Raw genomic sequence first — 45,763 nt, forward strand, 5'->3', positions numbered from 1 at the left:
TGAATACTTTGACGGGCGCGGCTGACGGTTTAATTTCCAAAATGTTGCCATTGCGGCGTACCCGCGTTGGATATTTTTTGCGTAGTTCTTGTTCCAGATATTTCGCGCAGTCATAGGCGCTCTCAACTTTGACTGGACAATTGGTTTGTGCGGATACAGGTGATGTGAAACTAGCAAAAATTAGTGCAATAGCGATCAACATATTTCTGCGCTTCATAGGGGCTTGATGAAATTGCTTGATATCGTACATGCTTATTTCACTCGCAATTTTTCAATCGCATAGTCTTGCCATGCTTCGCCTATCACGGTACATGAATCATGGCAGTCAACTATAGATTGCAGCCAAGCGCCTTCAAGACGGTTAGAGCCCTTCAATTTCATTGCTATGCGACGCCACCCATACAATTCTTTCAAACAATTTTCTTTTTTCCCGCGACGTGGCTTTAATAGAACTTCACCTTCGAAAACACCATTTTTTATGATGCCACGAATGATCGTTTCGCCTTCAGAAAATCCCCATTCTTTTTGTTCCGCGCTTACTTGAGCATACTTGCCAACAAATTGTTTTCCATTCTTGCTGAATCGAATAATGCTGGAGGCTGGGAAATTGCTGGTCTCCATCCATAAGCCAACTATCGTAGACGTCTCCTTAGTCGCAGCATTAGCTAAGACCAAGCTTGGCCAGAGTAAGACGCTTAGCAAGACTGCTTTTTCAAAAAATTTTAGAACAGGCAATTCATTACTCCTTAGTTTGCACTTGATTTGTAAAAAAATCGCTGATGCTCAAAATAGCCTTAATTCAGGCTTCGGGCAAGGCAAGTTTTGCTATTGGCCTTTGATGGAAATCACTAGCCTTCATTGATCATTTTTATCTAGCCTGAAGAGATAAAAAGCAGGCATGGCGATGGCAAGTATCGCGAGCAGGTCAATTGCTAAATGAACATAAAATCCTTTGCTCATAGAAATACCAATATCTAATATTCCCCAAATTGCTGTCGCGCCTAGAATACCAGACCACGGTTTATAGCTTGAAATTCTCTTGCTATAGAAAGTGATCGTGAATAACAGAACGCCCCAACTAGCCACAGTGGGGCCGAACAAGGCGATGATCCAGCGCTCAAAGTCCAGAGCTTCGGTTGGCTGCGTTTGAGTATGCCAAAACGCATCGCGTATCAAGTTTGAATACGCATAAAACAAATCTGAGTAAGCATAGAGCGGCAATGCCACGCCCACCAGAATATGAATGAGGGCGATGAATTGCAAGAAATTGATAGCGCGAGTCCGGTTCATGATTTTATATGGTCTGAAAATTATTGTGACTATCCCTCCATTTTAGATGAGTATCGCGGTGATTGACGAGGCACAACTCGTGCAGGTGCAGCTTTAATGGATTGTTGGCGCTTAGGCAAAAACTGTTTATCTAAAACGCGCCAAATCTCACTTAAAGTTGCAACTCGCGTGGCCTGTATTTGCTGGCGCTTACGCCATGCCTGGCGTAATCCCAAAAACGCATCACGCTTGGCACGCAAAATTAATTTGCATTGGCCACGTCGCGTAAAGACCGCAATCGTGACGAGATTCAAAAGCAGATGTAGTGGGAGCAGTAGCCAGAACAAAGCACCCGGCATATTTTTTATATAGGCGTAGATTAAATTGCGATGACCGTGATAGACAGAAAAATCACTACCACTGCCGCCCGTGGTCGCCGAGCCAATGTGACGCACACTGGCTTCTGGCACGTAGTAAGATTTGTGTCCCGCTAAACGGAGGCGAAAGCCGAGATCGATATCTTCCACGTAGCAAAAAAAATCTTCATCAAATCCACCTAGTTCTTGCAGTACTTTGGTGCGATATAAGGCCGCTGCGGCACAAGGTGAAAATATTTCGCAAGGATTCAAACTATGATCTTGGTTCTTTGCACCATATCCTGCACGCCAAACCAAGCCACTCATATGATAGCTGTCGCCAATGCCATCTAAGACTTGTGTATTTTCGTGGCGTATCTGGCGCGAGCCAAACGAAGCTGATTCGGGGTAAGCTTCTGCCGCTGAGAGCAATTTTTCTAACCAATTGGGGGCTGGAAAGGCGTCTGGATTTAATAGTGCAATAAACTCTGTGGTACATTGCTGGAGTACATAATTATTTGCCGCGGCAAACCCCAGATTGCTTTGCATCAGCAAGATTTCAATGTGCTCACTGTGCTCAATGTGAGAAATTGAGTCATCGCTACTAAAATTATCGATGACTACAATTTTCTTCGGTTGGACGGTTTGCAATGCCAGATGCTGTAAGCAATCTGCTAGTAATGAGCCACTATTCCAATTGACAATGACGACGGTTACATCCTTCATACGGGTACTCCTGCGATGGCGGGATTGCGTGGTTTAAATGCGAGGGCAGCTTTTTCTACCAAATGCCAAGAGAAGATAGCGAACGCTAAGGTTACTGCCGTACAGAGTGTTACATAGATCCCAAAATTCAAATTTGGGAGAAGAAAAGCGATAGTCTGCTGCACAGGGAAGGCATAAATATACACACCATACGAGTAATCACCTGTTGCCGTCATGCGCGATAAAAATTCACTCGTCGATAAGCCAAATGCCAATACGATCAAAGGTAATAGCGCCCACCCAGCAAGGAACAGAAAATGTGGGAAATTGGTTTGAATGCACAACATGCCAATACCCGCTAACACCACACTAGTGATAGAAAAATAGCGTTTCAAATCAAGCTTGTAAAATACGGCGCCAGCCCAAAAATAGGTGCCATTAATAAAAAGCTGGCGCAGGTCGGTGCCGTACACTACCAGCATTTCGGTAGCGGATTGCGCCCAACATAAATAAAGCGCGACCGATGCAAAAAATGCTGCAATTGTGATCCATTTTTTTGTTGAAATAACGCCCAAGAATGCTACAGCGATGTACAAGAAAAACTCTAGGGGCAGACTCCATAAAGATCCGTTGACGGCATTCGGTACGCGACTATGTTCAAATACGCCAGGTAAGTAATAGGTAATATAGAGCGTGAGATTACGCAGATAATGCCAAGTTGCCTCATGTGCGAAATATTGTTTTAGCGGTAGGCTGGTGAGCCAAGGTCCCAGTACAAAAATGCATAGCAACACGCATACAATCAAGCCCGGAAATATACGTAAACATCGACGTATAAAAAAACGCCTCAAGTTTGGATCCTGCTGCCAACTTTGGGTGACCAGGTAGCCGCTGATGATGAAAAATATAGCTACTCCTAATGGACCAAGTGGCATCCACGATAAAAAAAGTGGTTCGGGGCGCCCCAGGAAAATCGCACTATGTCCGTATAACACCAAACCGGCTGCTAACAATCGTAGAAAATTTAGATTATTTGTTTTCACGCGTGCATCTCTTGAGATAGTTCATTTTGTTTCATCGTCGGCTCAGATTTAGCTTTATCTGACTCGGATAGTTCAGCCAATAAAGTATCGATCGCCTGAGTCCTCAGGCTATTTCTGGTGAGCGCGAGCGGGTAAGCTGCGGCGAAAATTTCACTACGCTGGCGAGTCTGCTCTGCATTTTCGGGTACGCGAAATAGCGAGGTTAATTTGGGAACGTAGGTGAATTGATTCTTGTGGGCGTAGCGTACCCACAGTGTCCAATCTTCTAGGGCATCCATATCCTCATCGAAACCACCTCGTTCCAGATACAAACTGCGTTCAAATAATACGGATTGTATGGGCATGAAGTTATGGTGACGGAGTACTTCATAATCAAATACTTGCCGTAGCGGCGGTGGTACCTGATAAGTCATTTCGCTGTAGCGACCTTGAGCCAACTGCGAACTATCGGTTGGTACTTCCCACGCCAAAGTGTAGGCAGCACGTGACTGTGTTTCAGTCAGCATCGTATTCACCAGGACTTCGACGTGGTCAGCGAAGAGCAAATCGTCATCGTCTAAAAATAGACACCAACGTCCATTGGCTTGACGCAGACCATGGTTGCCGGTCGCGGAACGACCACATTTGCTCAATCCAAAATAGCTTATAGCCCGAGGTAATGCTGGCTGCATTTCATCGATCAATATTTGCATGCTTTCACCGCCGTCTTCGACGATGATATGTTCAATATTGGGATAAGTTTGACGCGCAACTGACAATATGGCCTGCCGTAGGTATAGCTCTCGGCCGCGATAAGTACGGGTGATGATAGAGACCAATGGCGTCACGTTGGGCGTGGCTTCTAACTCGATGAAGGCACCATCCCTGATCATTTCATAATCCCATTCACGGAATGGAAATTGAATGGAACTAGTTTTGCGTGCCCATAAAGTCTTGGGGACTAAGGTCAGTAGACGCAGTAGATTGCGCAGTACGGCTAGCCGGGAGCCAGGATAAGCTTGACTCGCCATTAATAATCGCAGGCCTAATAAAGGCACTGCCAAAGCATCCCAGCGATTACCATATTTCAAACGTAAATACAGATTGGCGAAGGTGCTGCCCGTGTATTGCAAGGGTTTTACTTGCGCTACCGTCTCATACGTGAAATGCCACACCACCGCTTGTGGACAGTAACGTAAGACATGACCGGCGCGACGCAGGCGATATGATAGTTCCACATCCTCGCCATACATGAACAGCGTTTCATCAAAACCGCCGACCGCCTGTATCGCGGAGCGGCGCAACAATACGCAAGCATGAGAATTCCAATTCGTGCTGCCAGTGACAGGATCGTGGTATTTAGGATGTTCGTAAGGTTTTTGGCGCAGTTCCCAAGCTGCAGCATGGGCGACATCGGCTACCGCATTCGATACTACTTGGCGCAAAGCATCGGCTTCGAAAGTCAGATCGAGATTGGTCACCAGACAGTAGGGCGCACTCCCTTTTTTGAAAGCGACATTATGTCCTGCACCAAAACCATGATTGGGAGCGACCTGAATGCTTACCTCGATACCCTGGGCACGTAAAATTTGAGCACCGCTTTGCAATTTTTCCAGCGTGTCATCGGTCGAACTATTGTCGACAAAAAATACGCTGAGCAAAGTCTTAGGGTAATTTAATGCGAGTAAGGATGCAACGAAGCTGTCTATCCATCGACTACTATTGTAGGTCACGATACTTAAATCAATGCGAGGACATTGCTCGGCGGTGAGTAAGGGCGGCACAAATACGGAGACAGGCAATTGCATCGCCGCACAACGCTCTTCCACCATGGCGGCGATTGCGCCTTGATTCATACTTGAATGTGGCATGATGGCGCTGATGTTTAAGAATTTGCCACGCAGTGTTCTGAACAATTGAACGATAGGTCTGGGCACCATGCTTTTTGTTCGATTCAATACGACTCGGCTGGCAGTCTTGATTAGCGAGGTCTCGCCGCGACCAAGTCGACGTAAAGCGCGCAATGGTGCGCTCCAACGCCATGATCTGCTGGCACGTATTTCAGCAATGCTGGCAAATGCGTGATCTCGTTCCAGCGTCAATCCTGCGAGCTTGTTATCAAGTGCGATCTGTTGGTTTTGTAAGTTATTGATTTCCGCGACAAACTCTGTTTCGCGGTGCTTACTTTGTTCTAGCCTCAGTAGAAGATCGTTGACGGTTTGCGGGTAAGTTTTTAGTTGTACTTGCTGCAGCGATTTTATTTCCTTTAATTCAGCTTCGAGTTTTTCTTGTGATTGCTGATGCTGTTGTAGTTGCGCTGCTGCTTTGTGAGTGGTTTCTATTTGCTCTTGAAGACTGCGTTGTAATTCCATTGCATGTTGTTGGTGTACCGCGATATCACTCTCTAAATGGGCCACCCATTTTTTGTGCAGGACGACATCATTTTCTCTATGTTCCACTGCAGTACGCAAGGCCGAAACCATATCCGAGTCTTCGATAGGTTTCTCAAAAAAGCTAGCTTCTAATGGCGGCAATGTCTGATTGGACGCGAGCGCAATCCAATACAGTGGTTTGGCCATCCCAGGCGTCATTTGAATCCCGTCTTCTTGCTGCCAGCAGGTATTTAAAGCTGTGGTTTCGGATTGCGCGAAAATGCCCGATCCAAAAAGCAGTCGTTGGCCAAAATAGGCAATGTTTTCGAAGTAGCCTTCTAGCAGTTGTTTGAATTCATGCTGATACAGTTCTTTGACATGAAATTCATTATGTGAGCCTGGTACATCCGAATAGGTCAGCTTATCTGGGCTAGAAATAAGTAAGACCCCATCTTTGCGTAAAACGCGGCGAATTTCTTGCATCATTTCTTGATGCTGGTCGTGATGTTCTATGGTTTCAAAACTGACCAATAAGTCGACGCTGGCATCGGGCATAGGTATGGCGGCACAGCTGCCAATCCGGTATTCGAGATTGTCGCGTTGGTAGCGCTGTTGCGCATGGGCGACCGCTTGTGCGGAGATATCGACCCCTATGACTTGTAATGCATGTTCGGCCAACATGGCAGACCCATACCCTTCGCCGCTCGCGATATCGAGCACCACCTTAGCTTTGGCGATGCGACTTGCCTGCAGATAGCGATGGCGATGTTCTAGTTCGATATTGCCGTGCACTTCGGGCACGAAACGTTCACCTGTAAATTTCATAAATAGTCTTCGATTCTTTGTTACTAAGCAGCAGCTCTAGATTGCGTTTGATCTAATTTGATATGCAACATGGGAATGCCTATCAAACCTGTAGCAACGCTGCTCGCTTCTGATTTGAAACTGATGGCGTCGTGCACCCAATGATGTTGAATGTGGGTTTGTTGACTGCCATTGGCGATCGCAACACCAACGCTATATTCACCAGCGGGAAGTATCGGCATCAAGAAGCAGAATTCCGCTTCGATATGGCTGCCAGCCTCACAAAATGGCGGGTAGTCGCTGTAGCTTAAATAGGTGTTATCGCCAAACAAGGCTTGTCCGCGGCTATCTTTCACAGTGAAGCCGATAATCGGCGCGTCCAGGTCCACATGCGCCACCGCTTGTACACGTAGGCTCACTTGCTCGCCACCGACCACCCAAGTTAATGCAGCACCGTCTTGGTCGTAAAATTCAACCGCGGTGATTTGAGCACCGCCTTGACCAAACGATTTCGACTCCGGATCGAAAGCGAATATCTGTAAGTCATTGCGTAAATTGCTGTGATTCACAAACGCCAGACGTTGGTCGCGGCTTGCTTGCGGTTGCCGTTGAGCGATAGCCGTTCGCTTCATTCTCGTGCTACTGCTTTTGCCTTGTTGCGCTTCATAAAATGCTTGAAGGTAAAGTTCACAGACCTCTTTGGGAGAGCCTTGTTCTTGTACTTCGCCTTTCTCCAACCAGATGACCCGGCTACATAAACTCTTTACAGCCGCTGTGTCATGACTGACAAATAAGACCGTGCCTGTTTTCATGAAGTTGCGCAAAAAGCGCATACATTTCTGCGTAAAGAAAGCATCACCAACGGCCAAAGCTTCATCGATGACTAAAATATCGGCATCGACATGCACAATCACCGCAAATGCGAGCCTGACCAACATACCGCTAGAATAGGTGCGAACGGCGTGCTCTAAAAATTCACCAATATCAGCAAAGGCAACGATGTCATCAAAGCGCTCGTCTATCTGTTCTTTGGTGAGTCCGAGTATGGTCGCGTTCATATATACGTTCTCGCGTCCTGTGAACTCGGGATTGAAGCCTGAGCCCAATTCCAGCAAGGCGGCAATCCGGCCATGCGTACGCACCTCACCACTGCTAGGTGATAAAGTGCCGCAAATAATTTGCAATAAGGTCGATTTGCCTGAACCATTACGACCAATGATGCCGACCGTTTCCCCTTTTTTTACCTCGAAATCAATACCCTGTAAGGACGAGAATTCGCGAAAATAGTCTTTTCTTTTCTGACCTAGCATGCTGCGCATTTTGGGCAACAGAAATTGTTTCAAACGATCGCCAGGTGATTCATAAATTTGGTAATGCTTACTCAGCTGTTTGACGCTGATCGCAATTGCATTAGAGGACATCAGCGAATCCTTTACGTGTCTTTTGAAACCAGGCAAATCCTAAACTAGCGATCACAGCCGAGCAGAATAGGTAGGAAAGCCAGATTGCTATATCTAAATTTCTGCCCCAAATCATGGCGTCCCGACTTTGCTCTATGACCTGCGTCAACGGGCTGATCTGCACCAGCCATTGATAATTCTCAGGTAAAGCACTGACTGGATAAAAAATAGGCGACAGGAAGGTCAGTACCGACGTTACTACAACGACGATTTGACTCACATCGCGTAAATACACGCCAAGCGACGCTAGTAAGTAAGTGAGCCCCAAACTAAAAAAAATCAGAGGCAATAAGATCAATGGTAAGAAAAAGATAGTCAGAGGCGGTACGCCAAAGAAAATGGTATAGAACAGCAGCCAGACAATCAGGCTGATGCACATATGGAAAAAGGCTGCGCCTAGCGTCACTAGTGGCAAGATTTCCAAAGGGAAAATAACCTTTTTAACGTAGTTCACGTTGTTGACTATCAAACTGGGAGCACGATTGATGCAATCGGAAAAGAGTCCAAACAGCAGTAATCCAGCAAATAGCACCAGGGCAAATTCCGTTTTTGATTCGGAACCACCAAGCCAGCGTGCTTTAAAGACCACGCTAAATACAAAGGTATATACCGCCAACATCAAAATAGGATTAAAAAATGACCACAGCAATCCCATCATCGATCCTTGATATCGGATCATGATTTCGCGTCGAATTAAATCTTGAATTAACTTACGATGTGTCTTTATTGCCAACAGTAGACTTAAGGGAGATAGTTGGGGGGCTGCGTGGGGATTCATTAAATGCTTAAGGTGTTTTTGGGTAAAAGTGTGAAGGGTATACAAAACGAAGCGTATGAATTTTATAATTAAATTTGTTGAAAATTTCGCTAGATTCTGTCGTAAAAATGTCTTGAAAATGTATAAACTCGAGTCAAAAACTACTCGAAAATCGACCAATTAATGTAATTTTTATATGTATTTAATAATAGACGCGACATTATATTATTTATTTAAGTGTTGAGTGATAGTAATTTCAAAAAATACAAAATAGTGCCCATGTAGAAATTGATTTCAAATTGCCAACTTTGTCGGTTTTAGCTGTTTTAGTGAGCCAGCTCAAATCCGGTTTCGGTCGACTTGGCTCGACTCGTTTATACTCTTGGCTTTAACGCCCCAAACAGAGATATCTGTCTTACTTGTTGCAAGACCAAATTTTTGATGCAGGCTGCGCTCTGGCACCGTGCTTCTCAACTCAAACTTCAAGCGCTCGCTAGCGTGATGCTGAGGTCTTAGACAATGTAAGTACGCCTATCTGGGTGCAATTTGTGGTCTTGGCGATAGCCATAGACAATCAGTGAGAAAATTATGTCGAGTATGGATCTGTCTGCGAACTCTGAAGAGCAGGCATTGGAATTTGTGGCCTCGTGTGCTTTGCCTACTACCTGGGCAAATTTCATCATGCATGCCTTTATTGAACCCACTAGCGGTAAAGAGCACATTGCCTTGACTTTGGGTGATGTGGCGGACGGTCAGCCAGTATTGGCACGTATACATTCAGAATGTTTGACGGGTGATGCATTGTTCAGCAAGCGCTGTGATTGCGGTCCGCAGTTGGAATTGGCAATGCAAAAAATCGCGCAAGAGGGACGTGGAGCGATTTTGTACTTGCGGCAAGAAGGCCGTGGTATAGGCTTACTTGCGAAGGTGCAGGCCTATCATTTGCAAGACGCGGGTGCAGATACGGTGGAAGCGAATCAAAAATTGGGCTTTGCTGCTGATTTGCGCAGCTATAGTTTGTGCGATCCTATGCTGAAACATTTAGGTATCACTAGCGTGAAGTTGATGACGAATAACCCGCGTAAGATTTCGGCTTTGCAGAATATGCAGGTCAAAGTCGAAGAGCATATTCCCTTAATCGTACAGCGTAATCCCTACAATGAACGTTACCTCGATACTAAGGCGAGTAAGTTGGGCCACATGCTGGTGCCTGATCTGTAATCGACCATGCAATCGCACCTGATAGCGAGGGATGGCGCTGGATTAGCAGACGATTAGCGGTGGATCAACGTGGGATCCCAAACCGGATCGGGCTCACGTGATACGACGAAGCGTGCATTTTCAGCCTGTAAAGCAATGACTTCATTCGCCACATGTTTGGGTAAGCCGCGCCGCCTGACCGGACGATTTTGAATAAATAGAGATTCAAGATAATTTTTCAAATAGCCAGGGTCGCCTGCGAATAAGCAGATTTTTTGCCAGATATGGGGATATTCTTTTTGGATAAAACTGTCTGGCGTGATGCGTTTGAGCGCCGCCAACGACAAGGCATTGGGATTGCCATGTTCAATATAGGTAAAGGCTTTTTCTTGCAGTTTGCCGATTTCTTTCGGGTCATCTTCTAAAAACAATTTGCCTATGGTCTGCATGCTAGTTTCGATTTTAGGTGCATCCAAATCAGAAAATGGTGCCAGGGTGCGTAAAATCTGTTCTGCTGTTGGCAAGCTGGCGCGGCTCCAGCGTATGCATTTAATACCAGCGCTTTTGAGAAGTTTTCGGGTCGGATACGGTTCTTCTTGGTCAGCTTCGTCGCGCTCTAATTCTAAGACACAAAGTAATTCTAAGTTTGTATTGAAGATGCCGAAATCGACCTGTCTTTCTTTGAGTTTTTGGTACATTAGGGCACGTTTCTTGTCATTACTAACATGTGCGTCGAGAATGTCCGTGAGTTGTACGCGAGGGAAGATCAGACAGTTAGGCAGCGCTTTTTGTACGCGTTTGAAAAAGGTCTCTTCCTCGGCATCGAAAAATTTGCGTGGTTCACAATCAGGAATTGCCTTGCTATCTTTGTCTAGAAATTGAGAAAACATACTTAATCCTCCGATATTACAAATTCATTATATTGAAAATATACTTTCAAAATGGAGGAACGCAAGTTAATTGAGGATAAAGCATGGCGAATGGTGCCGAATTTCTGATAGGCGGCGCCGAGGTATTTTCTGGCTACGACTTTTTCCCCAAAAAAAGCCCAACAATTTTCTGTCGGGCACTATTCAAATAAAACGATGTTAGTTCCATTTGCATATGAAATGGCTGGTATGGGGCATAGCTGTCAGAGATATTCTGAATCAGCGCTAACCCTATGATTTAGTAAACACCCATGTAATCACGTTTGCCTAATTCCACCCCGTGATGACGCAAAATCGCATAAGTCGTGGTCACATGGAAAAAGAATTGTGGTAAGCCATATCCCAATAGGTAGGCATGACCTGTCAGTTTTTTCTCTTTTGGCGTGCCCGGGCGCAGAACGATTTCACGGCTTTCACTGCCTTCAAATTGTGCTGCTGTAAGGCTATTGATAAATTCCAAGGTTTTGCTCAGGCGCGCTTGTAAGTCTTCAAATGTTGCCTCCGTGTCTTGATACTCTGGCATATCGACGCCTGCTAAACGTGCTGAGATACCTTTGGCGAAATCTGCAGCGATCTGTACCTGACGGATTAAGTTAAACATATCCGGTGCCAAACGGGCTTGCAGATAGACTTGATCATCAACTTTCTTTTCCGCCGCGTGAGCCTGTGCCTTTTGCAAAATAACTTGCAAACTACCGAGCATTTGTTGAAAAACAGGAACAGAAGTGGTGTACATAGGTGAGGTCATAACTTGCCTTTTATGGGGAATACAAAATGGGTAGTAAGAAGAAAAAACGCACCATCATAATTCAATTATGCGGGGTGCGTTTTAGATGATTGATTCTGCATCTCTAGATGCCTAGGACACAGCAGTCGATCAGATTATACAAATTATGCGAAAGCAGGCAATTCATAGCCTTCAATTTTTGCTGCGCTGACCAATCGTGCCAAGTAGGCGTGAGTTGCTTTGCGACCTTCCATATCAGTCAAGTAGGCTTGCAGGCGTTCTTTGACTTCATCAAAACTCACCAAATCGCCGCCATTGCGTTCAGTGACTTGGATGATGTGGTAGCCGAATTGGGTTTCGATCAATTCTGGTGCGATATTGCCTGGTTCCATACTGAACACCGCTTGTTCAAATTCTGGCACCATTTGACCACGGCCAAACTGGCCCAAAGCGCCGCCTTCTTTGCCGGAAGGACAAGCGGAATGTTCACGCGCCATCGCAGCGAAAGCGGCTGGATTTTTTTGCAGATCCGCCAAAATGCCTTCTGCTTTAGCTTTGACCAAACTAGCCGCTAAACCTTCTCCTGGAGTAAATAAGATGTGGCTGGCTGCTGCCATTTCACCTTGTTTAAAGCTGCCACTGTTTTCCTCATAGAAAGTACGGCAAGTGGCTTCATCCACTTCATCAAATGCAACTTCTTGCTCTAATAAGGAGCCTATGATTTCTTCGTCGTTGCCAGCGTTGATGCCTAACTTGGCGGCTTCTGCCATCATCAAGTTACGTAAAATTAGTTCCTGGATCGCGCTATCGCGTAATTGTTCGCCTTCTGGGTGGCCAGCAGAGCGGGCACGATCCATTTCAGCATTGATGGTGGCTTCGTTGATTTCTGTGCCGTTGACGCTAATAGTCATGATGTTCCTAACAATTGATTAGAGTGGAAATAAGTGAAACTGAAATTTGAAAACTAAAGCTAATTATGGGCAAAATGAGCGATTTCAAGCCCATTTTTGCGCTATTTTCCTGATTTTTTCCTAGCCTGGCTGGGCTTCAGACAATTTGCTCGAAACTGTTTAGTCAGCCTTTGCCGCGGCGAGTTGAGCTGTTAATTCTGCAATTTGTGTTTTCAATGCTTGGTTTTCCGCACGCAGACGTTCCAATTCTGATAATGCTGAGATCGGAGTCGGGCTAGGTGCGTTCGCACTGACATCACTTTGATTAGGTTCGGCCTGATTGCCTTGATTGTCGGCATGGGTTCTTGGCGTGCGTACCTGGCGCAATTGACGTGCCGCCTGGTGCAATTCCTTCTTGCCCCCTGCGACTGCAGCAACTTGTTGTTCGCTAGGCAGCGACGCCAGGGTCGCCGCGGTGTTGATAGAAATCGTACCGGCGCGGACGGCTTCGACCAATTCTGGGGTCGCGGCTTTGCGGATTTTTTCTATCTGGGCCACAGCGGGTTTGCTTAGACCGGCTACCTTGGCAATTTCATCGCGGGTTTCAACTGAGACCGGATCAGGCTCGCGTGCAGCTTGTTCTGCTTCTTCGGCTTTTTCTTTGCTGGTCTTATCTTTACGACGGGTTGTGATGATTTCTTTTTTGCGCAATGCAAGTACGCCACGCTGAAAGCTGGAGACGCTGCGACGTGCCAGATGATTGTCTATCATCCACAGCATGACGTCTTCTATGCTTTGAAATTGATCGTTTTGCTTGGTTTGAAAGGGAATGCTATGTTTTTGGCAAATACTGTAGCGATTATGTCCATCAATCAAGGTCTCGCCCCAAAGCACTAAAGCATCACGGCAGCCTTCTTTGAGTAAGCTGCGTTCTAATGCCAGATATTCGTGGGTGGTGAGTGGATCGATGTAATCGCGGAGTTGTTGATTGATGATGATAGTCATAATGCTTTTGTAGGATGAAGCTGAGCTTGACTCTGGTTGGAGTCTAAATGGAATCTAAAACCGAAAGAGCAGCACTTTACAGCATTCCCTTGATGCGGTCATAGCCAGAACGACTAATCGGAAGATTAACACCGAGATGCATCACCGCTTGATAGCTGTCTTTGTTTGCACGTTCCAAACATTTAAGTGCTTGAAGACGGATGATGGTGGAGCGGTGGATGCGTACAAATTGTGTGGGATTGAGTTGTTTCTCTAAATCCGAGAGACTTTGGGTTTTGAGTAGGGATTTGCCGTCAAAATAGATTTGCACATAGTCATCTTGCGCTTCTATGTAGTCGATTTTTTCGACAGGAATGATGTGAGTTTGACCGCGATCTCTGACAATCAGGCGCTCTGGCTTCGCATTAGTTTGCGCAATTAGTTCTTGTACCGCAGTGTTGTTTTGGCCTAATAATTTGCGCGCCTTATTAAGTGCTTCGTCGAAACGTTGTTGTGAATAAGGCTTCAATAAATAATCGATTGCATGCTGGTCGAATGCTTTTAATGCATATTGATCGTAGGCCGTCGTAAAAATTACACCTTCTTTACGACCAGTGGCTTCTAATACTTCAAAGCCATTTAGTTTCGGCATTTGTATATCAAGAAAAATGAGATCAGCTTGCAGTGTGCTGATGGCATCGACCGCTTCTAAACCATTTTCGCATTCGCCTATGATGTCGATGTCGGCGTGCTTGCGTAGATATTCTTTGGTGAGGCGACGGGCCAGATCTTCGTCGTCGATGATAAGAGCGCGTAGGGTAGGGTTGGTCATAATTTTTCTTAAAATTTAATGGCGATGGCCTTAGCCTGCTGGTTCCAGCGGCAAAGTCATTTCAATCCGGAATGTCGCATCTTCGATTTTCCATTCAACGCGACATTTTTCTGAGTAGAGGCTAAGCATGCGCGCCTGCAGATTTTTTAAGCCTGTGCCTGTACCTTGCGCCAGGTTATTGCTTTGTGTATCGATAGGATTTTCTATTGCGATGTAAAGCCATGGTTCGCGCACTTTACTGGTGACGGTGATAGTGCCACCGTCAACCAGATCACGAATGCCATGTTTGATAGCGTTTTCCAGCAATGGTTGTAGCAACATGGGCGGAAGTAAGCATGATGTCGAATCTGGATCTATTTCCATGCTGACTTGTAGTTTTTTTCCAAAGCGAATTTTCTCTATCGATAGGAAGTGAGTACAGAGCGCGACTTCTTCAGCAAGTGTAATTTTTTGTTTTTCTGAAAGTGCTAAGGTTTGTCTGAAAAACTGCGCCAATTCTATGGTCATACTACGGGCACCGGCTGCATCGATAGTCGTTAATGCGCTGATGGAATTGAGGCTGTTAAATAAAAAATGTGGGTTAATCTGTGTACGCAAAACTTGAAGTTCTGCATCGCGGGCCAGCACTTCTGAGGCGGCTTCGCGGCGTTCTGCTAAACGGATATTGTCTAAGGCGATCAGGACGTCATAGATTAAAATCGACAATAAAAAAAGCAAGCTGCCAATGATGAATAGCAGACTGGGAATAGGCTGATTGAAGTGTATTCCAGCCCAACTTTCATCGAGTAGCCAAGTCGCTTTATTCCACAAATAGCAGAGCCAAAGCCATAGAGCACCATACAGAAACGCAGCACCACCGAAGATGCCAAAAACTTGCAGAAAGCGACGCTTCTTCATAGGCAAGGAGCGGCTTATATAGTAAGCCGAGGTGCTTAATACGCCGAATGCCAACATAGTGGGAATCGCAAAAAACAGGGCATTGGCCCATACGCTGGAATTCGTCAATACCAATAAAGCTGCCAACAAACAACCTGTCATTAACCAGATGGCATAAGTCAGCGAAATAGTCCGGAAATTTGACAGAAAGGGGTTCATAAGGCTGGTCTTGGTTTTTTTGTCGCGCAGTGTGCGCGTTATGTTGGAATTACCACCATAACGCGCACATGAGAATAGCGCTCTTGATAGAAATTTGAAATAGACGATTAGTTTTTAATTTCTACGCCACCCATAACGGCCATCCCGGTAATCACTAAGCGTTTTCCTGCATTCATGGAGGGGACGCTGGAATCTTCTATGCCTCCTAAGAACGCCATACCATTATTGACGACCGTCCAGTCACTGGGGATTTTCAATACAATACCGCCCCAAAACGCCGTGACGTTCAATACGGCCTCTGTTTGTATGGTCGCATTGCGTAAGTCAAGCTCTACACCACCCATGATCGCGGTGATGGAGCCACCTTGAAAGTCGTTGGATGCCACATTGCCTTGATTACCGCTCATCAGCGCAACGATATCGACTTTGGAATCCGAGGTAATCGGTGTGGTATTGGGTTTAACCATATCGACCAATTTTGCGGACTTATCTTTAAATATCACCATTAAGCCAGCACCGATTAATAGCAAAGGCCACCAGTCGCGCAAATTAAAATTGATGATGCCGAGACGGTTTAGCGTGATGATAGTACCTGTGGCGACTAGGCCGCCACCGATTACGTAGCCCGAGCGTGAATTCGCTTGAGATAGTTTCAGTAAACCAAATACGACAAACACAGTAGGCCAAAATTGCAGGATATCGCGGGTGTTAAAGAGACGTAGATTATCGACCAAGGCGAGGGCACCGATGATGATGATAATGGCGCCGAGTATCAGTCTTTGTTGTGGATTAGCGTTTTTCATGATTTTGTTCTTTTCTTAGAAGGCGTATAAATAGGTTGGAATTGGGATAGACGCTACTTAATTGTTTGGCTTGTCGATGAAATATCTGAACACCATATTCAAGCCTGCGGCGATGACAATCACAGGCCAACTATTTGCCAATGTCAGACCATACATATGTTGGGTCACTGCGTATAACCAGGCACCTAGGCCAATTTGAAAGAAACCATCAAGCACTTCTGACATGCGTTCGGCACGTACTACGCAGATCACACCAGAGAATGCGATGAGAGCGGGCCAGTATTTAAAATAGTCGCGTGCATTAATGTAGTCCATGCGATCTAACAAAAAGAAAAAACCTATGGTCACCAGCATAATCCCCATATGAACACTGTCTTTTTGTTTGCGTTTTGAGGCTACGGATGGGCCCGCTGTATAACTTGTTGAGCCTATGTTTTGACTAGAATTTTGTGCTGAGCTTGGTTCTGACATGATGTTTCCTTTCGCTGCTATCTTTGTTAGCTGTTAAGTACCGTCGTTCTGTTGTTTGATCTATCAGCGCGGTTTCGCATGCGCCACATCGATAAGATAAAACAGTCGATTAGGGAAGTCATGCCCTATTCGGTGAACAGCGGTAAGTGGTCGGTAAATGACGAAAACAATGCAAATATCGTGGAGATGCAGACGGTAAGTGGGGGAAGTATGCAGCCTTACTTGCCGCTAGATTGTTGCCTGAAAATACGCCGGAAAGTCAAATTGATACGTGGCCCTAGAGTGGCTTTTTCTTTGGCGATGGCATGTAGCCAATGCGACTGGGTAGTACCTTGCATGACCAGTACGCTACCATGGCTCAGTTTGATTTTGTATCGCAATTCTTTGCGAGTTTTATGTTTAAAAGCAAATTCTCGACTGCTACCAAAGCTTAATGAGGCGATGATGGGGGTGGGGCCTAGCTCGGTTTCATCGTCGCTATGCCAACCCATACTGTCTTGTTGATCGCGGTAGTAGTTTAAGAGCACACTGTTAAAACATGTTCCACAGCGTGCTTCTAGTTTTGATTTGATATCAAGTAGCGTTGCAGTCCATGTCAATGGCACTAGATGCAATCCAGAGTAGGTATATTCGGCGTCGCTGTCGCCATACCAGGCACTGAGTCTTGGCTGCAATCTCTGTATGCCCGCGATGCGTATGCTGTCTTGCCGCCAGGGTGTCTCTGATCGTAGTAATGCAAATAATCGATCCGCTTCCAAGGGACTATAGAAGTCAGGAAAGTAAAGCAGATCGGCATCGGGCAAGATGATGGATTCACTGTGCTGTACTGCGCTAAACAAAGAAGTCTGTTGCATGCGTTTATTTGCGTAACAACTTGTGTCGTTCGTATTCAATGTTCAATATGGTTTTTTGTATCGTGATATCCATGGCATGTGGCAGATTCACAAAATTAAATCCAACTTGATATTTTCCTAGGCGCGTGCGTTCAATAAAAGTAATGTGTCTGACGATTACTGGGCAAAATAAAGGTGATTTCGCGGCGAGATCTATCGTCACTTGTGGAATGTGATCCCCTACTTTAAATGGCGGTTCGCCTTCGGTGAAAATTCCAAAGCCCGCGACGCTTAAGTCGTGCATGGCCCAGTTACCTATGACTTTTGCATCGTCATCATACAATTTAGCATGCGGTGTTTTGACGATAGGCAGCAAAATACGATAGCTGTCACGGCGTTGCAGACGTACGATGCGCTCTGGAATAGGCACCCAAAACGCCTCTTGGTCGCCCCACATAAAGCGTTCTGGATTAAGACCAGTGAACTGTATTTTGACGCCGTCGGGAAACCCCATAAATACGCATTGCTGCGATTTGGCAAGTATGCGATTGGCTTTTTCGTCGCCGCCCAAGTCAAACACCAAGCCGTCGGGTCTGGCCGACAAAAGTACGGTCAATATGAAATGTTGTCCAGCATTGAAATAGACGGAGACGGGTTCACGTCTGTGGGCAAGTTCGTTCAGGACGCTTAAAATTTCGACCTGACTTAGTAGGAAGTATTTATCCTCGATTTCTTCGTTACTCAACGAGGCGGTCATGTATTTCTTTCAACTGATAAATGGAAATCGGCTTATTCCAGCAATTGGATAAAATGTTCTGCGCTGCGAATCACTGCATTCGATGGTGATCCAAAAAGATTTCTGGTCTCTTGCACAACATAGTCGTTGGTACCCTTAGTGCAATAAAGCACACCTTCAAAATTGGTACCTAGGTAATTGAATGGAGTTAGTTTGGTCTTAACTGGAATATCGCTGGCGAGTAAGACTCTTAGTTTTCTTTCTATGTCATAAATATTCGTGGTTTCAATTTGTACCTGTCCGCCTTTGGGATTGGGAAAATTGGTCGCAAATACCGGGCGCTGTCCCATGGGATTTTTTAAGGATATCTTTACACCCAGCTTTAGAAATTTGCTGATTGCGAAAAAATCATCTTCGGTAAACATACGTCACCTCTCATTCACTATTATGCTTGTTATTAGATTACCAGAAAGTTTCTTTTACCCCAATTATTAATTGGTATTTCATTTAATTTGACAGCCAGCTATGTGGCAAATTAATTGATAGCCAAGAATTTCTTCGCTTAGACAGAGATTTTCTCAGTGTGTTGATATTTGATATCACATTTGTTTCAGCATCGCGAGTGAACATATAAACTGCAAAATGACCCAAAATCATTCGTGATCGTTGACAATTTGGCCTCGATATTTAGTAGCATGTCTTAGCAAAATAGGTTCTAATCAGGAAAGTCGCAAGTGCTTTGCAAGTAAAACCATAATGCATATTCTTATTAATTGAGTTAATTTTAATCATTCCAAATGAATCAAAGAGAATCAGAGTTCGAGTTTATTAAAGGTTTGACCGCGGAATTATCTTCCCGCAATTTAGTTTTCCCCACCTCCTTGAAAGCGACGATGAAAATCCGTCAGGTATTGGACGATCCTGATATGCCTGTTGATCAAGTCGCCAGAATCATTAGCACCGAACCGGTGTTGTCAGCACAAATATTGATGTTGTCAAACACGCCCATGTTTAATCGGAGCTCTAAGAAAATTGAAGAATTGAAACTGGCAGTGAGTTTATTGGGATTTGGTGTGGTGCGTAATATCGCTATTTCTGTGGGAATGAAACAGCTCAAAGACCAACAAGAGCACGCTGTAAAGTCAGAACAGATGGAAGGCTTATGGACGCGTAGCATGCGGGTTGCAGCGCTATCTTTTGTGATTGCTAAAAATCGTACTAAGTTGAGCGCCGATAAGGCCATGGTCGCTGGTCTTTTACATGACATCGGAAAATTTTATATCTTAAGTCGTGCCCATCAGTATCAAGGGTTGTTTAGTTCTGATGCTGCTTTATGGGATTTAGTCGATCAATGGCATTCCGATATTGGTGCTGCGATTTTAGAAAGTTGGGAGGTGTCGGATGATATTCGCTCGGCCGTGATGGATAGAAAACGTACTGATTTGCCTGAGCATAGTCGCCCAACTTTGACGGATGTGGTTGCCGCCGCCGATTTTCTTGACGCCAGCTTCGTTAAACAATCGCTCGATGAGCTAGAAGAATTTCCGGTTCCTTTAAGAAATTTGGGATTGGATAAGAAAGAAACTGAGATTTTATTGAGCGAGACCCGACATGAGGTTGCGCAAATTCTGAAAGTAATAGCCTGAGCGTAAAAATTTGAGACTAATCGTTTGAGGCCCTAGCATACTTGCATAAGAAAACTATTCCTGAATAAATTTAAGGGTATTCTGGAACTCAATGAACTTAGTTGAATTTAAATGTTCTTAGTCACGGTAGTCGTATGGCTCGGCATTTAAGAGAATTTCCGAGCTTGTACCTGAAGTATCTGGGGTATCTGCATTTAATGTGCACCTAGATCATTTTTTTGTCGTATTGCTTTTCCAAGAATGGAGCACTTATGAAAAAACTTTTGTTGGCGTTGATGATCGCTGCTGGTATTACTCAAACCGCTATTGCTGATGACGCACTAAAAGCCGCCATCGCGAGTACTCAGCGCACACCTGCGAATGTAGTACGTGATGATGCGCGTCACCCTTATGCGACTTTGAAAATCTTTGGTATCAAACCAACGATGACGGTGGTCGAATTGGCGCCAGGTGGTGGTTGGTACACCGAAATTTTGGCACCGTACCTGCGCAATCAAGGTAAATTGATTTTGGCAGGTGCCGGTAAAAGCTTGAAAGACAAGATTGCAGCGACGCCAGCAATGTACGATAAAGTGACGATCGGTGAATTTGATCCCGCAAAAAAAATTGACTACGCGGCGAAAAATTCGGTCGATATGGTACTGACATTTCGCAATGTTCATAATTGGATAGGCGTTAATCCGGCTGCGGCTAAACAAGTGTTTCAAAGTGCTTTTGATGCCTTGAAACCAGGTGGTGTGTTTGGTGTAGTAGAACACCGTTTGCCCGCAGCGATGAAACAAGATGAAAAAGCCAGTAGTGGATATGTGCACGAAGCATTTGTAGTGCAATTGGCTGAGAGCGTAGGTTTTAAGTTAGTAGGCAGTTCTGAAGTGAACGCCAATCCCAAAGATAAAGCCGATCATGAAAAAGGGGTGTGGGCATTGCCACCTGTATTGGCCAACAAAGACAAAGATAAAGAAAAATATCTGGCGATCGGTGAGAGTGATCGTATGACATTGAAATTTGTCAAACCTTGAGATATGGTGAAGTTTTAATGCTAGTTCTAAAGCCCAATGAGTTCAATGATTCATTGGGCTTTATTTATTTTTGTAAAGATCAGACACAATGAAGTTAATTTCTATTTTGGTCAGTAGCGCAATGTGCTTCTCTTTGGCGCAGGCATTTTTACCAGAGGTGGCTGATGCACAAACCATGTATCGCTGTGGTAGTAATTATCAAGACAAACCTTGTGCCAATGGGCAGACAGGTAAAGTGATAGGAACGCAAAGAAGCACGACGCCCGACGCTGAGACTAAAACTGTAGTTGATCCTGTGTGCGCCAAGCGCAGTGAAGATGCAAAAAAAATTATCTGGATGCGGCAGGGTGGTGCGGCCAAAGAAGATGTCATGGCAAAGGCAGATAGCTTCGCGCAGCAGCGCTTGGTTGACGAAGTCTATGCAACACGGGGCGATACGCCGCAGATTCGGGCTTCGATTGAAAAACGCTGTATGGAGTCGCGAATGCTTACGCGTGGCCCCGAATCTATGTCAGACGCCGAATTGCTAAGTGCTGCCAAGGCATTGGAGAAGCGCATTCAAAACGCCGAAAAAGCGGAAGCGAGCCGCGTCGCTCCAGCGGAACAGGAAGCTCCGGCGCCTAAGCGTAAATTGCCCTGTCAAAATATCAAAATGCAATTAGAGATCGTGAACAACACGATACGTGCAGGTGCTGATGTACAGACTTTACAGCAGTTAAATCAACAAAAGCGTGATCTGGAAAAAGACTGGACGGCGGGTGCTTGTCGATAGCCAACAGCAAGACTATCAAGTCCCTGAGTTCAGCCGCACTCAAGTCAACATTTTCGTAAAAATAAAGTAAGAGCAGACCACAATGCAGTTCAAGAAAAAGGTGTGAAAAATGAGTAAATATATGTTGAATGTGAATGGACAGACCAAGTCCGTTGATCTGGTACCCGATACCCCACTTTTATGGGCGTTGCGTGATTCCCTGGATTTGGTCGGCACTAAATATGGTTGTGGGGTCGGTCAATGCGGTGCGTGTATGGTGCAGATTAACGGTGTGCCGACACGCTCTTGTATGACGCCGGTATCAAGTGTAGGTCGGCAAAAAGTAACGACCATAGAAGGGATTGATCCTAAAGCGGCACATCCTTTACAACAGGCTTGGCAAGAACTCGACGTCCCGCAATGTGGTTATTGTCAGGCTGGGCAAGTGATGAGTGCTGCCGCGCTGCTAAAGGATAATCCTAACCCCAGTGATGCTGATATCGATGCGGCGATGGGCGGCAACTTATGCCGCTGCGCGACTTATATGCGTATTCGTGCCGGCATTCATCGTGCTGCTGAAATCGCCCGTGCTCAGAAAGGTAAAAAATGAAAACCACCAATTTGTCCTTAGAAAAACCATCGCGTCGAGAATTCCTGCAACATAGTGCCGCGGGTGCTAGCGCATTAGTTTTGGGGAGTTTCTGGAGTGATGTGGCGAATGCAGAGCAACAGGTAAGCAAGCCCACCGAAGGCGCTGCTTTTACCCCTAGCGCATTGATCAAAATTAGCAGCGATGGCACAGTCACTTTGATTTCTAAGCAGCCAGAAATCGGACAAGGGATTAAGACTTCTTTACCTATGGTGATCGCGGAAGAATTGGAAGTCAACTGGAAGGACGTCAAGATCATACAAGGCGATTTGAACCCCGCTTACGGTGGGCAATTTGCAGGTGGTTCTTTGTCGACCCCACTCAATTACGAGGAGTTTTTAAGACTAGGTGCTGTGGCGCGTACGATGTTGATTGAGGCCGCCGCGCAGACCTGGAATGTAGCTGCAGCTGAATGTCAGGCTGAAAAGAGTAAAGTCATTCACAAAGCCAGCAAACGCCAATTAACTTACGCTAGCCTGGTGGCAAAAGCCGCCAGCTTGCCAGTGCCGGATGTGAAGACGGTGAAGTTGAAAGATCCTGCTCAATATAAATTAATTGGTAGTCGCATAGGCGGTGTGGATAACGCGGCTTTGATGACAGGTAAGCCTTTGTTCGGTATCGACGTCAAAGTGCCGGGCATGCTGTATGCCGTGTACGAAAAATCACCAGCCTTTGGCGGTAAAGTAATTAGCGCCAATCTGGACGCGATTAAGGCACTGCCAGGCGTACGCGATGCTTTTATCATTGAAGGCACAGATAACCTCAATGGCTTAATGCCCGGCGTCGCGATTATCGCGGAGTCAACCTGGGCTAGTTTTAGCGCACGTAAGCAGTTAAAAGTAGTGTGGGATGAAGGCCAGGTCGTGAATGAAAGTTGGGATGATTTCTCAGCGAAAGCGCAAGCTTTATCCAAGCAAACGGGAGCCATCGGTTTGCGTAAAGATGGTGACGTTAATGCTGCTTTGGCGAAAGCAGCCAAGACTGTTGAGGCGAGTTACAGCTACCCATTTATTTCTCACGCCAGCATAGAACCTCAGAACTGTACGGCTTGGTATAAACCGGAGGATGGGAGTTTAGAGCTTTGGGTGCCAACGCAAAATCCAGCGGCGGGGCAGGCCATCGTCACCAATATTCTGAAAATACCTAAAGAGAAAATTACGCTGCATATGACGCGCAGTGGTGGTGGTTTTGGTCGCCGCTTAAGTGCAGATTATGTGATTGAGGCTGCCGCAATTGCGATGAAAGTCAAAGCACCAGTGAAACTGACTTGGTCGCGTGAGGACGATATGCGTCACGACCATTATCGTGCTGGGGGCTTTCATTTCTTGCGTGGTGGCGTGGATGCTAAAGGAAAGTTGACTGCCTGGCACAATCATTTCGTGACTTTTGCGAATCGCGTGATGCGAGACGGTAAGAGTGTATTGCAACCCGGAAGCGGTGCTAGTTTATCGGGTGAAGAGTTTCCAGGGCGTTGGGTAGAAAATTGTTTGCTGGAACAAACGCCGATGGAATGCGGTATTCCTATGGGGCCGTGGCGTGCGCCAGGCAGCAATGTGTTTGCCTGGGTTTTTCATAGCTTTATCGATGAGTTAGCACATGCCGCAAATCGCGATCCTTTAGAGTTCCGGTTAGAAATTCTGGGCGATAAAGACATGATGCAAGGCACAGGCGAGCGTGGACAGCCGTATAACGTTGGTCGTATGCGCAAGGTATTAAAAGAAGTCGCAGAGAAGTCCGGTTGGGGTAAACGTAAATTCCCACGCGGTCAGGGGCAAGGCATCGCTTTTCATTTTAGTCATCGCGGTTACATAGCCGAAGTTGCCGAAGTGACAGTATCGAAAGACGGGCAACTGAAGGTGGATCGTGTGGTGGTTGTGACCGATATCGGCTCGCAGATTGTTAATTTGAGCGGTGCTGAAAATCAGGTGCAAGGCTCCGTGATTGATGGCATCAGTACCTTAATGTTCCCTGAGTTAGATATCCAACGCGGTCGAGTAGTACAGAGCAATTTCAATGAATATGGTTTGTTACGTATGCCCGATTCTCCTACCAAGATTGATGTGCATTTCTTGAAGAGCGACTATCCGGTCACCGGTTTGGGGGAACCTGCATTTCCACCTTTAGCACCGGCAGTCTGTAATGCTATTTTTGCGGCGACTGGAAAACGCGTACGGCAATTGCCTTTGTCGCGCAATGATTTGCGTTGGTCATGAGTGACTCTAGATTAGAGTTTTGATCGAAGCTAAGCAAGTTCAAACTAAAAGACCCGCCAATTTCTGAGTGAATTTGGCGGGTCTTTTTCCTGCTGTTCTAAAAAAAAGCTGACAGGGTTTTATTGACGTACGCGCTTCTTCGCGCCCGTCGCTTTACTACTTTTTGCTTTGTAACCAGGTTGACCTGCAACGCCAGGGAAGCCAGGTTTGGCTGCTGGTTTAGTTGGTAAGCCGACTACCGCAGATTTTTTTGCTGTGGTGGTATCGCTGATTGTTGTGTCGCTTATTGTTGCGTCGCTTACTACGGCGTCGTTTATTGTCTCGGCGGGTTCTGTTTTTTTCACTTGTCTGACCTTGCTCGGTGGTTTTGTCGGAATCGTTGTGGCCGTTACGGCTGCTACTTCTGCTTCTACCGTTTTGATTGCTGGTGTTGATGTTTTACTACGCTTAACTTTTACCGTGTCTGTTGGCGTTAGCGATGCATCTGGAGTCATCATTGGCTTTGTTTGCAATGACTTAGTCTCTGTTTTTGCTTTACTCTTAGTTTTAACTTCAGTTGCAGCGATCGTGCTTTCCACTTCTTGTTTGTTAGCACTTTTTACGGGTACTGTGACGGCCTTGACCAGTGTTGCTTTCACGGGTCTATTCACAGTCTTACCTGGAATCTTTTTTTCCAGGTTTATTGTTTTCAATTCCGCTGCGGGCGTAATATCGATCAGACTCTCCTTTATCATAGGCGATAAAGTCTGTTCTAAGGCAAACATTTTTTCATGAATTTGCTGAGTCAAACTGTGAGCGGCGTGCCAATAGTGTTGTGTCTGTTCTGCACTGGCATGTAATTGCGCCGATAACAGCATAAAAAATTCTTGAGGGTCTTTGACTTGCCACAGGCTGCTGTAGAACTGTCCCCAACTCTCGCAGGCAAGTTGTACGGTTTGCGCTTGCAACTCAGCGCTGCGGTCAAATTCTTCGCTGATGGATTGGCTAAGGCCACTGCAAGCTGCGAATTGCTGCTCAATAGTCTGTGGATGAGTGTTAAACAACTGATTTGCTACGAAAATCATGGTTTCCTCCATCATCAATAAGAACGAAATAGGTGTTGAGTAAGTATGAAACAAGTTTTAAGGAGGGCATTGAGCTAAGTCTAAAACTGGTGACATAGGCCAAATGATGCAAAGACAGCGTTCAAGTCGAAAACCAATTTACCCGAATATGCGGCATCGCAACATAGCAAATTGTAAGCTGAGAATAAGGAAATAGCGAGATTTGTTGATTATTTTTGCTGCTTTGCGTCAGGACTCGCCGAAAAGACCCTGGCGACGCCTATCTTTCGTCGGATTGACCACATCACCTAGCCGCAAATCAACGTAAAATTCAGCTTTTCTTTCCTCTTGGTGTTTCCTATGCCCGATTTACAACCAGATTTACATCACTTGCGTGAGCAATTGCGCGCCTTTGTCGCCGAGCGTGAATGGCAACAATTTCATACGCCTAAGAATCTGGCCAGTGCTTTGGCTGTTGAAGCCGCCGAACTGTTAGAGCCTTTTCAATGGTTGAACAATGGTGAACTAGCCGAGTTGAATGAGGCAACACAAACAGCGATACGCCACGAAATGGCTGATGTCTTAAATTATCTGGTGATGCTGGCGGATCGTCTGAATGTCGATCTGATCGCAGCGGCACAAGAAAAAATCATTTTGAATGCGCAAAAGTATCCGGTCGATCAGGCGCGTGGCAGCATCAAAAAATATACCCAACTAAAATAAAAGAATAGGGCGAGCTAGAAACAGCGCAAGAAAAACCCGAAAAAAACGAACAATAGGACAGATAAATGATACAACTGATCAGCCAAAACACGTTACAAGACCTATCCGCACAAGCGAGAGTTAGCCCACGTCTGCGTAAAAATTTGAATTTTCATGCGAACAATGAGGCGCAGTGTCATCGCCTCTTGAATGCTTTGGAGCCTGGTACCTATGTGCAGCCACATTGCCACGTTGCACCAGAAAAGGAAGAAAGCTTGATCGTTTTGGCTGGCTGTATAGGCTTATTGATTTTTAATGCGAATGGAGAGATTTTGCAAAAAGTACGCTTGGCACCGGGCACTGAGAATTTTGGCGTGACGATACCAGCAGGCGTGTTCCATAGCATGGTGGCTTTGCAAACCGGTTCAGTTTTTTTCGAAGCAAAAGCGGGTCCTTATGTGGCGATCAGTGATGCCGAAAGAGGTTCATGGGCGCCGCATGAAGGCGACGCACGCTGTGCAGCCTATCTGGACTTTATGCAGCAACAATTTGACTGAATATCAGATGCCAGAAGTCATAACTAAGTTATAGGTCGGGTGCGTTCTATAAAGGCACGATGTGGATATTCCGCTTCAGTGATAGGAAATCCCCGCTCGCTAAGCCAGACACAAGCCTCAGCTAATTCTGAAAAATAAGCGACGCGCGGATCGGCAAAGGCGCCGGTTTGCTGCTGATGAATTTTTTGTTTAAGTTTGTTAGGTAGCACCAAGGCAAGGCAAGCGCAGTTGTTCTCAAATGCCCAGACACGCATAGTGCGTATCATCTGTAAGCTGCTGGCGCCCGACATTTCCCAATTTTCCGCATTAGTCAAACCCGCCCAAGGTGCATCTAAGGGCGCTTTTTCCTGAGTTTCCTTAAATACCGCTAAAGTGCCTTCTTCATTGAAGATACCCGCAGTGCTGCGCACCAGAATTTGGCGTATGACTGTAATTTCCCAATCGCCGTGGATTTTCATGCTGAGATTGAAGAGGAAAGTGAAAAAAGTTGAGCTTTTGGTTTGAATTTATGGCGCCAGTTTTTGTGGCGATTTTGTATAACGACCCATTGCGATTTTCTCTGGTTCGCTGAGCTTGCGCAAAACACATTCTATACCTGCTTCTGCCACCGGCGTTAAAGTTTGATCAAAGCGGCCCAAACGATAACGATAATTGGCGTCGAGTAATTCCAGTTTTAGTAACTGAACCTGATCAGTGAATTCGGCGAGTAATTCAAATAGATTGATCGATTTGGACGACCAGCTTTTTTGCTTGTGCAAGGTAAAAGTCCATTTGTGGTCACTATTAAAGCTGGAAGGGAAAATTCCCTGTTCATACAAGTCTTCATCGGGGATGGTAATCACCATATGGCCATTGGGTTTCAGTACTCGCAACCAATGTTGCAAAGCGACTTTGGGATCTTGCATATGTTCGAGGCAATGGCTGGAATGCACAAAATCAAGGCTGGCATCTTTCACACTGGCGAGGTACTGGGCATCACCATCGGGCATATCCCAATTTTTGACTTGGCGCATTAAGGGAAATAGTTCCGCATATTGGCTGATAGGATCTGGCCCACAGCCTATATCGATGCCGTTACCCACAAAATAACGTGTACTAAATCGGTTGTCATGTAAACGACGGGACAGTGCTTTACTCGCTTCATGCATAAGGAACCTCAATGGAGATAGCTATTTGTTCAGTTTGACCGCTGCAGTCAAATTTCAATCTTGCCAGCTCGCGGTCGGGGCTAACAAAAATAGTACACGAAGCGCTCTAATCTTGAAACTATTTGCTATTGATTACTCTCATTTTTCATAGACAAATGCTGAGAAGTGTGAAGGTATATTGTTGGAGGTATAAGAAAAGTTCCATCGGTTGACCGAAGCTGCCGGATTCTTCTAAGGTACTGGTCAGTAATACCACTTAGGGTATCTAAAAAGACTTGCCAGAAGCTTTTTGTCCGATACCGATTCGTGCCGTAGTCTTCGCTCCATGTTGTTCCAACCAGTATTAACAAGCTGAGGTTCAAACACAAGACGCAAGCTAGACTTGACTGCTGCGTCGCGTTCTTTAGACGTTTTCAAATTTCAAGAATTTTATTTTATTGAGGTCATTATGTTGAAGAAAAATTTGTTGGTATCGATTTTAGCAGTTGCTGGTTTGATGATAGGCGCTAGCGCATCTGCACAAGTGTATGTAGGTGCGACGGTTGGCCAGTCTAAATGGAACGATGACTGCAAAGCTACGACGAAGTGCGATACTAGCTCCACAGGTTATAAAGTATTTGGTGGCTATAACATCGACAAAAATTTTGCAGTAGAAGCGAGTTATTTCTCTTTAGGAAAAATTTCTGCAACAGCGAGTGTTGGACAAACCACTGCAAGCGCCGAAGTTAAAGGCAATGGCTTTGAAATCGCTGGTGTTGCTAAACACGACTTCACTGAAGAGTTCGGTGGATTTGCGAAGTTAGGCGTGGCGCGTGTCAAAGCGGACGCAAACTCTGTGGTTCCTGGCTTAGCGAGCTTTTCACAAGATACGACATCAACGCAGCCAGTATTTGGCTTGGGTGTAACTTATAAAATATCTAAAGAAATCGCATTGCGCGGTGAATTCGAATCTCGTCGTGCTAAGCTGGGCAATGATAAAGAAACAGTCAACAACTTCTCAGTCGGTGTGCAGTATAGCTTCTGATCAATCTACGATGAGTTAGGTTTTCCTAAATAGGTCTTACCGGTTAGACACGCAATCCTATGCCATAGATTGCGTGTCTTTTTTTCGTCAGTCGCTTCGCTGCTCACACTAAATTTAATTGCACGTCGATGTTGCCCCGTGTCGCATTGGAATACGGGCAAACTTCATGCGCCTTTGCGATTAGGGCTTCGGCAGCGCTGTGCTCAATTCCTGGTAAGGAAATATTCAAAGCAACTTGCAAGCCAAATCCACCTTGTCCATTGGGGCCTATCCCAACTTCACCCGTGATGCTAGTGTCTGCAGGCAAGCTTTGCTTGGTTGCCGCCGCGACAAATTTCAATGCCCCGATAAAACAAGCAGAGTAACCAGCAGCGAATAACTGTTCTGGGTTACTACCTTCACCACCCGGTCCACCCAATTCTTTTGGCGTACTAAGGCTAAGGCTCAAACGTTGATCGTCAGAGACGGCGCGACCATCGCGGCCGCCAGTTGCAGTGGCACGTGCTGTGTAAAGTATTTGCATAATAAACTCCTGATAAATAGTAAAAATGATTTTTGATGCTATTTCGCTTGAAGCCTAAATTGCATCATCTTCTTTAATCGCGTCTGTAGCTTAGATAGAATGATATCGTGCAATTAAATTGTGTGCAATCTAATTTTAAAAAATTGTTTCTATCGCCTTAATAGAATTCATTGATACGCTAGCAAAAGATGGAGTGCGCCACACGCACCATTCTGAAAATGAGTAGTTATGATGCCTAGATGACGTGCAAAGTATGCCTTGCGTTGGTTCTTTGCCTATGCGATAAAAGCAGTACTTAAAGCCTATTCTTACAAAATTACAGTCGGCTCATTCGTCTAAATGCCGGTTTAATTCATTACGCAATTGTTGCAATTCGCTACGAAGTTGGCTTAAATTGCTGGTGCTGAGGCCGCTGGCACAAAGGATTTTTGCTGGGATTTCTTCTGCTGTTTTGCGCAGCGCTTGTCCACTCGCAGTGAGTGTGATTCTAACTTGGCGTTCATCTTCGCTGTCCCTTTCCCGTTTCAAGAGAGACGCGCTTTCCAGCCTTTTTAAGAGTGGCGTCAGTGTGCCTGAGTCTAAGAACAATAACTCACCAATTTCTTTGACGAGTAACTTGTCTTGTTTCCAAAGAACTAGCATCACCAGATATTGCGGATAGGTCAAACCAAGCTGGTCGAGCAGCGGTTTGTAAGTTTTTGTCATTGCCAGTGAAGTTGAGTACAAAGCAAAACAAAATTGGTTTTCTAGTGCAAGATAATCTGACGCGAGGGATTTTTTTGATTTCATATGGTGTACCGCAATTCGTTCTCGCATTATCAGACTTCTTCCGTGCTTAATCAATCCTTGTCCCAAAGTGAACTAAGCCAAAACAAATGCCTATTCAGAAATAGGCGGAAACCGTAGTGTTACACTTAAACCACGTTCTTGCAGACCAATCCCCAATTCCAGTTCTGCGCCATGTTGAGTGGCTATATTTTTGACGATTGATAAGCCCAGACCGCTGCCCGATGCATTGGAATTTGGCAGGCGAAAGAAACGCTCAAAAACTTTACAGTACAGCTCGCTTGGAATCCCCGGTCCGGTGTCGCTGATCTGTAAAAATGCACGACCATCATTGGTGCCACAACTGAGTAAAATTTCACCGCCAACCGGCGTATAACGCACCGCATTATCGATCAAGTTACGTGTCAAAATCTGCAGGCTGTCTGGGTTGATCATGCAGCTCGCTGACTCGAATTGCGTGTGAAAATTTAATCCGGTTCTACTTGCAATTTGCCGCCATTCTGTGATTTGCTTTTGCAGACACTCTTGTAAATTGAGACGACGTAATGCGGGATCAAGACCATGTTGAGGGTCGAGTCGTGACAAGGTCATTAGTTGCTCCACCAAGCGAGTGGCGCGATCTACGCTGATGAGGAGGCCGTCCGCCGCCTCTTGTCGTTCAGCATCATTGCGCGCTCTTTGTATGACTTGCAAATTTGCTTTGATGGCCGCTAGTGGAGTGCGCAATTCGTGTGAAGCGTTGGCGGTGAATCGCTGTTCCTGATCCATGGCATGGCTCACGCGTTCGAACAAATGATTGATGGCGGTGAGTAGTGAATGTAATTCCGTTGGTGCTCCAGCCAGATCAACTTTGCCTAAGTCGTTTGGCGTTCGTTTAGCAACCTGATCAGCTGAATCTTGTAAGGTACGAAAAAGGCGATTAATCGTCCACCAGATACCCGCTGTCATCAAGGGTAATACCAGTAATGTGAACAACAGTAATTTGTAAGCGAAGCGACTACTAATGTCTTTGCGGTGGCTGGTTGGTTCTGCAACTTGTATTTGTAATTGGTGCGAGCTATTCCAGATTGAATAGGTACGCCAAGGTTGATCATTTAATTGTGTCCAGCCGAAACCGGAATGCCGCTCCGTCGATATAGCCGACATAGGTGCCGCCTGATTTTTGTACATGAGTTTACCGCTGAGATCCCAAATTTGTAGTAATAAATATTGATTATGCTTTTCTACATTTGCTTCACTCAAGGGATGCTCTAGTGTCGGTTTGTCGCTCACTTCGTGATCCGCTAACGTCAATAAAAGATGCGCTGTTTCTGCCAAAGACTGATCGAATAATTCCTTACTTTCCTGATCCGCCTCGATGTAGACCACGATACCGCTAAATCCCCAAACTGAGAGCGTGATAGTTAACAGCATGGCGATTAAAGTGCGTCTTAACGACCAGCGTTGCGGTATTGTTTTATTCATGATCTTGGTTTTCGTAATAGCCATTTCAACTCTGATTTTCTTTATCAATGACATAACCAACCGCATGTAAGGTACGGATTAGATCTTTACCCAATTTCTTTCTGAGATGGTGAATGTGCACTTGTATAGTATTGCTTTCTATTTCATCGCCCCAGCTGTATAGCGCTTGTTCAAGCTGATCTTTGCTGACGATCTGTCCCAGATGCTCTAATAGAAAATGCAAAATATTGAATTCCCGGCTGGTTAAACTGATGGATTCACCGTGTAAGCTGACTTGCCGCGCCGCGGCATTTAAAGTGATCGCTTTATGTGTCAATAATTCATTGCTGCGTCCTGCCAAGCGGCGCCTGACTGAGCGTATACGAGCGGCCAATTCATCTAAGTCAAATGGCTTGATGATGAAATCATCTGCACCCGCATCGAGTCCAGTAACTTTGTCTTTAACCTGATCGCGCGCGGTGACGATGAGTATCGATTCAGTAAATCCAGAGGCTCGCAATTGGCGCAGTAAGCTCATGCCATCCTTCTGTGGCAGACCTAGATCTAATAACAGACATTGATAGTTATGCAGCTGGATGGAAGTAAGTGCAGCTTCTGCAGTTTGTACCCAATCGATAGCATAACCCGCCTGATCGAGACCAAGTTGTGTGGCGCGGCCTAGCTGTGGATCATCTTCAATTAATAGTATGCGCAATATGGTTCTCCGGCTTGGTCTTGGTATGACATCCACAACGTGCTTGCTCTGCACCAAATTCTTATTTTAAGGGGGACTTGTTAAGAAGTCCTTAAGAACTTCGCTTTAAGATGAACTCATTCCTCTTTTTAATTAGCTTAATTACTAGCCTACCATGTCTACACATTCAAGCATTCGACAACAAATCAAGAAAATTTTTCTTGTCACATCTATCAGTATGATCGCTATGAGCTATCCCGCTCAGGCGCAAATCGAGGCGCAAATTTCTATGACTGCGCAACAGATTGCCCGCTCAGGTATTAGAACAGAAGCAGCGGTTTTCTCGGGTGCTAGCACAGGCCCTCAAGCGACTAATGTCAGCGCGACGACCGGAGTTTTATCTGACAAAGGGCTGCGTTTATCTGGCACGGTGGTGAGCTCGCCTGCTGCTACCCAATTGTTGAGTGCATTCGTAACAGGTACGGTACAGGCCATACACGTTAATCCATTACAAAATGTCAAAGCGGGCACCTCAATCCTCACTTTGTTCAGTCCGCAACTGCTTGAAATGCAAAGAGAATATTTGCAGTTGGCGACACAGCATCAGTTGGCACAAGAAAAGTTAGCGAGAGATGACGCACTTTTCAAGGAGGGCATTATTGCCCAAAGTCGGGTGCAAGATAGTCGCGCGCAAGCCGTCCACGCTGAGGTCGCGATGAGTGAGCGCCAACAGACTTTACGCGCTGCGGGTATTTCTGATGCCAGCTTAAAAAACATGTTAAGAACCAGATCCCTGTCGCCCAATCTAACGATAGTCGCCAAGAGTAGCGGTACGGTGCTTGATTTAACTCCGCAGTTAGGGCAAAGAATAGAAGCTGGGATGCCAATTGCCAAAATCGCTGGCAATGCGGCCTTTTGGATAGACTTCTTAGCTAGTCGTAGCCAACTCGAGCAAATCCGTGTCGGTGAATTATTACAAATTAAAAATTGTGGTACAGCCAAGGTAATGGCAATTTCGCCGCAACTCGATAGTAGCAATCAAAGTGGTCTAGTGCGTGCACAAGAGATGCAGCATGATGGATGTATTCGTTTGAATCAATTTGTCGAAGCCACGCATCTCGGTAGTCAAGTGATCAAAGATAGTTACGGTGTGCCTGCCACCGCAGTGATCCGTAGCGACAATCAACAATATGTCTTCGTCCGTAATAGCAATGGTTTTGAAGCAGTAAAAGTCAATGTGGTGAGTGGTTCGCCCGATAAAGTTTGGGTCACAGGGAATTTGGGTAGAAGTGCTCAAGTCGCCACTCAAGGTATCGTTTCGCTTAAAGGTGCTTGGCTAGGGCTGGGGGCTGAAGATGCGCCCGCGATAACGCCAGCAGCGGTGACGAGTAACCGCGTCAGCGTAAAAGCGAAAGAAAATACAACTAGCGAGAAGAAATAATGTTAGCGCGTCTGATAGCTTTTTCACTAGCGCAGCGTTTGCTGGCATTGGTTCTGACTGCGGTATTAATCGGCGCAGGTTTTCAGGCATTTCGTCAATTGCCGATTGATGCCTTTCCTGATGTATCGAGCACTCAGGTGAAGTTGATTATGAAGGCGCCGGGAATGACGCCTGAGGAGGTCGAAACTCGCATCGTCGCGCCTATAGAACAAGAATTGCTAGGCATTCCGCATCAGGTGATTTTACGTTCGCAATCAAAATATGCGATTGCTGATATTACCTTGGATTTTCAGGATGGCACTGACGTCTATTGGGCACGTCAGCAAGTCGGCGAACGTCTCAGTAGTGTGATGAAAGATTTACCTGCGTCGGTCAGCGGCGGCATGGCGCCAGTGACGACGCCTCTCGGCGAAATCTTTATGTTCACCATAGAAGGACCACTCAGTCTGATGGAGAAGCGCACTTTGTTGGATTGGACTATCCGCCCACAATTACGCAATATCGCTGGCGTGGCGGATGTGAATACGCTGGGTGGCTTAGTCAAGAGTTTCGAGGTGATACCCGATCCTGTCGCTTTAGCCGCACGCAAAGTGTCCTTGCAACAGTTGCAGGAAGCATTAGAGGCAAATAATCGTAACGATGGCGCCGGGCGTTTAAACAGTGGTGAAGAGTCGCTGTTAGTTCGTAGTGATGGCAGCATACGCAGTCTGGAAGATGTAAAAGCGATAGCGATACAACACCGTGACGGGCAGGCAATACGCATTGGCGACGTGGCGAATGTGCGCATAGGACAGATGACGCGTTACGGCATGGTGACTAAAGATGGCAATAACGAAGCGGTAGAAGGCCTGATCTTGAGTATGCGTGGTGCGAATGCGCAAAAGGTTGTCGCGCAGGTCAATGAACGTCTGCAACTCATAGAAAAAGTCCTTCCTAAAGGTACAAGCATTAAGACTTTTTATGATCGTGGCAATCTGGTCGAACGTGCCGTCAACACAGTGATTAAGGCATTAGCAGAAGCAACGATACTGGTCGTCATTCTCCTTTACCTGTTTCTTGGCAATGTACGTTCTGCTCTGGTGGTGGCCTGCATTTTACCTCTAGCTTCTCTCGGCACCTTTGTACTGATGAATAGCTTTGGTTTAACTGCTAACTTAATGTCATTAGGTGGTTTGGCAATTGCGATCGGTATGCTGGTTGATGCAGCAGTCGTGGTGGTTGAAAATATCGAAGCCCACGGTGCAGACAAGGAAAGACCTAACTTCTCGCAGTTGCACATTATTTATCGTGCAGTACGAGAGGTGGCAGTGCCTGTGACAGCGGGTATGTTGGTGATTATGATCGTCTTCTTGCCTTTACTTTCCTTACAAGGATTAGAAGGGAAATTGTTTGCACCGGTTGCATTGACGATTACGTTTGCCTTAGCAGCCTCTTTGCTGCTGTCTTTGACGGTGATTCCAGTGTTAGCTTCCTTTTTAATGCAAACCCATCATGGCGAACCACCTTGGTTAGTACGCAAATTGGAAGTAGCCTACAAACGTGTTTTGACGCTCGCTTTGGCGCAGGCAAAAAAAGTGATGATAGCCTCCGCCGCTACCTTGCTAGTGACAGCAATGATATTTCCGTTTATAGGAAAATCATTTATGCCTAGTCTGGATGAGGGTGACATCATTATGCAAATCGAGAAGCTGCCTTCCATTAATTTGCAAGAATCAGCCAAATTGGATATGGCAGTGCAACGCCGTATTTTAGAAAAGGTACCCGAAGTAAGTAGCGTCGTCGCTCGCGCTGGTTCGGATGAATTGGGGCTCGATCCCATGGGATTGAACGAGACCGACACCTTCTTGGTATTAAAGCCGAAAGCACAATGGCAGGCGGCGAATAAAGAAGCAATCGTCGACAAACTGCGCAAAGTCACACATGAATTTCCCGGCATGAATTTTAGTTTTACCCAGCCCATAGAAATGCGTACTTCAGAGATGTTGTCGGGTGTCCGTGGCGATCTGGCGATCAAAGTGTTTGGGCCCAATAATCAAGTGTTGAGCGAACTAGCCGAAAAAATCGTCAAGACGGTAGAAGGGATCGCGGGTAGCGAAGATGTACTGACGGTAAAAAACGCTGGCGTGCAGTATCTGCAAGTCGATATTAATCAAGAAGCCGCTGGTCGATTGGGATTAAGCGTAGATCAAATTCAGAACGATTTGAGGACGATGGTTGAAGGGCGCCAAACCGGCATCGTCATTCAAGATGGTCATCGCATTCCTTTGTTATTGCGCGGCAGCGACTACTTGCAAATGTCGGCAGAATTATTTCAACAAATTCGTCTGCCTATCGCAGATGGTACTTCCATCGCACTAAGTCAGATCGCGGACTTGAAAATGGTGGATGGTCCTGTCAAGGTAGAGCGAGAAAATTCCTCGCGACTAGTGGTCGTGCGTGCCAATGTACGCGGTCGTGATCTGGTTGGTTTTGTCGACGAAGCCAAAGCCAAAGTCGCAGCACAAGTGCAACTGCCAGAGGGATATCGCTTGTCTTGGGGTGGCCAATTTGAGAATCAACAGCGTGCCGCAGCGCGCTTGGGTGTGGTGGTGCCGATTGCTTTGGCGCTGATCTTTTTCCTCTTGTTCGCTACTTTGGGTAGCGTACGTCAGTCGGTTTTGGTATTCGTCAATATTCCTTTCGCGATGGTTGGTGGTGTGTTTGCATTGGCGGTGACGGGTGAATACTTATCGGTTCCCGCATCGGTAGGATTCATTGCCTTGATGGGTATTGCGGTGTTGAATGGTCTGGTGATGATTACTTATTTTAATCAATTGGTTGCGCGCGGTGTGGCCCTAGAAGAGGTCGTATCGGTCGGTGCATTACGACGTTTTCGGCCTGTGATGATGACGGCGAGTATTACGGCATTCGGTCTGATTCCTCTTTTACTTGCGACGGGACCAGGGTCGGAGATCCAGCGTCCTTTGGCGATAGTCGTGATTGGTGGGCTCGTGTCGGCCACGGTTTTGACTTTGATCTTATTGCCTATTTTATTTCAGCGTTTTGGCGTCGCAAAATCTGAGCTTGAGTCGAATTCTATAGCGAACAGAACGGAGACCCACATATGAATGAATTACCTAACTATGACAGCATGTTGAGCTTGGCAATGCCTGTCACTTTGGTCGATGAAGTAGCAGATTTTTTATTACTCAATCCACAGTGGGCAAGCGGTTTTTCTATGCTCGATGCTCAGGGCATGGGGCAAGGTGCAGCCTTGAGTTCTGCGATGGAAAAAGTACAAGGTCGCTGCAAACGCAAGTTGATTTTAGTCGTTGGAGAGCAACAGAATCTGCAATTATTATTGGAGGCATTAGGTGGAATTATTAAAAATAGTGGCGTCGCCTATTGGATCACGCCGGTCAGTCACTTTGGGAGATTTTGATGACTAAACCTATAGTGAAAACCGCGCTTAGTATCTCGGCTAGTATCTCGGCTAGCATCGTGGCCAGTGTGGCGCTGTTGTTTGCTGCTAATGTCGCTTTGGCGCAAGAAAATGCATTTTCCGTATTGCCAAGCGAATCTCAGGTCAGAAAAGTTTTTGAAAACTTGCCTCAATTACGTTCAGCAAGAATGGGGCTCGAGTTGGCGGGCAATCAGCAAAAACGTCTGGAAGCCGGACACTACGAATGGACTGCTCGCATCGGTCTCAACCGTCGCAGCGATCAAGTCGGTGTATCTTTTCAAGAGCAAGAGTTCAGTTTAGAACGACCGCTTCGTTGGTTTGGCAAAGCGGAAAAAGATAAAGCTTTAGGTGCCAAAGGCATAGAGCTAGCACAGTCTGCTTACGCAGATGTATGGCACGAGACTAGCCGAAGCTTGATGAAAGAGTGGTTCGACGCCGTCAAGGAGAGTGCGGCGGTTCAACTACTACGTCAGCAAGTAGAGCTGACCGAACAACTTAAGTCGATTGCGGAAAAACGGGTAAAAGCCGGCGATGCGGCGCGTTACGAGCAATTGTCGGCACAGACTGAGCTACAGCGGCTGCGTTCATTACTTCAGCAAGCGGAACAACGCGAGGAGTTGGCACTACAAATATTAAAGGCGAACTATCCGGGTTTGCCTTTGCCTGAAGTGAAACAATTACCTCAGCCTAAGTTGAACACCATGAGTGCAGAAGTTTGGATGCACAAGATCATGGATGATAATCATGAATTGGAATTAGCTCAGGCAGAAGCGGCCTATGTTAGTTTGCAAGCGGCTCGTGTGGAGGGCGACAAGGTCCCCGATCCGACTTTTGGCATACGTTCTAGTCGTGAGCGCAATGGTCAGGAGAAGATCTTGGGTTTTAGTATCTCCATGCCTTTTCCCGGCGAAGCGCGCAACTTAGAACGAGGCTCCGCCCAATTACGCGCAAGAATGGCGAATGAAAAACTACAGCAAGTGCAAATGAAAACCACGTTGGCCGCGCAAAAGGCGATTACCGATAATCAGCGTCATTATGCCAATTGGCAGACTCTGCAAAGTCTGCGGCAACAGAGCCAGGAGCAAGCACAACTGATGCAAACTGCCTATAACTTGGGTGAATTGGCAATCGGCGATGCTATCAATGCCAGAAAGACGGCACTTGACGCAGCGATGGCAGCCGACGCAGCGCAAATTGACGCATTAGCGAGCTATGCCCGATTGCACTTGGATGCGCATTTGATATGGGCGCTGGACTAGATGGATGTGAGAGGGCAGGTCATATGCTGTCGATTGTGCAGCCGAATATGCAGTTGAATATGCAGCCGAATATGCAACCGAAAAAATAACTGCGCCTAAGTACGGAAGCGCACAGAAGCACAAGTCTTAGCCTGCTATTCTGGTTTGCATCAATATCACATTCACCCGGAGCAACGCTATATGACTATGACTCAAACAAAAAAATCCATACATCCTTTGATCGCTATCGCAGCGGGTTCATTGATTGTCGTTAGTCTGGTCGGCATCGCTGCGATGACGGGAATGCTGCCAAATTCAAATGGCGAACCGAAATCAGATTCAGCCAAGGCAAGTGTGACGCTTCCTGAAAACAATGGTTCCGGCCAATCAAGCAACAAAGAATTGGCCAAAAATTCTACGTCCAAAAATGCAGAAAAGCTGATTTGCCAACAATGTGGCGTGGTCACATCGGTTCGTAGCTATGAACAAAAAGCGCAGTCAGGCAGTGGCGTTGGTGCAGTAGCGGGTGCTGTTTTAGGTGGTGTGATCGGCAATCAAGTCGGTGGCGGTAATGGCCGAAAAATTGCTACCGTTGCCGGAGCCGTAGGCGGTGGTTATGCTGGTAATGAAATTGAAAAAAGCCGCAATACACATACTGTCTATGAAGTGACCGTGAAAATGGAAAACGGCGATACTCGCACCTTTAAACCAAGTAATAGACCAGACTGGCGCTCAGGTGACCGCGTGCGATTGACCGATGGTCGTTTGGTGAGTAATGACTAAGTTGGAATTAAGCTAAAAAAGCTATCCAATATAAAAGCAAACATAAAGCGACGATTTGATTTTCAAGCCGTCGTTTTTATTTGCTCTCAGCGTGCGGCAATGTCAATACGCTATGCGCCACCAAGTCCAAAGCAGGGCGCACATTGCCTTGTTTGTCGGTCCAGACTTTGGGTGTTAAAGCACCTGATAAACTCAAACTCGCACCATCCTCCATACTCAGCAAAGTCTCACGCACGACATCGTTGAAAGCAATCACGTTACAAATGATGCCATCGCCATCGTCCGTCATTGCTTTGACTTTACAAGTCACGTAGTGAGAGTTTCCATGGCCGGTTCTTTGTTCTGCAATGCCATACAGGCGTCCTGCAATCAGTGCATCTATCATTTTGATTGTTCCGTTGACGAAATTGGAAACGAATTATAGTCCCTGGGTCCCGGCAAGTATTGCATGTTTCGATTTCGGTACAAAATGAGATTGATTCCGAGGATGTCTATCAATTAAAGAACTCGAGCGTATCATGCTGTTTTTATTAAGTAGCATACAGCGCCTCCGCGACAGTTTTCAAATCATAGCCTTGAATAAACTGATCAGAAATAGTCAAAATAGAAAACAGATTTCTTTTCAAATCATCTTCAGAAAGGTCGCCGTCCTTCAATGCGGTTTGCAATAAATGTAGAGCCATGTCCGCGAGTAGTAATCTCTGCTTATCAGCCCAAGCAGCTTCGCCACGTTTTGCCAGATTCTGTTGATACGAAGTTTCAGTCAAATCATGTGCGGTTCTAGCCATGGCTAGAATTTCTTTTTTTTGCGTTTCATTCATATCGAGGAATCTTCAATTAATGTGGGCTGTTTGGTCGTCATGGTCTGCGACACTTTGTCGATGAGATGCTCCGGCAATTCGGCCTCGGCCTTGACGATGATTGTCAAATGTACCTAATGGAAAATCAGATTAATACCCACTTCCACACTATGCAAATAGGCATGACTATGTGGAAATTATCCACTACACTTGTCAACATGACTTTTTCGTCCCATTTCCTTAATGCCAGAATGCAGAAGTGTATCCCCAAATCGCATAGCACTATCAACTTGCCCGCTCAAAATGCGCTAGATGAAGGCGTGAATGAAATTAATTAAGTTGCCAATTCTGCTTATGTCTAAAAACTGGTTAAACCACCTTTAGGAGTTTGCTGTGCTACAAAAACAAAAGCACCACCTTATGATAGTCGTGCTCGCACTAGCACTTGGTATTAGTTGTGCACAAACGAGTCGTGCGCAGAGCACCACGTCTCCGCAAAAATCAATAGTCACTCCTGAAGTTCCTCCCTCTCTACCGCGTCCGATTTTGCCTCCACTTGTTCGGGTGGGCAAAGCCGAACAAGCCATTCAACTCGAGCGCTTAGAAATCAATACCGTGATTGCCGGCAGCATGGCGCAAACCAGTGTAACGATGGTGTTTTACAATCCGAATAATCGCGTACTTGAAGGCAATTTGGAGTTTCCTCTGCACGATGGACAAAGTATTACTGGTTTTTCGCTCGACATCAATGGCAGACAACGCGCTGCAGTTCCAGTAGAAAAAGCCAAAGGCCGCCAAGTATTTGAGGAGATTCAACGGCGCGGAGTGGATCCTGGTTTGCTCGAAGTCACGCAAGGAAATAATTTTAAATTACGCATCTTTCCTTTACCCGCGCAGGGCAGACGCACCGTAGAAATACAACTCGCCCATGTTTTGCAAAACAAGAATGGGCAGTGGCAATTGCCTCTTGCTTTAGCAAGTTTTAAAGGAGCGAAATCGTCACGCATCACGATTAGAAGCACCAGTGAGAGTAGTAATGCATACGCTACTTTAGCTGCGAAAAAATGGCACTTCAAACAAGAAAGAAAAGAACGGGTATTGCAATTAGATGATCAAAATCTCAGTCAAAACAGCCCCTTACTGATACACATAGCGGATACACAAAAAACACAAAGCTTCATTCAAGAATTTCAAGGACAAAGCTATTTTTTAGCTGAAGTTAAATTAGCCAATGCTTTACAAGCACGCACCTTACCCAAGGTAATAGGGCTGTTGTGGGATAGTTCCAGTTCAGGAAAAAATCGCGACATCCAAGCCGAGCTCTATGAATTAGATCTGTATTTCAAAGCGGTTGCCAATGCCGAAGTACGACTCACACGTTTGCGTGATCGTCCCGAAGACACTGTTGGCTTTTTCATTAAAGATGGCAATTGGACTGGCTTGCGCAAGGAATTGGAAACTACTATTTATGATGGCGCTAGTGCCTTGGGTGATTGGAAAGTAGAACCTCAGGTCGAGGAATATTTATTCTTCAGTGATGGTTTACTCAACTACGGAAAAAATAGTTACCCGATTTTAAACAAAGACCAGCGACTATTTACACTCTCTTCAGCCAGTAGCATCAATAGCGCCAGCCTTAGCACCCTGGCACAAGAAAACGGTGGGCGTTATATTCATATCCAACGTGAGCATGCAGGACAAGCCGCGCAAGCATTACTGCATGAAGGTGTGCGTGTACTCGATGCGACGGGAAACAATATCAGCGATCTGCATTTTGAAAGTAGGACGCCGAGTGGAAATTTGCTACGTATCAGTGGTATTTTGCGCGCGCCGGCTAGTACATTGGAATTGCGTTTGATGGATCAAGGAAAAATAAGCAAACGTCGACTCAGTATCCACAGTGAGGCGCCTAAGCATCCTTTGGCTGCCCATCTTTGGGCGCGCTATCGTTTGCAAAATTTAGAGGCGAACCCGGAAGGTTTTCGTGGTGAAATTCGTCGTATCGGTCAGCAATTTAGTATTCCCACCAGTGAAACGTCTTTAATCGTTTTAGAAATGGCGAGCGATTATGCACGCTATAACATCACGCCACCAGAAGAGTTGCGTAAAGAAGTCGAGCAATTGCAAGTGCAATCTGAACTGGGCATAAGCAAACAAAAACAAAACAAACTTGAAAGTATTGTCCGCCAATTTCAAGGAAAAGTAACTTGGTGGGAAACGGATTTCAGTGAAAAGATTCTGGCCTATAAAAAAACGCTTGCGGCAGCGAAAGTTCGTATTGAGGAACAAAGAAATGCTCAGTCCGAAGTGAGTGCAAGAGCCGTCAATGAAGCATCTAGAATCGAATATGCACCTGCGCCAACACCTGCTCGCCCATCTGAGCCTCCTATGATGCCCATCGCCATGGTAGCGGCACCATCTGAACGTGCAACAGAAATGTCCAGTGTCACTGTCACAGGCTCGAGTATCCGCGCCACAGACTCGCGAGAAGTGACAGCAATCGTTAGTGCTAACAAGCAGCTCAGCATCAACATGAAAAAATGGACGTCGGATGCGGCGTATATTCGTCGTATGAAAGAAGCGGACAAAGCGAATTTGTATTCAATCTATCTCGATGAAAAACCTAGCTACACCAATAGCAGTGCGTTTTTTCTAGATGCGGCTGATATGTTATTTGAAAAAGGAGAGCGTGCCTTAGCCTTACGTGTACTTTCCAACTTGGCAGAAATGGAATTGGAAAATCGTGCCGTTCTACGTATCTTAGGCTACCGATTATTGGAAGCGAATGCAGCCGACATTGCCTTACCGATCTTCGAGAAAATTACCCACATCGCGCAAGAAGAGCCGCAATCATTCCGCGACTATGGTTTAGCACTGGCAGCCAATAAACAATATCAAGCCGCCATCGACAATCTTTATCAAGTAGTGCAAGGGCAATGGAATGGTCGATTTGTCGATATCGAATTAATAAGCTTAGCTGAAATGAATGCCATCATCGTTCAGGCGCAAACGCAAGGTATTGATCTCAATCTGAGTGCGATCGACAAACGACTATTGAAGAATCTTCCACTCGACATTCGCGTCGTCATGACCTGGGATGCGGATAACAGTGACATGGATTTATGGGTCAGCGATCCCTTAGGTGAAAAATGCTACTTCGGTCATAATGCGACGGCGCAAGGTGGACGCATGACCCGTGACGCGACACAAGGTTATGGGCCAGAAGAATTTTCACTACGCAAAGCTCTTCCCGGTAAATACAAAATTGAAACCAACTTCTACGGCAACCGCCAACAAATCATCGCCGGTGCAACGACACTGCAAGTCAAACTCATTTTGCACTTTGGCACATCCAAAGCACAGGAAAAAATGCTGACGTTACGCTTACAAGAAGCGGGCAGTACGGTGTTTGTGGGTGAATTCGACGTGGAATAAATGTAGCTTTCACCAATAAAAAAAATTGATAGACCTTATTTGAGCTGCTGATTAAATAGCCAGTCACGCCACCAGTATCCAGGATAGGTATCGGACGGTGGCTGATGTTTCAGCCCTTTGTATTCTCTCAAGGTGACTTGCTGCCCGCCTAGATTAGCAATCGCTTGGACGAAGCGTCGATCAGCGGTAATCTGATTTTCTAAGTCGGCGTCACCATGAATTACGATGATAGGGAGATTCGTAAAAATGCTCGCTAGAGAGTTGGGCGGTGCGACGCCACACATGGGGACAATGCCCGCAAACATATCAGGCGCGATGCTTGCTAGCAGCCAAGTTGCTGAGCCACCCATAGAAAATCCCGAGGCATAGATACGTGATTTATCCACGGGATTCGCTGCGCTAAATTGCTTAATTAGCTCAACTGTGTCATTCAACATAGCCGAAGGCACGGCATGTTGATCTGGCGACGCAGGACCGTAGTTCGCACTTCTGATAGCAAACTGTGGAATCAAAATAAAAGCCTGATACCGATCGCGAACATCCGGCATTGCCCAGCTTTTTGCCAATCGGTCTAATTGCCTTAGATTGTCAGTCCCGATTTCTCCTGAGCCATGCAGTTGCACGACCAGCGGATAAATTTTTCCTGGAATTAGTTTTGATGGGCGCAGCAAGCGATAGGGCAATTGCGCACCGCGTGATGAGGTAAAAATGACGCTCTCAAATTGGTCGGCGGATACCGTGTTGAAAATTTCTCGTGACAGGGGAGTGGGGTTGTCTATCAGTTCTTGTTTTGGGGTGACGCTTGCGCAGCTTGTCAGGGCTGCGCAGAGGAGGAAAATGAGTGTTTTTGTTTTTTTCATTGATTGGGTTGTGATTATTTGATTTGAAGTTTAACTATTGAATTGTGGAACGCGTCTTTTCTTTTGGCACCACACCGATGAGTGGTCATGTACGAATTCACGGATAAAATCGAAAGATATTCTTTAGCTTTAAGCTTCAACTAATATTGCCCTACATATTCGAATTCTTTTGACGCAGGAGGAAACCACGATGGAGGCCGTAAATCTTCTTTCCTAACTCCATACTGAATTTCATCTTCGGCATCGTACATGTCAAAGCTGATGAATTCATCTTCCAGAAGAAAGTGGTGAGCACTTTCCATATCTTCAAAACCATAACATTTGTCTTCATCTTTTACATCGAATTTAACATCACAAGTTCCGTCGGAAAATTTTCTAAGTCTTGCCCAGCACTCACCAGGAAAGGCGCATTCATCTAACCACCATTCCTCCAAAACGAGGCTTTTGTTTTTGTAGAACTCATTTATGTTCATCGCACTTAACTTATATCAAAGTGAAAAATTTCTAGTCACTTATTTTGTTTATCTATTCAAAGGATTTTGACATTCTCGCTCGATCATAATCAAGGAGGAAGCTATTATGCTTTACGTATAGTTTTCTTAAAAAATCCTTATTTGGCCCAATTATATCCATACCTCTATCATCATAAGGATGCACTAATACACGATCTTTAAAATTGAAAATGTATACGTCACAACGGGGATTGGGATGCAAAGATGGGAAATCTACTGTAAAAGCGCACCAAAATAAACTCTGTAGTTTCGTTGTCGGTAATTGAAACGCAAGGCTTATCCACCATTCTTCAATGTCCTCATCAAACCTGTCTTCGAATGGAACGGGGTCAAACCAAATTTCACGCTCTTCTGGAATTGCAATACCCGCATTTTTTAGTTCACGTAAAACTTTGCGCAGTGCGAACTTATCATTCCCAGCGAATCTCCGCAAACAAACGGTTAATGAATCAACTGCATCAAACAAATCTTCACAAATCAGCGCGGCTTTTCGTAATGCTGTCAGCACCTGCTCTAACGGTTCTCCACCTTCCGATAGTTCAAACCGTAAACTGTCTGGGTGCGCATAGAACAGCGCATCCCCGCACACTTGAATCCCAAAAATGTCCTCGATTGACCTACTAATTTTTGGATTCATGATGATCCTTAATGCTTGCATAGCACTGTTCACAAACAACGGAGAAATCGCAAAATTTTCTAAACCGATCTGTCATATCTTCTTCGAGCAAGAACCACTAGTGTCCGGTTAAATTGCAATAAAAGCTTAAGAAACACCATAACGGCGCGGGTTCCAGCTCGATTTTGTTTGG

46 protein-coding genes (1 of these 46 running past the window's edge) are annotated in these 45,763 nt (G+C 45.8%); 15 read left to right on the forward strand and 31 right to left on the reverse strand.

What is annotated here, in order from left to right; genetic code table 11:
- The 8 genes from AC1RR2_RS17475 to AC1RR2_RS17510 all read right to left on the reverse strand — a co-directional run.
- Positions 1-250, reverse strand: the start of a protein-coding gene (locus AC1RR2_RS17475) for a hypothetical protein (protein WP_493223557.1). Its footprint begins 455 nt before the window's first position; only the first 250 of its 705 coding nucleotides appear in the window; its start codon is at positions 248-250; its stop codon lies beyond the left edge, outside the window.
- 2 nt (positions 251-252) lie between these two features.
- Entirely contained in the window at positions 253-735 is a 483-nt protein-coding gene (locus AC1RR2_RS17480) for a hypothetical protein (protein ID WP_493223558.1), read from the reverse strand.
- A gap of 120 nt (positions 736-855) precedes the next feature.
- Complete coding sequence (locus tag AC1RR2_RS17485; protein ID WP_493223559.1) at positions 856-1,290, reverse strand: hypothetical protein; 435 nt, start codon at positions 1,288-1,290, stop codon at positions 856-858.
- Between the two features lie 29 nt (positions 1,291-1,319).
- Complete coding sequence (locus AC1RR2_RS17490) at positions 1,320-2,351, reverse strand: glycosyltransferase family 2 protein (protein WP_493223560.1); 1,032 nt, start codon at positions 2,349-2,351, stop codon at positions 1,320-1,322.
- Entirely contained in the window at positions 2,348-3,373 is a 1,026-nt protein-coding gene (locus AC1RR2_RS17495) for an acyltransferase family protein (RefSeq protein ID WP_493223561.1), read from the reverse strand. The genes AC1RR2_RS17490 and AC1RR2_RS17495 overlap by 4 nt, the downstream gene beginning before the upstream one ends.
- A complete protein-coding gene (locus AC1RR2_RS17500) occupies positions 3,370-6,549 on the reverse strand; it encodes a glycosyltransferase (protein WP_493223562.1) in 3,180 nt (1,059 codons plus the stop codon). Before AC1RR2_RS17500 ends, AC1RR2_RS17495 begins: the two co-directional genes overlap by 4 nt.
- A 23-nt stretch (positions 6,550-6,572) precedes the next feature.
- Positions 6,573-7,949: an ABC transporter ATP-binding protein gene (locus tag AC1RR2_RS17505; RefSeq protein WP_493223563.1), complete on the reverse strand. Its 1,377-nt coding sequence runs from the start codon at positions 7,947-7,949 to the stop codon at positions 6,573-6,575.
- Positions 7,939-8,766 (reverse strand): ABC transporter permease, encoded by an 828-nt coding sequence (locus tag AC1RR2_RS17510; RefSeq protein WP_493223564.1) that lies wholly within the window; start codon positions 8,764-8,766, stop codon positions 7,939-7,941. Before AC1RR2_RS17510 ends, AC1RR2_RS17505 begins: the two co-directional genes overlap by 11 nt.
- Before the next feature lie 567 nt (positions 8,767-9,333).
- Here AC1RR2_RS17510 and ribA point away from each other — a divergent pair.
- On the forward strand, positions 9,334-9,966 hold the full coding sequence (ribA, locus tag AC1RR2_RS17515; protein ID WP_493223565.1) for a GTP cyclohydrolase II: 633 nt from the start codon (positions 9,334-9,336) through the stop codon (positions 9,964-9,966).
- A 53-nt stretch (positions 9,967-10,019) separates the two neighbouring features.
- Here ribA and AC1RR2_RS17520 read toward each other — a convergent pair whose 3' ends face one another.
- The 11 genes from AC1RR2_RS17520 to AC1RR2_RS17570 form a co-directional block, all read right to left on the reverse strand.
- The gene (locus AC1RR2_RS17520) at positions 10,020-10,835 is read right to left on the reverse strand and encodes a DUF2726 domain-containing protein (RefSeq protein ID WP_493223566.1); all 816 of its coding nucleotides are present in this window, start codon (positions 10,833-10,835) and stop codon (positions 10,020-10,022) included.
- A 277-nt stretch (positions 10,836-11,112) separates the two neighbouring features.
- Positions 11,113-11,622 (reverse strand): DUF1993 domain-containing protein, encoded by a 510-nt coding sequence (locus AC1RR2_RS17525; protein WP_493223567.1) that lies wholly within the window; start codon positions 11,620-11,622, stop codon positions 11,113-11,115.
- A 143-nt stretch (positions 11,623-11,765) separates the two neighbouring features.
- Positions 11,766-12,512 carry a peptidylprolyl isomerase gene (locus AC1RR2_RS17530; RefSeq protein ID WP_493223568.1) on the reverse strand — a complete coding sequence of 249 codons (747 nt, stop codon included), beginning with the start codon at positions 12,510-12,512 and terminating at the stop codon, positions 11,766-11,768.
- Positions 12,513-12,671: 159 nt separating this feature from the next.
- Positions 12,672-13,496: a ParB N-terminal domain-containing protein gene (locus tag AC1RR2_RS17535; RefSeq protein ID WP_493223569.1), complete on the reverse strand. Its 825-nt coding sequence runs from the start codon at positions 13,494-13,496 to the stop codon at positions 12,672-12,674.
- Between the two features lie 76 nt (positions 13,497-13,572).
- Entirely contained in the window at positions 13,573-14,307 is a 735-nt protein-coding gene (locus AC1RR2_RS17540; RefSeq protein ID WP_493223570.1) for a LytR/AlgR family response regulator transcription factor, read from the reverse strand.
- A gap of 30 nt (positions 14,308-14,337) precedes the next feature.
- Positions 14,338-15,402 carry a sensor histidine kinase gene (locus tag AC1RR2_RS17545; protein WP_493223571.1) on the reverse strand — a complete coding sequence of 355 codons (1,065 nt, stop codon included), beginning with the start codon at positions 15,400-15,402 and terminating at the stop codon, positions 14,338-14,340.
- Positions 15,403-15,509: 107 nt separating this feature from the next.
- Complete coding sequence (locus AC1RR2_RS17550; protein ID WP_493223572.1) at positions 15,510-16,205, reverse strand: LiaI-LiaF-like domain-containing protein; 696 nt, start codon at positions 16,203-16,205, stop codon at positions 15,510-15,512.
- Between the two features lie 57 nt (positions 16,206-16,262).
- Entirely contained in the window at positions 16,263-16,676 is a 414-nt protein-coding gene (locus AC1RR2_RS17555; protein WP_493223573.1) for a LiaI-LiaF-like domain-containing protein, read from the reverse strand.
- Positions 16,677-16,894: 218 nt separating this feature from the next.
- Positions 16,895-17,530: an alpha-ketoglutarate-dependent dioxygenase AlkB family protein gene (locus tag AC1RR2_RS17560; RefSeq protein WP_493223574.1), complete on the reverse strand. Its 636-nt coding sequence runs from the start codon at positions 17,528-17,530 to the stop codon at positions 16,895-16,897.
- 4 nt (positions 17,531-17,534) lie between these two features.
- On the reverse strand, positions 17,535-18,266 hold the full coding sequence (locus tag AC1RR2_RS17565; protein WP_493223575.1) for a flagellar brake protein: 732 nt from the start codon (positions 18,264-18,266) through the stop codon (positions 17,535-17,537).
- Between the two features lie 32 nt (positions 18,267-18,298).
- Positions 18,299-18,670: a hypothetical protein gene (locus tag AC1RR2_RS17570; RefSeq protein ID WP_493223576.1), complete on the reverse strand. Its 372-nt coding sequence runs from the start codon at positions 18,668-18,670 to the stop codon at positions 18,299-18,301.
- 372 nt (positions 18,671-19,042) lie between these two features.
- Here AC1RR2_RS17570 and AC1RR2_RS17575 point away from each other — a divergent pair, with 372 nt between their 5' ends.
- The 5 genes from AC1RR2_RS17575 (at position 19,043) to AC1RR2_RS17595 (ending at position 24,523) form a co-directional block, all read left to right on the forward strand.
- Positions 19,043-19,891, forward strand: coding sequence for an HDOD domain-containing protein (locus AC1RR2_RS17575; protein ID WP_493223577.1), 849 nt, complete (start codon positions 19,043-19,045; stop codon positions 19,889-19,891).
- A 251-nt stretch (positions 19,892-20,142) separates the two neighbouring features.
- Positions 20,143-20,910, forward strand: a complete 768-nt coding sequence (locus tag AC1RR2_RS17580; RefSeq protein ID WP_493223578.1) for a class I SAM-dependent methyltransferase — start codon at positions 20,143-20,145, stop codon at positions 20,908-20,910.
- Positions 20,911-20,998: 88 nt separating this feature from the next.
- Positions 20,999-21,682, forward strand: a complete 684-nt coding sequence (locus tag AC1RR2_RS17585; RefSeq protein ID WP_493223579.1) for a hypothetical protein — start codon at positions 20,999-21,001, stop codon at positions 21,680-21,682.
- A gap of 109 nt (positions 21,683-21,791) precedes the next feature.
- The gene (locus AC1RR2_RS17590) at positions 21,792-22,271 is read left to right on the forward strand and encodes a (2Fe-2S)-binding protein (protein WP_493223580.1); all 480 of its coding nucleotides are present in this window, start codon (positions 21,792-21,794) and stop codon (positions 22,269-22,271) included.
- On the forward strand, positions 22,268-24,523 hold the full coding sequence (locus AC1RR2_RS17595) for a molybdopterin cofactor-binding domain-containing protein (protein ID WP_493223581.1): 2,256 nt from the start codon (positions 22,268-22,270) through the stop codon (positions 24,521-24,523). Before AC1RR2_RS17590 ends, AC1RR2_RS17595 begins: the two co-directional genes overlap by 4 nt.
- A gap of 119 nt (positions 24,524-24,642) precedes the next feature.
- On the opposite strand, the gene AC1RR2_RS17600 is transcribed toward AC1RR2_RS17595, so the two are convergent.
- A complete protein-coding gene (locus AC1RR2_RS17600; RefSeq protein ID WP_493223582.1) occupies positions 24,643-25,587 on the reverse strand; it encodes a phasin family protein in 945 nt (314 codons plus the stop codon).
- A gap of 339 nt (positions 25,588-25,926) precedes the next feature.
- Here AC1RR2_RS17600 and AC1RR2_RS17605 point away from each other — a divergent pair, with 339 nt between their 5' ends.
- Positions 25,927-26,289, forward strand: coding sequence for a nucleotide pyrophosphohydrolase (locus AC1RR2_RS17605; RefSeq protein ID WP_493223583.1), 363 nt, complete (start codon positions 25,927-25,929; stop codon positions 26,287-26,289).
- Positions 26,290-26,354: 65 nt separating this feature from the next.
- Entirely contained in the window at positions 26,355-26,825 is a 471-nt protein-coding gene (locus tag AC1RR2_RS17610) for a WbuC family cupin fold metalloprotein (RefSeq protein WP_493223584.1), read from the forward strand.
- A gap of 23 nt (positions 26,826-26,848) precedes the next feature.
- On the opposite strand, the gene AC1RR2_RS17615 is transcribed toward AC1RR2_RS17610, so the two are convergent.
- The gene (locus AC1RR2_RS17615; RefSeq protein WP_493223585.1) at positions 26,849-27,283 is read right to left on the reverse strand and encodes a hypothetical protein; all 435 of its coding nucleotides are present in this window, start codon (positions 27,281-27,283) and stop codon (positions 26,849-26,851) included.
- A gap of 48 nt (positions 27,284-27,331) precedes the next feature.
- Positions 27,332-27,973, reverse strand: a complete 642-nt coding sequence (locus AC1RR2_RS17620; protein ID WP_493223586.1) for a methyltransferase domain-containing protein — start codon at positions 27,971-27,973, stop codon at positions 27,332-27,334.
- 448 nt (positions 27,974-28,421) lie between these two features.
- On the opposite strand from AC1RR2_RS17620, the gene AC1RR2_RS17625 reads away from it, so the two are divergent.
- Positions 28,422-28,997 (forward strand): outer membrane beta-barrel protein, encoded by a 576-nt coding sequence (locus AC1RR2_RS17625; protein WP_493223587.1) that lies wholly within the window; start codon positions 28,422-28,424, stop codon positions 28,995-28,997.
- Between the two features lie 103 nt (positions 28,998-29,100).
- Here the strand turns inward: AC1RR2_RS17625 and AC1RR2_RS17630 are convergent, their stop codons facing one another.
- The 4 genes from AC1RR2_RS17630 to AC1RR2_RS17645 all read right to left on the reverse strand — a co-directional run bounded on the left by AC1RR2_RS17630 (position 29,101) and on the right by AC1RR2_RS17645 (position 32,464).
- The gene (locus AC1RR2_RS17630) at positions 29,101-29,520 is read right to left on the reverse strand and encodes an organic hydroperoxide resistance protein (protein WP_493223588.1); all 420 of its coding nucleotides are present in this window, start codon (positions 29,518-29,520) and stop codon (positions 29,101-29,103) included.
- A 327-nt stretch (positions 29,521-29,847) separates the two neighbouring features.
- Entirely contained in the window at positions 29,848-30,309 is a 462-nt protein-coding gene (locus tag AC1RR2_RS17635) for a MarR family winged helix-turn-helix transcriptional regulator (protein WP_493223589.1), read from the reverse strand.
- Between the two features lie 90 nt (positions 30,310-30,399).
- Positions 30,400-31,794 carry an ATP-binding protein gene (locus tag AC1RR2_RS17640; protein WP_493223590.1) on the reverse strand — a complete coding sequence of 465 codons (1,395 nt, stop codon included), beginning with the start codon at positions 31,792-31,794 and terminating at the stop codon, positions 30,400-30,402.
- Between the two features lies 1 nt (position 31,795).
- Complete coding sequence (locus tag AC1RR2_RS17645; RefSeq protein ID WP_493223591.1) at positions 31,796-32,464, reverse strand: response regulator; 669 nt, start codon at positions 32,462-32,464, stop codon at positions 31,796-31,798.
- Between the two features lie 154 nt (positions 32,465-32,618).
- Here AC1RR2_RS17645 and AC1RR2_RS17650 point away from each other — a divergent pair, with 154 nt between their 5' ends.
- The 5 genes from AC1RR2_RS17650 to AC1RR2_RS17670 all read left to right on the forward strand — a co-directional run bounded on the left by AC1RR2_RS17650 (position 32,619) and on the right by AC1RR2_RS17670 (position 39,347).
- On the forward strand, positions 32,619-33,884 hold the full coding sequence (locus AC1RR2_RS17650; RefSeq protein WP_493223592.1) for an efflux RND transporter periplasmic adaptor subunit: 1,266 nt from the start codon (positions 32,619-32,621) through the stop codon (positions 33,882-33,884).
- Positions 33,884-36,991 carry an efflux RND transporter permease subunit gene (locus AC1RR2_RS17655; RefSeq protein ID WP_493223593.1) on the forward strand — a complete coding sequence of 1,036 codons (3,108 nt, stop codon included), beginning with the start codon at positions 33,884-33,886 and terminating at the stop codon, positions 36,989-36,991. Before AC1RR2_RS17650 ends, AC1RR2_RS17655 begins: the two co-directional genes overlap by 1 nt.
- A complete protein-coding gene (locus AC1RR2_RS17660; protein ID WP_493223594.1) occupies positions 36,988-37,305 on the forward strand; it encodes a DUF3240 family protein in 318 nt (105 codons plus the stop codon). The genes AC1RR2_RS17655 and AC1RR2_RS17660 overlap by 4 nt, the downstream gene beginning before the upstream one ends.
- Complete coding sequence (locus AC1RR2_RS17665) at positions 37,305-38,585, forward strand: TolC family protein (RefSeq protein WP_493223595.1); 1,281 nt, start codon at positions 37,305-37,307, stop codon at positions 38,583-38,585. The genes AC1RR2_RS17660 and AC1RR2_RS17665 overlap by 1 nt, the downstream gene beginning before the upstream one ends.
- A gap of 180 nt (positions 38,586-38,765) precedes the next feature.
- Positions 38,766-39,347 (forward strand): outer membrane lipoprotein, encoded by a 582-nt coding sequence (locus AC1RR2_RS17670; RefSeq protein ID WP_493223596.1) that lies wholly within the window; start codon positions 38,766-38,768, stop codon positions 39,345-39,347.
- A 76-nt stretch (positions 39,348-39,423) separates the two neighbouring features.
- Here the strand turns inward: AC1RR2_RS17670 and AC1RR2_RS17675 are convergent, their stop codons facing one another.
- The gene (locus AC1RR2_RS17675) at positions 39,424-39,732 is read right to left on the reverse strand and encodes a single-stranded DNA-binding protein (protein WP_493223597.1); all 309 of its coding nucleotides are present in this window, start codon (positions 39,730-39,732) and stop codon (positions 39,424-39,426) included.
- Between the two features lie 145 nt (positions 39,733-39,877).
- The gene (locus AC1RR2_RS17680; protein WP_493223598.1) at positions 39,878-40,168 is read right to left on the reverse strand and encodes a hypothetical protein; all 291 of its coding nucleotides are present in this window, start codon (positions 40,166-40,168) and stop codon (positions 39,878-39,880) included.
- 372 nt (positions 40,169-40,540) lie between these two features.
- Here AC1RR2_RS17680 and AC1RR2_RS17685 point away from each other — a divergent pair, with 372 nt between their 5' ends.
- A complete protein-coding gene (locus tag AC1RR2_RS17685; protein WP_493223599.1) occupies positions 40,541-43,582 on the forward strand; it encodes a DUF2135 domain-containing protein in 3,042 nt (1,013 codons plus the stop codon).
- 35 nt (positions 43,583-43,617) lie between these two features.
- Here AC1RR2_RS17685 and AC1RR2_RS17690 read toward each other — a convergent pair whose 3' ends face one another.
- The 3 genes from AC1RR2_RS17690 to AC1RR2_RS17700 all read right to left on the reverse strand — a co-directional run bounded on the left by AC1RR2_RS17690 (position 43,618) and on the right by AC1RR2_RS17700 (position 45,591).
- Complete coding sequence (locus AC1RR2_RS17690) at positions 43,618-44,442, reverse strand: carboxylesterase family protein (protein WP_493223600.1); 825 nt, start codon at positions 44,440-44,442, stop codon at positions 43,618-43,620.
- Between the two features lie 140 nt (positions 44,443-44,582).
- Positions 44,583-44,915, reverse strand: coding sequence for a hypothetical protein (locus AC1RR2_RS17695; RefSeq protein ID WP_493223601.1), 333 nt, complete (start codon positions 44,913-44,915; stop codon positions 44,583-44,585).
- A 52-nt stretch (positions 44,916-44,967) separates the two neighbouring features.
- On the reverse strand, positions 44,968-45,591 hold the full coding sequence (locus AC1RR2_RS17700) for a DUF3885 domain-containing protein (protein WP_493223602.1): 624 nt from the start codon (positions 45,589-45,591) through the stop codon (positions 44,968-44,970).
- Between the last annotated feature and the right edge of the window lie 172 nt (positions 45,592-45,763).

It is taken from the genome of Undibacterium sp. GW821-FHT11H02 (assembly GCF_058808015.1).

What these genes read in the sequence shown, in the direction of transcription:
- AC1RR2_RS17485 (WP_493223559.1), bottom strand. Translation starts at nt 1,290, where the DNA reads ATGAACCGGACTCGCGCTATCAATTTCTTGCAATTCATCGCCCTCATT.
- AC1RR2_RS17490 (WP_493223560.1), bottom strand. Translation starts at nt 2,351, where the DNA reads ATGAAGGATGTAACCGTCGTCATTGTCAATTGGAATAGTGGCTCATTA.
- AC1RR2_RS17500 (WP_493223562.1), bottom strand. Translation starts at nt 6,549, where the DNA reads ATGAAATTTACAGGTGAACGTTTCGTGCCCGAAGTGCACGGCAATATC.
- AC1RR2_RS17505 (WP_493223563.1), bottom strand. Translation starts at nt 7,949, where the DNA reads ATGTCCTCTAATGCAATTGCGATCAGCGTCAAACAGCTGAGTAAGCAT.
- AC1RR2_RS17510 (WP_493223564.1), bottom strand. Translation starts at nt 8,766, where the DNA reads ATGAATCCCCACGCAGCCCCCCAACTATCTCCCTTAAGTCTACTGTTG.
- ribA (WP_493223565.1), top strand. Translation starts at nt 9,334, where the DNA reads ATGTCGAGTATGGATCTGTCTGCGAACTCTGAAGAGCAGGCATTGGAA.
- AC1RR2_RS17520 (WP_493223566.1), bottom strand. Translation starts at nt 10,835, where the DNA reads ATGTTTTCTCAATTTCTAGACAAAGATAGCAAGGCAATTCCTGATTGT.
- AC1RR2_RS17525 (WP_493223567.1), bottom strand. Translation starts at nt 11,622, where the DNA reads ATGACCTCACCTATGTACACCACTTCTGTTCCTGTTTTTCAACAAATG.
- AC1RR2_RS17530 (WP_493223568.1), bottom strand. Translation starts at nt 12,512, where the DNA reads ATGACTATTAGCGTCAACGGCACAGAAATCAACGAAGCCACCATCAAT.
- AC1RR2_RS17535 (WP_493223569.1), bottom strand. Translation starts at nt 13,496, where the DNA reads ATGACTATCATCATCAATCAACAACTCCGCGATTACATCGATCCACTC.
- AC1RR2_RS17540 (WP_493223570.1), bottom strand. Translation starts at nt 14,307, where the DNA reads ATGACCAACCCTACCCTACGCGCTCTTATCATCGACGACGAAGATCTG.
- AC1RR2_RS17545 (WP_493223571.1), bottom strand. Translation starts at nt 15,402, where the DNA reads ATGAACCCCTTTCTGTCAAATTTCCGGACTATTTCGCTGACTTATGCC.
- AC1RR2_RS17550 (WP_493223572.1), bottom strand. Translation starts at nt 16,205, where the DNA reads ATGAAAAACGCTAATCCACAACAAAGACTGATACTCGGCGCCATTATC.
- AC1RR2_RS17555 (WP_493223573.1), bottom strand. Translation starts at nt 16,676, where the DNA reads ATGTCAGAACCAAGCTCAGCACAAAATTCTAGTCAAAACATAGGCTCA.
- AC1RR2_RS17560 (WP_493223574.1), bottom strand. Translation starts at nt 17,530, where the DNA reads ATGCAACAGACTTCTTTGTTTAGCGCAGTACAGCACAGTGAATCCATC.
- AC1RR2_RS17565 (WP_493223575.1), bottom strand. Translation starts at nt 18,266, where the DNA reads ATGACCGCCTCGTTGAGTAACGAAGAAATCGAGGATAAATACTTCCTA.
- AC1RR2_RS17570 (WP_493223576.1), bottom strand. Translation starts at nt 18,670, where the DNA reads ATGTTTACCGAAGATGATTTTTTCGCAATCAGCAAATTTCTAAAGCTG.
- AC1RR2_RS17575 (WP_493223577.1), top strand. Translation starts at nt 19,043, where the DNA reads ATGAATCAAAGAGAATCAGAGTTCGAGTTTATTAAAGGTTTGACCGCG.
- AC1RR2_RS17580 (WP_493223578.1), top strand. Translation starts at nt 20,143, where the DNA reads ATGAAAAAACTTTTGTTGGCGTTGATGATCGCTGCTGGTATTACTCAA.
- AC1RR2_RS17585 (WP_493223579.1), top strand. Translation starts at nt 20,999, where the DNA reads ATGAAGTTAATTTCTATTTTGGTCAGTAGCGCAATGTGCTTCTCTTTG.
- AC1RR2_RS17590 (WP_493223580.1), top strand. Translation starts at nt 21,792, where the DNA reads ATGAGTAAATATATGTTGAATGTGAATGGACAGACCAAGTCCGTTGAT.
- AC1RR2_RS17595 (WP_493223581.1), top strand. Translation starts at nt 22,268, where the DNA reads ATGAAAACCACCAATTTGTCCTTAGAAAAACCATCGCGTCGAGAATTC.
- AC1RR2_RS17600 (WP_493223582.1), bottom strand. Translation starts at nt 25,587, where the DNA reads ATGATTTTCGTAGCAAATCAGTTGTTTAACACTCATCCACAGACTATT.
- AC1RR2_RS17605 (WP_493223583.1), top strand. Translation starts at nt 25,927, where the DNA reads ATGCCCGATTTACAACCAGATTTACATCACTTGCGTGAGCAATTGCGC.
- AC1RR2_RS17610 (WP_493223584.1), top strand. Translation starts at nt 26,355, where the DNA reads ATGATACAACTGATCAGCCAAAACACGTTACAAGACCTATCCGCACAA.
- AC1RR2_RS17615 (WP_493223585.1), bottom strand. Translation starts at nt 27,283, where the DNA reads ATGAAAATCCACGGCGATTGGGAAATTACAGTCATACGCCAAATTCTG.
- AC1RR2_RS17620 (WP_493223586.1), bottom strand. Translation starts at nt 27,973, where the DNA reads ATGCATGAAGCGAGTAAAGCACTGTCCCGTCGTTTACATGACAACCGA.
- AC1RR2_RS17625 (WP_493223587.1), top strand. Translation starts at nt 28,422, where the DNA reads ATGTTGAAGAAAAATTTGTTGGTATCGATTTTAGCAGTTGCTGGTTTG.
- AC1RR2_RS17630 (WP_493223588.1), bottom strand. Translation starts at nt 29,520, where the DNA reads ATGCAAATACTTTACACAGCACGTGCCACTGCAACTGGCGGCCGCGAT.
- AC1RR2_RS17635 (WP_493223589.1), bottom strand. Translation starts at nt 30,309, where the DNA reads ATGAAATCAAAAAAATCCCTCGCGTCAGATTATCTTGCACTAGAAAAC.
- AC1RR2_RS17640 (WP_493223590.1), bottom strand. Translation starts at nt 31,794, where the DNA reads ATGGCTATTACGAAAACCAAGATCATGAATAAAACAATACCGCAACGC.
- AC1RR2_RS17650 (WP_493223592.1), top strand. Translation starts at nt 32,619, where the DNA reads ATGTCTACACATTCAAGCATTCGACAACAAATCAAGAAAATTTTTCTT.
- AC1RR2_RS17655 (WP_493223593.1), top strand. Translation starts at nt 33,884, where the DNA reads ATGTTAGCGCGTCTGATAGCTTTTTCACTAGCGCAGCGTTTGCTGGCA.
- AC1RR2_RS17660 (WP_493223594.1), top strand. Translation starts at nt 36,988, where the DNA reads ATGAATGAATTACCTAACTATGACAGCATGTTGAGCTTGGCAATGCCT.
- AC1RR2_RS17665 (WP_493223595.1), top strand. Translation starts at nt 37,305, where the DNA reads ATGACTAAACCTATAGTGAAAACCGCGCTTAGTATCTCGGCTAGTATC.
- AC1RR2_RS17670 (WP_493223596.1), top strand. Translation starts at nt 38,766, where the DNA reads ATGACTATGACTCAAACAAAAAAATCCATACATCCTTTGATCGCTATC.
- AC1RR2_RS17675 (WP_493223597.1), bottom strand. Translation starts at nt 39,732, where the DNA reads ATGATAGATGCACTGATTGCAGGACGCCTGTATGGCATTGCAGAACAA.
- AC1RR2_RS17680 (WP_493223598.1), bottom strand. Translation starts at nt 40,168, where the DNA reads ATGAATGAAACGCAAAAAAAAGAAATTCTAGCCATGGCTAGAACCGCA.
- AC1RR2_RS17690 (WP_493223600.1), bottom strand. Translation starts at nt 44,442, where the DNA reads ATGAAAAAAACAAAAACACTCATTTTCCTCCTCTGCGCAGCCCTGACA.
- AC1RR2_RS17695 (WP_493223601.1), bottom strand. Translation starts at nt 44,915, where the DNA reads ATGAACATAAATGAGTTCTACAAAAACAAAAGCCTCGTTTTGGAGGAA.
- AC1RR2_RS17700 (WP_493223602.1), bottom strand. Translation starts at nt 45,591, where the DNA reads ATGAATCCAAAAATTAGTAGGTCAATCGAGGACATTTTTGGGATTCAA.